Origin of the sequence: Ectopseudomonas toyotomiensis (assembly GCF_900115695.1) — a bacterium.
Classification (GTDB): Bacteria; Pseudomonadota; Gammaproteobacteria; order Pseudomonadales; family Pseudomonadaceae; genus Aquipseudomonas; species Aquipseudomonas toyotomiensis.
This window is the reverse complement of record NZ_FOXK01000014.1, coordinates 1-55,751: the sequence shown is the minus strand read 5'-3', so window position 1 is coordinate 55,751 and position 55,751 is coordinate 1. Positions and strand designations below refer to the sequence as shown.

The 55,751-nt window shown below is 63.5% G+C and carries 57 protein-coding genes and 1 rRNA gene (1 of these 58 running past the window's edge); 26 read left to right on the top strand and 32 right to left on the bottom strand.

All coding sequences use genetic code 11. The features are described from left to right. Both BM186_RS23615 and BM186_RS23610 read left to right on the top strand, forming a co-directional pair. On the top strand, positions 1-358 hold the 3' portion of the coding sequence (locus BM186_RS23615; RefSeq protein ID WP_074918748.1) for a fatty acid desaturase. Its footprint begins 701 nt before the window's first position; 358 of the gene's 1,059 nt are visible here — the last part of the coding sequence; the start codon falls outside the window, past its left edge; it ends in the stop codon at positions 356-358. A 172-nt stretch (positions 359-530) separates the two neighbouring features. Continuing rightward, positions 531-3,410 (top strand): EAL domain-containing protein, encoded by a 2,880-nt coding sequence (locus BM186_RS23610; RefSeq protein WP_074918746.1) that lies wholly within the window; start codon positions 531-533, stop codon positions 3,408-3,410. Here BM186_RS23610 and BM186_RS23605 read toward each other — a convergent pair. The 3 genes from BM186_RS23605 to rpmB all read right to left on the bottom strand — a co-directional run bounded on the left by BM186_RS23605 (position 3,398) and on the right by rpmB (position 5,300). Continuing rightward, entirely contained in the window at positions 3,398-4,612 is a 1,215-nt protein-coding gene (locus BM186_RS23605) for an HDOD domain-containing protein (protein ID WP_074918744.1), read from the bottom strand. The genes BM186_RS23610 and BM186_RS23605 overlap by 13 nt on opposite strands. A 285-nt stretch (positions 4,613-4,897) precedes the next feature. After that, entirely contained in the window at positions 4,898-5,053 is a 156-nt protein-coding gene (gene rpmG / locus BM186_RS23600) for a 50S ribosomal protein L33 (RefSeq protein WP_003464575.1), read from the bottom strand. A gap of 10 nt (positions 5,054-5,063) precedes the next feature. Further along, positions 5,064-5,300, bottom strand: a complete 237-nt coding sequence (gene rpmB / locus BM186_RS23595) for a 50S ribosomal protein L28 (protein WP_003242523.1) — start codon at positions 5,298-5,300, stop codon at positions 5,064-5,066. Positions 5,301-5,645: 345 nt separating this feature from the next. Between rpmB and BM186_RS23590 the strand changes: the two genes are divergently transcribed. Continuing rightward, positions 5,646-7,223 (top strand): ABC transporter substrate-binding protein, encoded by a 1,578-nt coding sequence (locus BM186_RS23590; RefSeq protein WP_074918742.1) that lies wholly within the window; start codon positions 5,646-5,648, stop codon positions 7,221-7,223. A gap of 44 nt (positions 7,224-7,267) precedes the next feature. On the opposite strand, the gene radC is transcribed toward BM186_RS23590, so the two are convergent. Then, positions 7,268-7,942, bottom strand: a complete 675-nt coding sequence (gene radC, locus BM186_RS23585; protein WP_072426180.1) for a RadC family protein — start codon at positions 7,940-7,942, stop codon at positions 7,268-7,270. A gap of 140 nt (positions 7,943-8,082) precedes the next feature. Here radC and coaBC point away from each other — a divergent pair, with 140 nt between their 5' ends. The 5 genes from coaBC to BM186_RS23560 all read left to right on the top strand — a co-directional run bounded on the left by coaBC (position 8,083) and on the right by BM186_RS23560 (position 14,125). Continuing rightward, on the top strand, positions 8,083-9,291 hold the full coding sequence (gene coaBC / locus BM186_RS23580; RefSeq protein WP_072426179.1) for a bifunctional phosphopantothenoylcysteine decarboxylase/phosphopantothenate--cysteine ligase CoaBC: 1,209 nt from the start codon (positions 8,083-8,085) through the stop codon (positions 9,289-9,291). 2 nt (positions 9,292-9,293) lie between these two features. Continuing rightward, a complete protein-coding gene (dut, locus tag BM186_RS23575; RefSeq protein ID WP_072426178.1) occupies positions 9,294-9,749 on the top strand; it encodes a dUTP diphosphatase in 456 nt (151 codons plus the stop codon). Positions 9,750-10,986: 1,237 nt separating this feature from the next. After that, entirely contained in the window at positions 10,987-12,381 is a 1,395-nt protein-coding gene (gene algC, locus BM186_RS26785) for a phosphomannomutase/phosphoglucomutase (protein ID WP_196448639.1), read from the top strand. A 24-nt stretch (positions 12,382-12,405) separates the two neighbouring features. Continuing rightward, the gene (gene argB / locus BM186_RS23565; RefSeq protein WP_059392869.1) at positions 12,406-13,311 is read left to right on the top strand and encodes an acetylglutamate kinase; all 906 of its coding nucleotides are present in this window, start codon (positions 12,406-12,408) and stop codon (positions 13,309-13,311) included. Between the two features lie 367 nt (positions 13,312-13,678). Then, the gene (locus tag BM186_RS23560; protein WP_074918738.1) at positions 13,679-14,125 is read left to right on the top strand and encodes an acyl-CoA thioesterase; all 447 of its coding nucleotides are present in this window, start codon (positions 13,679-13,681) and stop codon (positions 14,123-14,125) included. A gap of 11 nt (positions 14,126-14,136) precedes the next feature. On the opposite strand, the gene BM186_RS23555 is transcribed toward BM186_RS23560, so the two are convergent. Beyond that, positions 14,137-14,739, bottom strand: a complete 603-nt coding sequence (locus tag BM186_RS23555) for a DUF4124 domain-containing protein (protein ID WP_017676061.1) — start codon at positions 14,737-14,739, stop codon at positions 14,137-14,139. A gap of 20 nt (positions 14,740-14,759) precedes the next feature. Continuing rightward, the gene (gene pyrE, locus BM186_RS23550; protein ID WP_013717752.1) at positions 14,760-15,401 is read right to left on the bottom strand and encodes an orotate phosphoribosyltransferase; all 642 of its coding nucleotides are present in this window, start codon (positions 15,399-15,401) and stop codon (positions 14,760-14,762) included. Positions 15,402-15,481: 80 nt separating this feature from the next. On the opposite strand from pyrE, the gene BM186_RS23545 reads away from it, so the two are divergent. Next, positions 15,482-16,261, top strand: coding sequence for an exodeoxyribonuclease III (locus BM186_RS23545; protein WP_017676062.1), 780 nt, complete (start codon positions 15,482-15,484; stop codon positions 16,259-16,261). A 59-nt stretch (positions 16,262-16,320) separates the two neighbouring features. Here the strand turns inward: BM186_RS23545 and BM186_RS23540 are convergent, their stop codons facing one another. After that, the gene (locus BM186_RS23540) at positions 16,321-16,692 is read right to left on the bottom strand and encodes a DUF4870 domain-containing protein (protein ID WP_074918736.1); all 372 of its coding nucleotides are present in this window, start codon (positions 16,690-16,692) and stop codon (positions 16,321-16,323) included. Between the two features lie 27 nt (positions 16,693-16,719). Beyond that, a complete protein-coding gene (gene rph / locus BM186_RS23535) occupies positions 16,720-17,439 on the bottom strand; it encodes a ribonuclease PH (RefSeq protein WP_017676064.1) in 720 nt (239 codons plus the stop codon). A 174-nt stretch (positions 17,440-17,613) separates the two neighbouring features. Here rph and BM186_RS23530 point away from each other — a divergent pair, with 174 nt between their 5' ends. The 6 genes from BM186_RS23530 (at position 17,614) to BM186_RS23505 (ending at position 23,008) form a co-directional block, all read left to right on the top strand. Continuing rightward, positions 17,614-18,477 (top strand): YicC/YloC family endoribonuclease, encoded by an 864-nt coding sequence (locus BM186_RS23530; RefSeq protein ID WP_072426175.1) that lies wholly within the window; start codon positions 17,614-17,616, stop codon positions 18,475-18,477. A gap of 149 nt (positions 18,478-18,626) precedes the next feature. Beyond that, positions 18,627-19,247: a guanylate kinase gene (gene gmk, locus BM186_RS23525; RefSeq protein WP_074918734.1), complete on the top strand. Its 621-nt coding sequence runs from the start codon at positions 18,627-18,629 to the stop codon at positions 19,245-19,247. Positions 19,248-19,341: 94 nt separating this feature from the next. Next, positions 19,342-19,605, top strand: a complete 264-nt coding sequence (gene rpoZ / locus BM186_RS23520) for a DNA-directed RNA polymerase subunit omega (RefSeq protein WP_036998775.1) — start codon at positions 19,342-19,344, stop codon at positions 19,603-19,605. A 63-nt stretch (positions 19,606-19,668) separates the two neighbouring features. Further along, positions 19,669-21,780: a bifunctional GTP diphosphokinase/guanosine-3',5'-bis pyrophosphate 3'-pyrophosphohydrolase gene (spoT, locus tag BM186_RS23515; RefSeq protein WP_013717759.1), complete on the top strand. Its 2,112-nt coding sequence runs from the start codon at positions 19,669-19,671 to the stop codon at positions 21,778-21,780. Positions 21,781-21,840: 60 nt separating this feature from the next. Beyond that, on the top strand, positions 21,841-22,221 hold the full coding sequence (locus tag BM186_RS23510) for a RidA family protein (protein ID WP_013717760.1): 381 nt from the start codon (positions 21,841-21,843) through the stop codon (positions 22,219-22,221). A 55-nt stretch (positions 22,222-22,276) separates the two neighbouring features. Then, on the top strand, positions 22,277-23,008 hold the full coding sequence (locus tag BM186_RS23505; protein ID WP_074918732.1) for a hypothetical protein: 732 nt from the start codon (positions 22,277-22,279) through the stop codon (positions 23,006-23,008). Between the two features lie 37 nt (positions 23,009-23,045). Here the strand turns inward: BM186_RS23505 and BM186_RS23500 are convergent, their stop codons facing one another. Then, positions 23,046-23,663 carry a LysE family translocator gene (locus tag BM186_RS23500; RefSeq protein ID WP_074918730.1) on the bottom strand — a complete coding sequence of 206 codons (618 nt, stop codon included), beginning with the start codon at positions 23,661-23,663 and terminating at the stop codon, positions 23,046-23,048. A gap of 78 nt (positions 23,664-23,741) precedes the next feature. Between BM186_RS23500 and BM186_RS23495 the strand changes: the two genes are divergently transcribed. Further along, complete coding sequence (locus tag BM186_RS23495; RefSeq protein ID WP_074918728.1) at positions 23,742-24,320, top strand: AAA family ATPase; 579 nt, start codon at positions 23,742-23,744, stop codon at positions 24,318-24,320. Here the strand turns inward: BM186_RS23495 and BM186_RS23490 are convergent. After that, a complete protein-coding gene (locus tag BM186_RS23490) occupies positions 24,283-25,083 on the bottom strand; it encodes a helix-turn-helix transcriptional regulator (RefSeq protein ID WP_074918726.1) in 801 nt (266 codons plus the stop codon). The genes BM186_RS23495 and BM186_RS23490 overlap by 38 nt on opposite strands. 1 nt (position 25,084) lies before the next feature. Then, on the bottom strand, positions 25,085-25,942 hold the full coding sequence (locus BM186_RS23485) for an NAD-dependent epimerase/dehydratase family protein (protein WP_074918724.1): 858 nt from the start codon (positions 25,940-25,942) through the stop codon (positions 25,085-25,087). Between the two features lie 98 nt (positions 25,943-26,040). On the opposite strand from BM186_RS23485, the gene BM186_RS23480 reads away from it, so the two are divergent. The 3 genes from BM186_RS23480 to BM186_RS23470 all read left to right on the top strand — a co-directional run bounded on the left by BM186_RS23480 (position 26,041) and on the right by BM186_RS23470 (position 30,548). After that, positions 26,041-26,967 carry a hydrogen peroxide-inducible genes activator gene (locus BM186_RS23480; protein WP_074918722.1) on the top strand — a complete coding sequence of 309 codons (927 nt, stop codon included), beginning with the start codon at positions 26,041-26,043 and terminating at the stop codon, positions 26,965-26,967. Between the two features lie 7 nt (positions 26,968-26,974). Then, positions 26,975-29,050, top strand: coding sequence for an ATP-dependent DNA helicase RecG (gene recG, locus BM186_RS23475; protein ID WP_074918720.1), 2,076 nt, complete (start codon positions 26,975-26,977; stop codon positions 29,048-29,050). A 91-nt stretch (positions 29,051-29,141) separates the two neighbouring features. Continuing rightward, a complete protein-coding gene (locus BM186_RS23470) occupies positions 29,142-30,548 on the top strand; it encodes an aminoacyl-tRNA deacylase and HDOD domain-containing protein (protein ID WP_074918718.1) in 1,407 nt (468 codons plus the stop codon). A 100-nt stretch (positions 30,549-30,648) separates the two neighbouring features. Here the strand turns inward: BM186_RS23470 and BM186_RS23465 are convergent, their stop codons facing one another. The 19 genes from BM186_RS23465 to BM186_RS23375 form a co-directional block, all read right to left on the bottom strand. Beyond that, positions 30,649-31,401 carry a hypothetical protein gene (locus BM186_RS23465; protein ID WP_017676075.1) on the bottom strand — a complete coding sequence of 251 codons (753 nt, stop codon included), beginning with the start codon at positions 31,399-31,401 and terminating at the stop codon, positions 30,649-30,651. A gap of 82 nt (positions 31,402-31,483) precedes the next feature. Continuing rightward, entirely contained in the window at positions 31,484-31,879 is a 396-nt protein-coding gene (locus tag BM186_RS23460; RefSeq protein ID WP_072426164.1) for a helicase, read from the bottom strand. Positions 31,880-32,029: 150 nt separating this feature from the next. After that, entirely contained in the window at positions 32,030-32,302 is a 273-nt protein-coding gene (locus BM186_RS23455; RefSeq protein WP_003242571.1) for an HU family DNA-binding protein, read from the bottom strand. Positions 32,303-32,490: 188 nt separating this feature from the next. Further along, positions 32,491-33,639: an NAD(P)/FAD-dependent oxidoreductase gene (locus BM186_RS23450; protein ID WP_074918716.1), complete on the bottom strand. Its 1,149-nt coding sequence runs from the start codon at positions 33,637-33,639 to the stop codon at positions 32,491-32,493. 322 nt (positions 33,640-33,961) lie between these two features. Further along, a complete protein-coding gene (locus BM186_RS23445; protein WP_074918714.1) occupies positions 33,962-34,717 on the bottom strand; it encodes an outer membrane beta-barrel protein in 756 nt (251 codons plus the stop codon). Between the two features lie 209 nt (positions 34,718-34,926). Further along, positions 34,927-36,267, bottom strand: a complete 1,341-nt coding sequence (locus BM186_RS23440; protein ID WP_074918712.1) for a hemolysin family protein — start codon at positions 36,265-36,267, stop codon at positions 34,927-34,929. Positions 36,268-36,329: 62 nt separating this feature from the next. Further along, positions 36,330-37,649 carry a phosphate regulon sensor histidine kinase PhoR gene (phoR, locus tag BM186_RS23435; protein ID WP_072426160.1) on the bottom strand — a complete coding sequence of 440 codons (1,320 nt, stop codon included), beginning with the start codon at positions 37,647-37,649 and terminating at the stop codon, positions 36,330-36,332. A gap of 42 nt (positions 37,650-37,691) precedes the next feature. Continuing rightward, the gene (phoB, locus tag BM186_RS23430) at positions 37,692-38,381 is read right to left on the bottom strand and encodes a phosphate regulon transcriptional regulator PhoB (protein ID WP_072426159.1); all 690 of its coding nucleotides are present in this window, start codon (positions 38,379-38,381) and stop codon (positions 37,692-37,694) included. An 82-nt stretch (positions 38,382-38,463) separates the two neighbouring features. After that, entirely contained in the window at positions 38,464-39,354 is an 891-nt protein-coding gene (ubiA, locus tag BM186_RS23425) for a 4-hydroxybenzoate octaprenyltransferase (protein WP_072426158.1), read from the bottom strand. A 120-nt stretch (positions 39,355-39,474) separates the two neighbouring features. Next, complete coding sequence (locus BM186_RS23420) at positions 39,475-40,026, bottom strand: chorismate--pyruvate lyase family protein (RefSeq protein WP_072426157.1); 552 nt, start codon at positions 40,024-40,026, stop codon at positions 39,475-39,477. A gap of 149 nt (positions 40,027-40,175) precedes the next feature. Next, a complete protein-coding gene (gene flgN / locus BM186_RS23415) occupies positions 40,176-40,622 on the bottom strand; it encodes a flagellar protein FlgN (protein WP_074918710.1) in 447 nt (148 codons plus the stop codon). Then, complete coding sequence (gene flgM, locus BM186_RS23410) at positions 40,619-40,897, bottom strand: flagellar biosynthesis anti-sigma factor FlgM (protein WP_021490727.1); 279 nt, start codon at positions 40,895-40,897, stop codon at positions 40,619-40,621. The genes flgN and flgM overlap by 4 nt, the downstream gene beginning before the upstream one ends. A 77-nt stretch (positions 40,898-40,974) precedes the next feature. Further along, entirely contained in the window at positions 40,975-41,400 is a 426-nt protein-coding gene (locus BM186_RS23405; RefSeq protein WP_017676086.1) for a flagellar FliJ family protein, read from the bottom strand. Next, a complete protein-coding gene (gene fliI, locus BM186_RS23400) occupies positions 41,397-42,713 on the bottom strand; it encodes a flagellar protein export ATPase FliI (RefSeq protein ID WP_017676087.1) in 1,317 nt (438 codons plus the stop codon). The genes BM186_RS23405 and fliI overlap by 4 nt, the downstream gene beginning before the upstream one ends. Before the next feature lie 6 nt (positions 42,714-42,719). Continuing rightward, positions 42,720-43,412 carry a flagellar assembly protein FliH gene (gene fliH / locus BM186_RS23395; protein WP_074918708.1) on the bottom strand — a complete coding sequence of 231 codons (693 nt, stop codon included), beginning with the start codon at positions 43,410-43,412 and terminating at the stop codon, positions 42,720-42,722. Between the two features lies 1 nt (position 43,413). Then, positions 43,414-44,478 carry a FliG C-terminal domain-containing protein gene (locus tag BM186_RS23390; protein ID WP_021490730.1) on the bottom strand — a complete coding sequence of 355 codons (1,065 nt, stop codon included), beginning with the start codon at positions 44,476-44,478 and terminating at the stop codon, positions 43,414-43,416. Further along, positions 44,453-46,138 (bottom strand): flagellar basal-body MS-ring/collar protein FliF, encoded by a 1,686-nt coding sequence (gene fliF / locus BM186_RS23385; RefSeq protein WP_074918706.1) that lies wholly within the window; start codon positions 46,136-46,138, stop codon positions 44,453-44,455. The genes BM186_RS23390 and fliF overlap by 26 nt, the downstream gene beginning before the upstream one ends. A gap of 19 nt (positions 46,139-46,157) precedes the next feature. Continuing rightward, positions 46,158-46,493 carry a flagellar hook-basal body complex protein FliE gene (locus BM186_RS23380; protein WP_074918704.1) on the bottom strand — a complete coding sequence of 112 codons (336 nt, stop codon included), beginning with the start codon at positions 46,491-46,493 and terminating at the stop codon, positions 46,158-46,160. Between the two features lie 12 nt (positions 46,494-46,505). Then, a complete protein-coding gene (locus BM186_RS23375; protein ID WP_026088489.1) occupies positions 46,506-47,915 on the bottom strand; it encodes a sigma-54 interaction domain-containing protein in 1,410 nt (469 codons plus the stop codon). A 479-nt stretch (positions 47,916-48,394) separates the two neighbouring features. Between BM186_RS23375 and BM186_RS23370 the strand changes: the two genes are divergently transcribed. Genes BM186_RS23370 through flhA form a run of 7 tightly spaced genes read left to right on the top strand, consistent with a single transcriptional unit; the run spans position 48,395 to position 54,663 of the window. Beyond that, positions 48,395-49,234, top strand: a complete 840-nt coding sequence (locus BM186_RS23370) for a FliM/FliN family flagellar motor switch protein (protein WP_074918702.1) — start codon at positions 48,395-48,397, stop codon at positions 49,232-49,234. Next, a complete protein-coding gene (gene fliN, locus BM186_RS23365) occupies positions 49,231-49,602 on the top strand; it encodes a flagellar motor switch protein FliN (protein ID WP_021490734.1) in 372 nt (123 codons plus the stop codon). The genes BM186_RS23370 and fliN overlap by 4 nt, the downstream gene beginning before the upstream one ends. Next, a complete protein-coding gene (fliP, locus tag BM186_RS23360; protein ID WP_017676095.1) occupies positions 49,602-50,354 on the top strand; it encodes a flagellar type III secretion system pore protein FliP in 753 nt (250 codons plus the stop codon). The genes fliN and fliP overlap by 1 nt, the downstream gene beginning before the upstream one ends. Positions 50,355-50,366: 12 nt before the next feature. Beyond that, the gene (locus tag BM186_RS23355; RefSeq protein ID WP_017676096.1) at positions 50,367-50,639 is read left to right on the top strand and encodes a flagellar biosynthetic protein FliQ; all 273 of its coding nucleotides are present in this window, start codon (positions 50,367-50,369) and stop codon (positions 50,637-50,639) included. A gap of 3 nt (positions 50,640-50,642) precedes the next feature. After that, positions 50,643-51,437 (top strand): flagellar biosynthetic protein FliR, encoded by a 795-nt coding sequence (gene fliR, locus BM186_RS23350; RefSeq protein ID WP_074918700.1) that lies wholly within the window; start codon positions 50,643-50,645, stop codon positions 51,435-51,437. Then, entirely contained in the window at positions 51,430-52,563 is a 1,134-nt protein-coding gene (gene flhB, locus BM186_RS23345) for a flagellar biosynthesis protein FlhB (RefSeq protein WP_074918698.1), read from the top strand. Before fliR ends, flhB begins: the two co-directional genes overlap by 8 nt. 3 nt (positions 52,564-52,566) lie before the next feature. Then, entirely contained in the window at positions 52,567-54,663 is a 2,097-nt protein-coding gene (flhA, locus tag BM186_RS23340; protein WP_074918696.1) for a flagellar biosynthesis protein FlhA, read from the top strand. 113 nt (positions 54,664-54,776) lie between these two features. Here flhA and BM186_RS23335 read toward each other — a convergent pair whose 3' ends face one another. Beyond that, the gene (locus BM186_RS23335; protein ID WP_074918695.1) at positions 54,777-55,118 is read right to left on the bottom strand and encodes a PilZ domain-containing protein; all 342 of its coding nucleotides are present in this window, start codon (positions 55,116-55,118) and stop codon (positions 54,777-54,779) included. Positions 55,119-55,461: 343 nt separating this feature from the next. Beyond that, positions 55,462-55,577 (bottom strand): 5S ribosomal RNA (rrf, locus tag BM186_RS23330). Between the last annotated feature and the right edge of the window lie 174 nt (positions 55,578-55,751).

Here is a 55,751-nt window from a genome sequence, read left to right as displayed (position 1 = left end):
CGCCGTGGTGGTGCTGGTCGGGCCCAACGTGCTGCGTACCTTCTGTCTGCACTTCGTCAGCTCCAACATGCACTACTACGGTGACGTCGAACCAGGCAACGTGATCCAGCAGACCCAGGTGCTAAACCCCTGGTGGCTGTGGCCGCTGCAGGCGTTCTGCTTCAACTTCGGCAGCAGTCATGCGATCCACCATTTCGTGGTCAAGGAGCCGTTCTATATCCGCCAACTGACCGTGCCTTTCGCCCACCGGGTGATGCGCGAGATGGGCGTTCGCTTCAACGACTTCGGTACCTTCGCCCGGGCAAATCGCTGGACGCGCCGTCAAAAGACGGGCGAGGAGCGCGCGCAGACTGCCTGAGCATGGCTGAAGGGGGCGCAGCCATTCGTCGTCGCGCGACCCGACGGATGAGACTCGCAGCGCAATCATCGCGCCAGTAGTCGGCTAGAATTGCCCTGCGCCCGACCGCTCCTCAGACCCGACAGCGTCCACCGGACTTCGGCGCCCTCGTAGTTGCCATGAGGCGCCCAGGATGCTTCGACCGCTTCGCTCACTGATATTGCTGCTTTGCCTGGCCTGCGTCGTGCCGGCCTGGGCGGCCAGTGCGCTGCCGCTGCTCAAGCTCAGCGCTGCCGATCTGGCCGCGCCGGTGAGCATCGAGCACAGCCTGCTGTTGGAAGATCCGAGCGGCCAACTGAGCGCCAGCGAGGTATTGCAGCGCATCACGCAAGAGGGCCGCCAGGTTCAGGGTACCGCCCGCATCGGCTATACACGCAGCGCCTGGTGGCTCGCCGTGCAATTGCAGACACCGCCAGCCGAACGCCTGCAACTGATCATCGGCCAGACCTTCCTCGATGATCTGGAGGTCTGGCTGTTCGATGGCGAGCAGTCGCTCGGGCCACTGTACAGCGGCGCAAAACGTCCATTCGCCGAACGTGGCGAGCCCTATCCACAGTTTCTGCTCAACCTGCCACGCCTGGACGATGGCCCGCACAGCCTGCTGCTGCGCGTGCAGAGTCATTCGGCGATCAACCTGCCGTTGCAGGTGGTCGGCGCCGCACAAGGCCAACAACTGATCGCTTACAGCTGGCTACAGAGCGGCCTGCTGATCGGCGCCCTGCTCGCCCTGGCACTGTTCTATCTGGTCAAGTTCAGCACCCTGCGCGAAGCGCAACTGGCCTACTTCAGCCTCACCTCGTTGTGCGTGGCGCTATACAACACCAGCCTGTACAACATTGCCGGCCTGCTCTGGCCGCAGTGGACGCTGCTGCCCAAATTGCTGATCAATCTACCCACCGCCGGGATGATGATCTTCAGCTCGCTGTTCATCGCCAGCGCCCTGGGCCTGAAACTTGGACGTCTGCGCTGGCTGCGCGATGCCCTGTTCGCGGCCACCCTGCTGGTCAGCATCGGCGGCGTCTTCGTCGACCATCCCCACGCCTACCAGACCCTCAACCTGCTGACGCTGGCCACCGGGCTGTATCAGTTGCTGCTGATGATCCTCGGCGTCTACCAGCGCCGCCCCTACGCCCCCGGATACATGCTGTGCTGGAGCGCCGCACTGGTGCTGATGTTGCTGGTGCCGCTGAGCCGCGCCGGACTGATTCCGCTGCCCGCCGGTTTCTATGCGCTTTACGCCTACCTGCCGGCACTGAGCATGCTGCTGTTCGGCGCCCTGCTCGACAAGCAGCTGGAGCGCGTGCGCCGCGTGCTGCTGAGCAGCCAGGCGCAGGCCATCGACAACCTGGAGCAGTACCAGGCGCTGTTTCGCCACAGCGGCGAGGGCATCTTCCGCTGTGACCACGACGGCAGGCTGCTGGAAGCCAACCCAAGCCTGGCACGCCTGCTCGGCAGCGATACACCGGCCGTGCAGTTGGTCGGATTGCCGCTACAGCGACTGCTCGGTGAAACCCAGTGGCGCGAGCTGCTGCAGCAACTCGACACCGAGGCCGGCACGGTCGCCTGCGAATGCCAGTTGTACGACCTGAAACAGCGTCCACTGTGGGTCTACCTGTCGTTGCATCTGCGCCCTCAGCGAGACCGCATCGAAGGCATCGTGGTCGATCTCAGCGAACGCCGCGCGCTCGAGGAGCGCCTGCAACAGCTGGCCGCGCATGACGCGCTGACCGGTCTGCTCAACCGCCGCGAACTGGAAAGGCTGCTCTCGGAAACTCTGGGCGGCAACACCAAGCGCCGCTTCAGCCATCTGCTGCACCTGAGCCTGGACCGCTTCAAGCAGGTCAACGACCTCTGTGGCCACTCCGCCGGTGACCAGTTGCTCAGGCAACTGGCAACCCAGCTCGCGCACCAGTTGCCGCGCCATGCCGAGCTGGCCCGCGTCGGCGGTGACGAGTTCGCCGTGCTGCTGCGCGAAGTCGATGACGAGGCCGCCCTCAAGCAGGCCGAGGCCTTGCGCCGGGCGGTCGAACAGTTCGTCTTCACCTGGCAGGGGCGCCCCTTTCGTCTCCACACCAGCATCGGCCTGCTCGCCCTCGGCTCTGGCGTACGCGACTGGGAGACCGCACTGACCTGGGCCAGCAGCGCCAGCCAGTTGGCCAAGCACCAGGGCCGCAATCGCGTGTGCCAGTTCAACCCGGAAGATGGCGCGCTGCTCGAACATCAACGCCAGTTGCAGTGGATAACCCGCCTGCGTGAAGCCTGCGAACGCGGTCATTTCGAGCTGTTCTACCAACCGGTACAAGCGCTGCAGAGTGCCACTGCCGGCCTGCACTACGAAGTCCTGCTGCGCTACCGCGATCCGCAGAGTGGCGAGTGGATCAGCCCGGCGCAATTTCTCGATGCAGCGGCGCGTTATGACTTTCTCGGCGCCATCGACCGCTGGGTCGTCCAGCATCTATGCGCCTGGCTGGCCGCCAACCCACGGCACCTGGCGCAGCTGGCTCAGGTCAACGTCAACCTCAGCGCCAACTCTCTGCTCGATTCCGACTTCCACCGTTTGCTGCAGAATGAGCTGCAGCACCAGGGTCTACCGCCCGGAAAGTTCTGCATCGAAGTGACGGAAATGGTCGCCTTGGGTGAGCTGGGCGTCTCCGCCCAGTGGATCGAGGAACTACGCAGCAAGGGGCTGAAAGTCGCCCTGGACGATTTTGGCAGCGGCTTCGCCTCCTACGCTTATCTGCGTCACCTGCCGCTGGACATCCTCAAGATCGACGGCAGCTTTATCAGCGGTATCGAGAACGACCCGATCAACCAGGCCATGGTCGGCTCGATGCGCCAGATCGCCGGGCAACTGGGCCTGCTCACCGTCGCCGAATTCGTCGAGACCCAGGCCAGTCTGGACTGCCTGCGCCGCCTGGGCATCGACTATGCCCAAGGCTACTTCGTTGGCCGCCCGCAGCCCTTGCGGAAACTGGCCGACGACGCGCGTCGCCACGACACTCAGGAAGCCTGATAGAGCGCCACCGGTACGCGCTCGAGCAGCGCCGGGTCCAGGCGCAACATGCGCACGCAGCGCGCTTCGACCAGGCTGGCTGGCAGCTCGTTGTTCGGCAGGGCCAGCAACAGACCGGTGAGGTTGAGCACCAGCGCCTCACGCGAGAACACGCCGCTGCCCAGGCCATAGAGCGCTGCGATCAGCTCTCGCAGGCCGAACGGCAATCGCCAGCGGATACGCAGGGCCGAACCGAAGCTCGCCGAGCGGCGCAGCATCGCATCGTCGATCTGCTCGTTGCTCAGTTCACCACCCGCTTCCTGCCAGTCCTGCAGGCTGCGCAGCAGGGACAGTTCGCCCAAATTGTGCAGCAGACCAGCGGTATAGCAGAGCTCCGCGTCCAGCTTCAGTTCGAGCGCCAGCCAGCGCGCCAGCTCGGCGCTGCGTCGCGCCTGCTGCCAGGTATGCGCAGCCAATTCTGCCAGGCGTAGGTCACGCAGCTGGGCATTACGCTGCAGCGCCAAGCCCAGCACAAGATTCAGCGTGCGCGCCACACCCAGGCGCTGCAGCGCCTGGGTCAGGGTATGACAAGGCACACCCTGATGCTGCGCGGCGGTGCTGGCGGCAGCGATCAGCAGCGCGGTGATCTGCGGGTCGCTGCCGAATACCGCCTCCAGCTCGCCCAGGTCCTGCTCGCCGGCCTGCAGCCCCTGGCTCACGGCATTGCGTACATCGCTGAGCAGCGGCGCGCCCTGCCCCTCTTCGCGCACCGTATCGAGATAGTCACGCAGCTCACTGAGCAACAGCGGCTGACGCACCGCCACCGCGGCCGCAGGCGCGGGCAACAATGTGCGCAGGCGCTGACGCAGACTCTCGGCATTGAAGGGCTTGGCCAGATAGGCACTGGGTGCCAGCGGCCGCGCGGCGCGCACGCTGCTGGCATCCAGGCGACCGCTGATGAGTACGAACGGCAGCGCCGGTGTACGCGGGTGACGGCGCAACTGGCGCAGCAGCTCCAGGCCATCGAGCCCCGGCAGCTCGCCATCGGCGATCACCAGATCGGGCAAGCGCCGCTTGCAGCGCGCCAGAGCCGCCTGACCATCGCTGACCTGTAGCACACGGGCATCGCCACACACGTCGAGCACCAGTTGCTGCAACAGGTTGGACGTCCAGGGATCCGCCTCGGCAATCAGGACTTCCACACAATGAGCTGAAGCGGTCATGCGAGCCTCTGGGCGAATGACGAACGGAGGATGCCCGAACCCCATGTACCCACATCCACCAAAAAGCTGATGGATGAGTCAGTTCCACGGCAACGGCGCAGTCTAAACCGAGGTGTTGTGTGACGTAAGTCGCAGGTGAGCGAGTTGCGCAAAAAAAATGCGCGACCAATAGCCGCGCCAACCGACCCGTGCAAATGAGCTGCGCAGGCGCGAGTCCGAGGGGAAAACACGGACAAAAAAAAGCCCGCCGATTAGGGCGGGCTTCTTTGCCAGGCAGCCGATCAATTACTTGATCTTGGCTTCCTTGTACATCACGTGCTTGCGTACGACCGGATCGAATTTCTTGATTTCGATCTTGTCGGGGGTGGTGCGCTTGTTCTTGTCGGTGGTGTAGAAATGGCCGGTACCGGCGCTGGACACCAAACGGATCAGTTCACGCATGACTCTCTCCTTAAACCTTTTCGCCGCGAGCGCGCAGCTCAGCCAGCACTACGTCGATGCCACGCTTGTCGATGACGCGCATGCCTTTGGCAGATACGCGCAGACGCACGAAGCGCTTCTCGGACTCGACCCAGAAGCGATGGTGCTGCAGGTTCGGCAGGAAACGACGACGGGTTTTGTTGTTTGCGTGGGAAATGTTGTTCCCGGTTACCGGACCCTTACCGGTAACTTGACAGACTCTCGACATGCCTCAGCCCTCTAAAACCACATGCCCAACCCGGCATGGGTTGGCCGCTTAAACTCAATGTCATTGGCGCTCGGCGCCGCGTTTCTCGAGGGTCTTACCGGGCGCACTGGATAGCGCAAGAACCGGGCCCCTAGAAAAGAGCGCTGCTTTATACCAGAAAGCCCTGGGAGCAACAAGGAAAAACGCAGGATAAAACCCAACCCCGAGCCAGCTGACCCGCCGGGGGCCGGCCCGTTGGGGCCTGATCAAGATTTGACCGCTCGTCGCCTCGGTCGGGTATTCAGTGCATGGCAAATCGACTAGGGTTGCAAGCTTGCCGTTCACGCCAGGAATGAGGACTTCACCATGCGCCTGTTGCTCGCTACTCTACTGTGCACCCCGATCCTGGCCCAGGCCGCCACCCTCAGCGTGTGCACCGAAGCCAGCCCGGAGGGTTTCGACGTGGTGCAGTACAACTCGCTGACCACCACCAATGCCTCGGCCGACATGCTGATGAACCGCCTGGTGGAGTTCGACGCCGAGCAGGGCAAACTGCTGCCGAGCCTGGCGCGCAGTTGGTCGATCTCCGAAGACGGCCTGATCTACGACTTCAAACTACGCGACGACGTGCAATTTCACCACAGCGCCGACTTCACGCCCAGCCGCACTCTCGATGCCCAGGACGTGCTCTTCAGTTTCCAGCGCATGCTCGACGAGCAGCACCCCTGGCACAAGGTTGCCGCCAGTGGTTACCCACACGCCCAGTCGATGCAGTGGCCAAGCCTGATCGCCAAGGTCGAGGCGCCGGATGCGCATAGCGTGCGTATTACCCTGAACCGCCGTGATGCGACCTTCCTCGCCACCCTGAGCATGGGCTTCGCCTCGATCTATTCCGCCGAATACGCCGACCAGCTAATGGCTGCCGGCAACCCGCAGAAGCTCAACAGCGCGCCCATCGGCAGCGGCCCGTTCGTCTTCGAGCGTTTCCAGAAGGATGCCGCCGTGCGCTACAGCGCCAACCCGGAGTATTTCGCCGGCAAGCCGGGCGTGGACCGGGTGATCTTCGCCATCACCCCAGACAGCAACGTGCGCCTGCAGAAGCTGCGCCGCGGCGAATGCCAGATCGCCCTGTCGCCGAAACCGCAGGACGTACAGGCCATCGCCGGCGACACCAAGCTGAAAAGCGCACAGACCGCCGCCTTCATGACCGCCTTCGTCGGCATCAACAGCCAGCATCCACCACTGGACAAACCGCAAGTGCGCCAGGCGATCAACCTGGCCTTCGACAAGGCCAGCTACGTCAAGGCCGTGTTCGAGGGCAGCGCCGAGCCGGCCAATGGCCCGTACCCGCCGAACACCTGGAGCTACGCCAGCGAACTGCCCGGCTATGCGCATGATCCGGCCAAGGCCCGCACCCTGCTGGCCGAGGCTGGTCTGGCAGGGGGGTTCAAGACCACCATCTGGACCCGCCCCAGCGGCAGCCTGCTCAATCCCAACCCCAGCCTCGGCGCGCAACTGCTGCAGGCGGATCTGGCCAAGGTGGGCATCGACGCCGAAATTCGCGTGATCGAATGGGGCGAGCTGATCCGCCGCGCCAAAGCCGGCGAGCACGACCTGCTGTTCATGGGCTGGGCTGGCGACAACGGCGACCCGGATAACTTCCTCACCCCGCAATTCGCCTGCGCCTCGGTGCAGTCAGGGCTGAACTTCGCCCGCTACTGCGACGAAACGCTGGACAAGCTGATCGCGGACGGCAAGGCCAGCAGCGACCAGAATCAGCGCAGCCGCCTTTATCACCAGGCGCAGCAGATCATTCAGGAGCAGGCTCTGTGGCTGCCGCTGGCCCACCCGACCGCCTTCGCGTTGCTCAGCAGCAAGGTCGAGGGTTATAAGGTCAGTCCGTTCGGTCGGCAGAATTTTGCCTCGGTGCAGATCGCACCATAAGGCGCCATCGTGGTGGGCTGAAGCCCACCCTACACCCGAACCAGCTACATCCAGCCCAGCTCGGCCATCGACAGCGGTTCACCATCGCCAACGATGAAATGGTCGAGCACGCGCACCTCGACCAGCGCCAGAGCATCCTTGAGCCGCTGGGTCAGTACGCGGTCGGCCTGGCTAGGTTCCGACACGCCCGATGGGTGGTTATGGGTAAGAATGACGGCGGCGGCATTGTTGGCCAGCGCTCGCTTGACCACCTGCCGCGGATAGACGCTGGCGCTGTCGATGCTGCCGCGAAACAGCACCTCGAAGGCCAGCACACGGTGCTTGGCATCGAGAAACAGGCAGCCGAACACCTCATGCGGTTCGTGGCGCAGCTGCGCCTTGAGGTAATCGCGCACCGCCTGCGGGCTTTCCAGCGCCGAATCGCGGCGCAGCCGCTCGGCCAAATGCCGTCTGGCCATCTCCAGCACGGCCTGCAGCTGTGCGTACTTGGCCGGCCCCAGGCCCAGGTGCTGGCTGAAGCCGGGCAGATCAGCCTCCAGCAGCGCACGCAGGCTGCCGAACTCGGCGAGCAGCCGGCGCGCCAGATCTACCGCACTGCAACCGGCCACGCCAGTGCGCAGGAAGATTGCCAGTAATTCGGCGTCGGTCAGCGCGGCAGCGCCTTGCGCCAGGAGTTTTTCCCGCGGACGCTCCGCCGCGGGCCAGTCGCGAATGCTCATAGGGCACCTCCATGTCGAGCCAGGCGCCCGCTGTTCCGCTGCGGGCGCTGTGCTATCGTAGCCCATCTTTTTACACGGGGCCGGCCTGGGGAGGCGTTGGTCACGTGGCGCACATCCACCGGTTTATAAAAGGCAGGCCTATGCAGCGGCTGTATCGCAAACGCATCATCGTCGGCGTGGGGGGCGGTATTGCTGCCTACAAGAGCGCCGAACTGGTTCGCCGACTCAAGGATCAAGGCGCCGAAGTCCGCGTGGTGATGACCCAGGGCGGACGCGAGTTCATCACCCCGCTGACCCTGCAGGCCCTGTCCGGCCATCCCGTGCACCTCGACCTGCTCGACCCGGCCGCCGAAGCGGCGATGGGCCATATCGAACTGGCGCGCTGGGCCGATCTGATCCTCATCGCTCCTGCCACCGCCGACCTTATCGCGCGCCTCGCGCAGGGCGTGGCCAACGACCTGCTGACCACCCTGGTACTGGCTACCGATGCGCCGATTGCTCTGGCTCCGGCGATGAACCAGGCCATGTGGCGCGACGCAGCCACCCAGGCCAACCTCGAATTGCTGCAAAATCGCGGCATGCGCCTGTTCGGCCCGGCATCCGGCAGCCAGGCCTGTGGCGATGTCGGCCTCGGTCGCATGCTCGAACCCAATGATCTGGCCCAGCTGGCCGCCGACTGCTTCCAGCGCCAGGCGCTCGATGGCCTGCATATCCTGATCACCGCTGGCCCGACTCAGGAAAACATCGACCCGGTGCGCTACATCACCAACCACAGCTCCGGCAAGATGGGCTTCGCCCTGGCCGAGGCCGCCGCCGAAGCCGGCGCGCGCGTGACCCTGGTCAGCGGCCCGGTGCATCTGCCGACGCCGGACCGGGTCAGCCGCATCGACGTGGTCAGCGCCCGCGACATGCTTGCCGCTTGCGAAGCGGCGATGCCCTGCGACGTGCTGATCGCCGCCGCCGCGGTGGCCGACTACCGCCCGGAAGTGGTAGCCCAGCACAAATTGAAGAAAGACCCCAGCAGTGGCGAAGGGATGCTCCTGCAAATGGTGCGCAACCCGGATATCCTCGCCACCATCGCCGGTCGCGAGGATCGCCCGTTCAGCGTGGGCTTCGCCGCCGAGACCGAGAACCTGCTCGAATACGCCTCGCGCAAGCTGCGCGACAAGAATCTCGACCTGATCGTCGCCAATGATGTGGCCAACCCCAGCATCGGCTTCAATAGTGAAGAGAACGCCATCACCGTGATCGACCGTGGGCTGCAGCAAACCAGTTTCGCCCAGACCAGCAAGGGCAAGATCGCCCGCCAGTTGATCACCCTTATCGCCGAACGACTGAACAAGAACTGACCATGCACGCTCTGCAAGCCAAGATCCTCGATCCCCGCCTCGGCCAGGAATTCCCGCTGCCGCAATACGCCACACCCGGTTCCGCCGGCCTCGACCTGCGCGCCATGCTCAAGGACGAGATCGTCCTCGAGCCAGGCCAGACCGTGCTGATCCCCACCGGCCTGTCGATTTACATTGGCGACCCTGGCCTGGCCGCGATGATCCTGCCGCGCTCGGGTCTGGGCCACAAACACGGCATCGTCCTCGGCAACCTGGTCGGCCTGATCGACTCGGACTATCAGGGCGAACTGATGGTGTCGTGCTGGAACCGTGGTCAGACGCCTTTCACCATCGCCATCGGCGAGCGTATCGCGCAGTTGGTGCTGGTGCCTGTGGTGCAGGCCCACTTCGAGCTGGTCGAGCAGTTCGACGAGACCCAACGTGGCGCCGGCGGCTTCGGCCACTCCGGTAGCCACTGATTCATATACCCCACAGGACGACCCGCCGAGGAGCACCTACGTGAAACTCTTCAAGCGTACCGCCAAGGAAGCCGACACGGCTGCCAGCCTGGTGCCGAGCAAGCCCAAGAGCAAGACGGCGAACCCCTCACTGGGCCCCCTGCTACCCGGTCTGCTGGCCGCCGTGATCGGCGGGGCCGCAGGCGCCGCGCTGCTGTGGTTTGCCGACAACAGCAGCAGCCAGGCACGCCAGGCAGAGCTGGTACAGGCCATTGGCAGCAACCAGGCCGCTGCCGTGCAACAGGCGCTCAAGCAATTGCAGGCCGACAGCCTCGCCGCGGCGCGCAACCCGGAGTTATTGCAAGCACTGCAAAGCGGCGACAACCTGCGGGTCAGCGAAGTCGAACGGCGCCTGGGCTACTGGGATGGCGTCATCGATGCCCATCTCAATCGCCGCGGCGAAGCGGTACAGAACACCTCTCGCGCCGCACCGATGAACTTCGCCGGCCTGGATATGCTGCGCCGTACTGAAAGCGGCCAGCAACCCGCTACCGAAGCCTATCGCGTGGGTGAGCGCTGGCTGGCCTACAGCGCCGTGGCCCTGCGCCTGAGTGAGAATCAGCCGGCCCAGGGTACGCTGCTGCTGGCCTTCGACCTGCAGCGGCTACTCGCAGCTATGCCGGCGCTCCCGCCCGAGTATGGGCAGGTGCAGCTGGTGCAGCAGTTCGCCAACACACCAGCGCAGGTGCTGCTACAGCGCGGCCAGGCAGGCGACGCAGCCGCCGCGCAGACCTTCGCCACCGGCAATCCGTACTGGAAGATCAGCTTCACCCCCGGCCCCGGCCTGGCTCAAGGCAGCATTTCTCCAGCGTTGCTCGGTCTCGCGTTCCTGCTTGCACTGGGCGGTGCCCTGATCGGCATGGTTCTGGTGCAGGGCGCGCTGCAGCGGCGCGTCAATCTCGACGCCCAGCAACTCGGGCAAATGCTCAAAGAACTCTCCGCCGGTAAGAACGTCAAAGCCTTCAGCCTCAGCCTGCCGGTGCTCGATGCGCTGGCCCAGAGCCTGGCACGATTGCCGCGCCGCAGTAGCGCTGAAGGCAGCAGTACCCCCGTTAAAGGAACAGCCGCGGCACCCGCCGCTCAGCCGGCAGCCAAGCCAGCCGAGCTGGTCGACCCGCTGTTTCAGGACACCGATATCCTCGATATCGACATTCTCGATGAAGACCAGGATCTCCTGGGACTGGAGCAGAGCCCCGCAATGAGCACTAGCCAAAGCGCCCCGAAACTTCCCGCCGACATTTTCCGCGCCTACGACATCCGTGGCGTGGTGGGCGATACCCTGACCGCCGAATATGCCTACTGGATTGGCCGCGCCATCGGCTCGCAGAGCCTGGCCCAGGGCGAGCCCAAGGTCATCGTTGGCCGCGACGGCCGCCTCTCCGGCCCGGAACTGCTGCAGCAACTGGTACAGGGCCTGCTCGACTGCGGCTGCGAAGTGACCGATATCGGCATGGTGCCGACCCCGGTGGTGTACTTCGCTGCCAACGTGCTGGAAGGCCGCTCGGCCGTGATGCTCACCGGCAGCCACAATCCGCCGGACTACAACGGCTTCAAGATCATCATCGCCGGCGACACCCTGGCCAACGAACAGATCCTCGCGCTGAAGACGCGCCTGGACAACAACGACCTGGCCACAGGCGTCGGCAGCGTGCAGCAGGTCGACGTGCTGCAGCGCTACTTCAAGACCATTCGTGACGACATCGCCCTGGCCAAGCCACTGCGCGTGGTGGTCGACTGCGGCAATGGCGCCGCTGGCGTGATCGCCCCGCAACTGATCGAAGCTCTGGGCTGCAGCGTGATTCCGCTGTTCTGCGAAGTGGACGGCACCTTCCCCAACCACCACCCGGATCCGGGCAAACCGGAGAACCTGGTCGACCTGATCGCCCGCGTCAAAGCGGAAAACGCCGACCTGGGCCTGGCCTTCGATGGCGACGGTGACCGCGTCGGCGTGGTGACCAACACCGGCAACATCGTCTACCCCGACCGCCTGCTGATGCTGTTCGCCAAGGACGTGGTCTCGCGCAACCCCGGCGCCGACATCATCTTCGACGTCAAATGCACCCGTCGCCTGACCCCGCTGATCAGCGGCTACGGCGGTCGCCCGGTGATGTGGAAGACCGGCCATTCGCTGATCAAGAAGAAAATGAAGGAAACCGGTGCCCTGCTGGCCGGCGAGATGAGCGGTCATATCTTCTTCAAGGAGCGCTGGTACGGTTTCGACGACGGCATCTACAGCGCTGCCCGTCTTCTGGAAATCCTCAGCCTGGAAAAACGCAACGCCGAGCAGGTGTTCAGCGCCTTCCCCAGCGACATTTCCACGCCGGAAATCAACATCAAGGTCACCGAGCAGACCAAGTTCGGCATGATCGAACGCCTGCAGCGTGAAGGCCAGTGGGGCGAGGCGAACATCACCAGCATCGACGGTGTACGCGTCGATTATCCCAAGGGCTGGGGCCTGATTCGTGCGTCCAACACCACGCCGGTGCTGGTACTGCGCTTCGAGGCCGACACCCAGGAAGAGCTGGAGCGTATCCAGGATGTGTTCCGCGCCCAACTGCTCAAGGTCGCCCCCGACCTGCAACTGCCCTTTTGACCGATTTGTTCCAGGAGCCCCTGCATGACCCTCGAGCGTGACGCCGCTGCCCAGGTTGCCAAGGTACTGTCCGAAGCCCTGCCCTACATTCGCCGCTTCGTCGGCAAGACCCTGGTGATCAAGTACGGCGGCAACGCCATGGAAAGCGAGGAGCTCAAGCAGGGCTTCGCCCGCGACATCGTGCTGATGAAGGCGGTCGGCATCAACCCGGTGGTGGTGCACGGCGGCGGCCCGCAGATCGGTGATTTGCTCAAGCGCCTGTCCATCGAGAGCCACTTCATCGACGGTATGCGTGTCACTGACACCGCCACCATGGACGTGGTGGAAATGGTGCTCGGTGGCCAGGTCAACAAGAGCATCGTCAACCTGATCAACCAGCATGGCGGCAGCGCCATCGGCCTGACCGGTAAAGATGCCGGCCTGATCCGCGCCAGGAAGCTCACGGTCAGCCGCCAGACCCCTGAGATGACCCAGCCGGAAATCATCGACATCGGTCATGTCGGCGAGGTCACCGGGGTCAACACCGACCTGCTCAACATGCTGGTCAAGGGCGACTTCATCCCGGTCATCGCGCCCATCGGCGTCGGTCCGGGCGGCGAGTCCTACAACATCAACGCCGACCTGGTCGCTGGCAAGGTGGCTGAGGCGCTGAAGGCCGAGAAACTGATGCTGCTGACCAACATCGCTGGCCTGATGAACAAGCAGGGTGAGGTGCTCACCGGCCTCACTACCGAGCAGGTCAACGATCTTATTGCCGACGGCACCATCTACGGCGGCATGCTGCCGAAGATCAAATGCGCCCTGGAAGCGGTGCAGGGTGGCGTGACCAGTTCGCACATCATCGATGGCCGTGTACCCAATGCTGTGCTGTTGGAGATCTTCACCGATATCGGCAACGGCACCATGATCAGCAACCGCAAACGCCCTTAGACAGCGGCCGCCACGCGGCCTTCTGATGACCCTCTCCCGCTTGCGGGGCGAAGAGGCGCGCTTTTGGAAGCACTGCTTCCTGCGCCGATGAGCGCCTGATCGCTGGCGATCAGGCCGGGGCGCGGAGCGGGGTGCCCGCAGGGCGGGAGAGGGCAAGATTCCACACGCCCTCTTCAGATAAACGAGTACAAACCAAAGCCTGGTGCCCCTAGGGTAGGCCCGGCAAGCGCAGGGCAATCCATAGTTGGTACGTACCCCGGTACCGACCATCGAGCAGTCTTATCGCAAGCCATCCGCACACCGACTCGAACTTGCCGCAACCCTCCTCAACATGCACGCTCACCAGCCCCCCTGATAAGGAACGCCCATGAGCAGCCTGCCCGAACTCAGCCAGTTCAGTTTCCTCCACGCGTTGCGCGTGCGCTGGGCCGAAGTCGATCCGCAAAGCATCGTCTTCAATGGCCACTACCTGACCTACGCCGACGTTGCCATCACCGAATACTTTCGCGCGCTGGGCGTCGCCTATCCGGGTGACTTGGCACAGGACGGCGGCGACTTTTTCGCCATCCGCACCTTGCTCGAATACCGCGCCCCGGCGCGCTTCGACGATCAACTGCAGATTGGCGTGCGCAGCGCGCGTCTGGGCCGATCCAGCCTGACCTTTGCGCTCGGCATCTGGCGCGACGGCGAGCTACTGACCAGCGGCGAAATCGTCTATGTTCACGCCGACGGTGCGACACGCAGCAGCGCCCCGCTGCCGCAGTGGCTCAGGGAAAAGATCGAGAGTTTCGAGAACACTCAGCCGCAAGGCTGAATGACTGAGCCCTAAGGCTTTTTCTGCGGCTCGCCGAACAGCTCGGCCAGGCGCGCGCGATCAGCGGCAAAACCGGCCTCGGCCTGAGTGCGGGCTTCCTTGTAACGCGCGATATCACGCTGCAGGCGCTGCTGCTCTTCCTTGAGGTTGTTGATCTGCGCCAGCAAATGTTCCGGCACCTGGCGCCCGGCACGCTCATGGTCGGCGGCCTGGCTCTGCAGGTTGGCCTGCTGAGTACGCACCGACTGCAGATTGCCACGCGCGACGCTGGTGACGCTGTCGAGCTCGGCCAGCTTGCGCTCACGGGCACGGTCGACATCGTCAAGATTGGTGTACAGACGCAGCAACTGGGCATCGCTGCTGGCACGCGCCTTGTCCGCCTGCATACGGGCAAACTCTTCGGGCGTAGGGGCTGGCGGGATCACCCGTAGCACGCGCCCCTGATCATTGAGTACCTCGTACCCCTTGCCGATGAACTCGGGCGGCACGCCCTGGCGGCTGAGCACTGTCACGCCCTTGTCGTCGACATAACGATAGAGCTCGGCAGCCACCCCCGACAACGGCAGCAGCAGGCTACAAAGCAGCGTACAGCGGGTCAGGAGCGGTGCAGGCATAGGACGACCTTGTGCTAGGGCTAGATTCCGTACTCGGCGCGATAGGCCTCGACAGCCGGGAGATATTGCTTCAGTTCAGCATCCCCTGCCAGATATTCCAGTACCTGTTCGAGTGACACGATGCTCACTACGGGCATGCCGAAGTCGCGCTCGACTTCCTGAATGGCGGAAAGCTCGCCTTGACCACGCTCCTGACGGTTCAGCGCGATCAAGGTGCCGGCAGCCTGAGCGCCCTGCCCCTGGATGATCTGCATGACCTCACGGATTGCGGTGCCGGCAGTGATCACGTCATCGACGATCAGCACACGGCCCTTGAGCGGCGCGCCGACCAGGGTACCGCCCTCGCCATGGTCCTTGGCTTCCTTGCGGTTGAAGCACCAGGGCAGATCGCGCTGATGATGCTCGGCCAGCGCCACGGCAGTGGTCGCAGCCAGCGGAATGCCCTTGTAGGCCGGGCCGAACAGCACGTCGAAGTCGATCCCGCTATCGACGATGGCCGCCGCGTAGAAACGCCCCAGTTGAGCCAGCGCCAGACCACTGTCGAACAGGCCGGCATTGAAGAAATAAGGGCTGGTACGCCCGGACTTGAGGGTGAACTGACCGAAACGCAGAACACCGCGTTCGATGGCAAAGCGAATGAAATCGCGCTGGTACGCTTGCATGAAAAGTCCCGGACGGCACGGATTTAGCTAAATGAGGTGAGCTCGGGTATCATACACGCACGTGTTTTTGGGGGCCATTTATGCGGATCATCAGTGTGAACGTGAATGGTATTCAGGCTGCGGCCGAGCGAGGTCTGCTCAGCTGGCTGCAAGCCCAGAATGCCGACGTGATCTGCCTGCAAGACACCCGTGCCTCCGCCTTTGAAATGGACGACCAAGCCTTCCAACTGGATGGTTATTTCCTCTATGCATGCGACGGTGAAGTGCCCAGCCAAGGTGGCGTGGCGCTCTACTCGCGATTGCAACCCAAGGCGGTGATCAGCGGCCTCGGCTTCGAGATGGCCGATCGCTACGGGCGCTACCTGCAGGCCGATTTCGACAAGGTAAGTATCGCCACCCTGCTGCTGCCAAGCGGGCGGGACGGTGACGAGAGCTTGAATCAGAAATTCAAGTTCATGGACGACTTCACCCATTATCTGGACAAGCAACGCCGCAAGCGTCGCGAGTACATCTACTGCGGCTCGCTGCATGTAGCGCACCAGAAGCTGGACGTGAAGAACTGGCGTGACTGCCAGCAATCACCAGGTTTCCTGGCGCCCGAGCGCGCCTGGATGGACGAGGTGGTTGGCAATATGGGTTATGTCGATGCCCTGCGCGAAGTCAGCCGCGAAGGTGACCAGTTCAGTTGGTGGCCGGATAACGAGCAAGCGGAAATGCTCAACCTGGGCTACCGCTTCGACTACCAGCTGCTCACTCCGGGCATGCGCCGTAGTGTGCGCAGCGCACGCCTGCCACGTCAGCCGCGCTTCTCCCAGCATGCGCCGCTGATCGTCGATTACGACTGGATTCTCAGCATCTGATCGACAGGCAACAGGTATGAAAAAGCCGGCTGATCGCCGGCTTTTTGTTGCATGCAGGTTTACTTCACCAAACGCCAACTGAAGGGGTAGCGATAGGGTTGCCCTTCGTTGGCCTTGATACCCGCGATGATGGTCAACACCAGCGCCGCCAGGCCCAACAGCATCAGCAGCGGGAAGCCGATCACCACCACCATCAGAATGAAACAGACCACTGCGGCCAATGCCACGCTGATCTGGAAGTTCAGCGCTTCCTTGCCCTGCGCATCGACGAAGGGGTCGAGGTCTTTCTTGATCTGCCAGATGATCAGCGGGCCAAGCAGATTGCCGAAGGGGAACACCAGGCCGAGAAACGCGGCGAAGTGACAGAACATGGCCCACTGACGCGCCTCCTGACTGGGCGTCGGAAGCGGGTTTTGCATATCGTCATTCATCCTGGTGCTCCTTGCTCGTTTCGGGTTTCAGTCGACCAGAGCGGCCTTCTGCAGTTCAAAGATCTCGTTCATGCCTTTCTGCGCCAGTGCCAGCATGGCGTTGAACTCATCGGGCTGGAACGGCGCGCCCTCGGCCGTACCCTGCACTTCGATGAAGCCACCGGCATTGGTCATCACCACGTTGAGGTCGGTCTCGGCGGCGGAGTCTTCCAGGTAGTCCAGATCCAGCACCGGCTCGCCTTGGTAGATGCCGACCGACACCGCTGCGATCATCTGCTTGAGCGGCTCGCCCTTGAGCGAACCACGCTTCTTCAGCACTTTCAGGGCATCGATCAGCGCCACCATGGCGCCAGTGATGGAGGCGGTGCGGGTGCCACCGTCAGCCTGGATCACGTCGCAATCGACGTACAGGGTGTTCTCGCCCAGCTTGGTCATGTCCAGTGCTGCACGCAGCGAACGGCCGATCAGGCGCTGGATTTCCAGGGTACGCCCGCCCTGCTTGCCGCGGCTGGCCTCACGCTGGTTACGCTCGCCGGTGGCGCGCGGCAGCATGCCGTATTCGGCAGTCAGCCAGCCCTGGCCCTGCCCCTTGAGGAAGCGCGGCACGCCGGATTCGACGCTGACGGTGCAAATCACCTTGGTATCGCCGAACTCCACGAGCACCGAGCCCTCGGCGTGCTTGGTGTAGTTGCGGGTGATGCGAATCGAGCGCAACTGATCGGCGGCGCGGCCACTGGGACGTTTCATCGAGCGATACCTACTTCATTAAGTGAAAACAGTGCGCATTATAGGGGCGCCCGAGCAAGGCGACACGCCGAATTGGCGCCAGCAGATGGCAGACCTGATCGCCTGCACATGAAATGGGTAGGTGCCGTGAGCTACAATCCTGCGTTTTTCGAGCCGACTTCCACGAGGTATCCCATGGTTCACAGCATGACGGCCTTTGCCCGCAATGAGCAGGCAACCGCTCACGGCACACTGAGCTGGGAGCTGCGCTCGGTCAACCACCGCTATCTCGAGCCGCACCTGCGCCTGCCGGAAGCCTTCCGCGACCTCGAAGGCGCGGTGCGCGAAGCGCTGCGCCAGGGGCTGTCACGCGGCAAGGTGGAGTGCACCCTGCGCTTCGCCGAAGAAAGTGCCGGCAAGCCGCTGCAGGTCGACGCCGACCGCGCCCGCCAACTGATTGCCGCTGCCGAACAGGTCGCCGCACTGATCCAGCAACCAGCCCCGCTCAACCCGCTGGAAGTGCTGGCCTGGCCCGGCGTGCTGGTGGCCGACTCGGCCGACCCGCAGGCGCTGAACGCGGCCGCTCTGAAGCTATTCGACCAGGCACTGGGTGAACTCAAGGCCGGCCGTGCACGCGAAGGTGCCGAGCTGGCCAAGCTGCTCAACGAGCGCCTCGACAGCATCCTCGACGAAGTCGCCGCCCTGCGCGAGCTGGTGCCGCAGATGCTCGCCGGGCAGCGCGCCAAGATCGAAACCCGCTTCGCCGAGATGCAGGCCGAGCTCGACCCGCAACGCCTGGAGCAGGAGCTGGTACTGCTGGCGCAGAAGAGCGACGTGGCCGAGGAGCTGGATCGCCTCAGTACCCATGTCAGCGAAGTGCGTCGCGTGCTCAAGGCCGGCGGCGCTGCCGGGCGGCGTCTGGATTTTTTGATGCAGGAGCTCAACCGCGAGGCCAATACCCTCGGCTCCAAGGCCTTCGATCCGCGCAGCACACAGGCTGCGGTCAATCTGAAGGTGCTCATCGAACAGATGCGCGAGCAAGTGCAGAACATCGAGTAAAAACTACTGCGCTAGGCTATGCCGCGTTGAAATCAGATTCGAAATGCTCATTTACAGTCGTAAACTCCGCTTTCTCACCTGATTTCGCCTTGCCTAGCCGTCGCTCGCTACGCTTTTAAAATTCCGCAAGATTTCTCAGGACGTTTTTCATGGCCACCACGACCGGCACCCTCTACATCGTTTCCGCACCCTCCGGCGCCGGCAAGACCAGCCTGGTCAAGGCCCTGATCGACAGCGAGGCGCAGATTCGCGTCTCGGTCTCGCATACCACCCGCGCCATGCGTCCAGGTGAGGTGGACGGAGTCAACTACCACTTCGTCGACCATACGCAGTTCAACGCCATGCTCGAACGCAGCGAATTTCTCGAGCATGCCCAGGTCTTCGATAACCTTTACGGCACCTCGCAGAAGTGGGTCGAGCAGACCCTGGCCGAGGGCTTCGACCTGATCCTGGAGATCGACTGGCAGGGTGCGCAGCAGGTGCGCAAGCTGATGCCACAGGCCAAATCCATCTTCATCCTGCCGCCGACTCAGGAAGCTTTGCGTCACCGCCTGACCAACCGCGGCCAGGACAGCGGCGAGATCATCGAACGGCGCATGCGCGAGGCCGTCAGCGAGATGAGCCACTACGTCGAATACGACTACTTGGTGATCAACGACGACTTCAACCACGCCCTGAGCGACCTGAAAGCCATCTTCCGCAGCAACCAGCTGTCGCAAACACAACAGCAGCAGCGCCATGCCGGGCTGCTCAGCGAACTGCTGGCGTAAAACAGCGCTTCCATTGTCGCTGGTGATTTTTTAGACTATTCAGTCCGCTCGCCCGCTCGGGCCAAGCTTATCCGCACAAGTTACGAGGAACACCATGGCTCGCGTTACCGTCGAAGATTGCCTGGACAACGTTGATAACCGCTTCGAACTGGTCATGCTCGCGACCAAGCGTTCGCGCCAGCTGGCCACCGGCGGCAAAGAGCCGAAAGTGGCTTGGGAAAACGACAAGCCCACCGTAGTGGCCCTGCGCGAAATCGCTGCCGGCCTGGTGGACTACGAAGTGATCGCCCAAGAAGACATCGTCGAAGAAGAACCGCTGTTCGCTGCCTTCGAGGAAGAGGCCAACGAGCCTCTGTAAGTCGATGATGCCGGGTCGAAGTTGCGCGGCGTGTAGCCAAACCGGTCATGAGGGGAATACCCCATGGCTGGTATAGACGCTCTCGCCGACCGACTTTCGGCCTATCTCGGCCATGACCAGGTCAACCTGGTTCGCCGCGCCTACTTCTACGCCGAACAGGCGCACGATGGCCAACGCCGCCGCAGTGGCGAAGCCTACGTGACCCATCCGCTGGCCGTGGCCAGCATCCTCGCCGATATGCACATGGATCATCAGAGTCTGATGGCCGCCATGCTGCACGATGTGATCGAAGACACCGGCATCGCCAAGGAAGCGCTCAACGCGCAGTTCGGCGAAACCGTGGCCGAACTGGTCGACGGGGTCAGCAAGCTGACCCAGATGAACTTCGAGACCAAGGCCGAGGCGCAGGCAGAGAACTTCCAGAAGATGGCCATGGCCATGGCCCGCGACATCCGCGTAATTCTGGTCAAGCTTGCCGACCGCCTGCACAACATGCGCACCCTCGATGCCATGCCGCACGAGAAGAGCCGGCGCATCGCCAAGGAAACCCTGGAAATCTACGCACCCATCGCTAACCGGCTGGGCATGCACAACATGCGCGTGGAGTTCGAAGACCTGGGCTTCAAGGCCATGCACCCGATGCGCTCCGAGCGCATCCGCGCCGCCGTGCGCCGCGCTCGGGGCAACCGCAAGGAAATCGTCGCCAAGATCGAGGAATCGATCCAGATGTGCCTGCAACGCGAAGGCATGGAAGGTGAAGTGATCGGCCGCGAGAAGCACCTCTACAGCATCTACCAGAAGATGCGCGGCAAGCGTAAGGCGTTCAACGAGATCATGGACGTCTACGCCTTCCGCATCATCGTCGACAAGGTCGACACCTGCTACCGCGTGCTCGGCGCCGTGCATAACCTGTACAAGCCACTGCCCGGCCGCTTCAAGGATTACATCGCGATCCCCAAGGCCAACGGCTACCAGTCGCTGCACACCACGCTGTTCGGCATGCACGGCGTGCCCATCGAGATCCAGATCCGCACCCGCGAAATGGAAGAGATGGCCAACAACGGCATCGCCGCGCACTGGCTGTACAAGTCCAACGAGGACGAAGCGCCGAAGGGCAACCACGCCCGAGCCCGCCAATGGGTCAAAGGTGTGCTGGAGCTGCAACAGCGCGCCGGCAACTCGCTGGAATTCATCGAAAGCGTGAAGATCGACCTGTTCCCCGACGAGGTCTACGTGTTCACGCCCAAGGGCCGCATCATGGAGCTGCCGAAGGGCTCCACCGCGGTCGATTTCGCCTACGCGGTGCACACCGACGTCGGCAATACCTGCATCGCGTGCCGCATCAATCGGCGCCTGGCGCCGCTGTCGCAGGCACTGGAAAGTGGCTCGACGGTAGAAATCGTCACCGCACCGGGCGCCCGGCCGAATCCGGCCTGGCTCAACTTCGTGGTCACCGGCAAGGCGCGCACGCATATCCGCCATGCCCTCAAGCAGCAGCGCCGCTCGGAATCGATCAGCCTCGGCGAACGCCTGCTGAACAAGGTGCTGGCCAGCTTCGATACGCACCTGGAGAAGATCGCACCCGAGCGCGTACAGGCGGTACTCGGCGAATACCGCCAGGAAGTCATCGAGGACCTGCTCGAAGACATCGGCCTGGGCAACCGCATGGCCTACGTCGTCGCCCGCCGCCTGCTGGCCGAGAGTGGCGACGAAACCCTGCCGAGCAGCGAAGGGCCGCTGGCGATTCGCGGCACCGAAGGCCTGGTGATGAGCTACGCCAAGTGCTGCACGCCGATTCCGGGCGACCCCATCGTCGGCTACCTGTCTGCCGGCAAGGGCATGGTGGTGCACATGGAGAGCTGCCGGAACATCGTCGATATCCGCCACAATCCGGAAAAATGCATCCAGCTCAACTGGGCCAAGGATGTCACCGGCGAATTCAACGTCGAACTGCGCGTCGAGCTGGAACACCAGCGCGGCCTGATCGCTCTGCTGGCCAGCAGCGTCAATGCCGCCGATGGCAACATCGAGAAGATCAGCATGGACGAACGCGACGGCCGTATCAGCGTGGTGCAGTTGGTGGTCAGCGTGCATGACCGCGTGCACCTGGCCCGCGTGATCAAGAAACTGCGCGCGCTCAAGGGCGTGATGCGTATCACCCGAGTACGCGCCTGACACAATTCCCCTGTTTCCAGTCTGTAGGCTGACCCAGCCAGTTCTCACAAGGAGCGATTCATGAGCAAGACCGTCATCACCAGCGACAAGGCCCCCGCCGCCATCGGCACCTACTCCCAGGCGATCAAGGCGGGCAACACCGTCTACATGTCCGGCCAGATTCCGCTGGACCCGGTGAGCATGGAGCTGGTCGAGGGCTTCGAAGCACAGACCGTGCAGGTCTTCGAGAACCTCAAGGCCGTCGCCGAAGCCGCCGGCGGTTCGTTCAAGGACATCGTCAAGCTGAACATCTTTCTCACCGACCTGTCGCACTTCGCCAAGGTCAACGAAGTCATGGGCCGTTATTTCGAGCAGCCCTACCCGGCGCGTGCCGCCATCGGCGTAGCCGCTCTGCCGCGCGGTGCGCAGGTGGAAATGGACGCTATTCTGGTCATCGAGTAAGTCGTTCGAGCGGGGCAGCAGGCCCCGCTCGCCCTTCCCCGGCATGGAGATCGCCATGCGTCTGCTTCCTCTGCTGCTATGCGGCGCCCTGCTCGGCGCCTGCGCCAGCACACCGAACAACGACCCGAGCGGTACCTGGATCAACCAGGCAGTCATCGATGCCGCCCGCGAGAGCGGTCGCCTGCGCGAAGCCCTGCTCGCCTACGGCCCCAACCTCGAATGGCAGATCACCCCCGAACGACAGCAGGCCAGCTACAGCAACGGCTTCGAGCTGGCCGAGGGCAGGCTGCAGGGTGCCGGAGAGGGGCGTTGGCAGGTGACCTTCTACGGAGATTACAACGAGCAGCTCGCCATTCAGAACGGCGAACTGCTGCAGATCGCCAGCGAATACTGGCCCGAGCAGCACTTCGCCCGCGTCAACAGCTCCAACGAACCCAAGCCACTGGGCAGCAGCTTCGAGCAGGCGCTATATCGCGACTACCTGGGCGGCGACTGGCTGATCGAGGAAGGTCTGGGCCAGGGCGGCCTGGTGCGCTTCAACAGCGACGGGCAGGTACAAGGCCTGCCCGGCGCCGAACGCTTCGCCCTGTGCCTGGCAGGCGACTGCGCGGCCATGAGCGGCGAACATGACAGTCTCTGGCTGCAAGCCGGTGATCAGGGTAGCCCCTGGTTGTTCGTGCATGAAGGCAATCAGTTGCGCATCTTCGAAGCGCAGAACCGCGCCCAGTTCGACGAGATGCCCGAGTACCAGCCCGGCCCGCAGCGCTGGCTGCTCAAGCGCCGCTGATCAGCAGGCGCCGCCTCCGGGCAGGAGCGGCGCCACGCTATAGAGCCCCCAGCAACAGCCAGCCTCCCAGCGCAAGCAACAGGCCACCGCAACCGCGATCCAGCCAGCTCACGCGCCGCTGCAACCAACTGCGCCAACGCGCCTGATCGAGCAGGCGCACCAGCGCCAGATCCCAAAACAGCACCACCAGGGTCATCCATAGCATCGCCAGGCCCAGCCCCCATGCCGGCATTGCCGACTCGCGCAAGACCCCGAATAGCCCGGCGTAGAACAGCGGCAATTTGGGATTGAGGCTGCTGGCCAGAAGGCCCTGACGCATGCCCTTCCACACCCCGCCGAGCCTCAGCTGATCACCCTGCGGCAGGACCAGATCTCGCCGCGAGGCCAGCGCCTGCAGGCCGATCCAGGCGAAATACAGCCCGCCGACGACCTGCAAGCAGCGCCACAGCCAACTGCCCTCGGCGGGTAACAACGCCATGACGAACAGCACCAGCAGCATGCTCAGCAGGTTGGCCAGCGCAATGCCGCAGGCGCAACCGTCGGCCTGGCGCTGGCCCTTGGCCAGAGCGGTGCGAATCAACAGAAAGAAGTCCGGCCCAGGCGACAGCAAGGCCGCGAAATGAGTACCGGCCACCAGTAGAAACAACGCGAACATGGAACCTCCGTTTGGCGGAGGCAGTTTCGGCAACTGGCAGTGTCGATGTATTGGAAAAAACTCAGAGGAGCCCAGCGTATGTCATGTCACCCACCTTTCCATGCCCTAACCGGCGGCCCCGGTAGCGGCAAAAGTAGTTTGCTGGCAGCCCTGGCCCAGAAGGGCCAAAACGTCGTCGAGGAAGCCGGTCGGGAGATCATTCGTGATCAGCAAGCCATCGCCGGCCTGGGCCTGCCCTGGCACGACCCGAGGCTGTTCGCCGAACTGATGCTGGCGTGGGAACTCAGGGCTCACCGCCAGGCGCTGACGAGGAAAGGGCCGGTGTTCTTTGACCGCAGCCTGGTCGATATCATCGGCTACCTGCGCCTGAACGACCTGCCGGTCGGCGAGCATCTGCTACAGGCGGTGCGCCAATTGCGTTACCAGAGGCAGGTCTTCCTGCTGCCGCACTGGCCGCAGATCTACCGCAACGACCACGAGCGCCGCCAGGATGCGGCCGAGGCCGAACGGACCTGCGCGGTGATGCGCGAAGTCTATGTAGAAGCCGGTTATCGACTGATCGAGGTACCGCGAATGAGCCTGGCGCAGCGCCGCGACTTCGTGCTGCAGTGCAGTGGCCTCAACCCGTCGCCAGCGTACGAAAACGCCCCGGAGTGACCCCGGTGAAACGGCGAAACACCCCATTGAAATGCGCCTGGTCATAAAAGCCCAGGTCCAGTGCGACACCGGCCAGGGCCTGGCCTTGCAATAACCTACGCTTGGCCTCACGCACTCGGCGCTGCAGCAGATAGGTATGCGGCGGCACGCCATAGGCACGGCGGAAGGCTTCGATCAGGTGGCGTGGGTGACGCTGCACCAGTGCGGCCAGCTGCTCCAGACTGACGGCCTCGGCGTAGTGCGCTTCCAGGTAATCACGCAGGTACGCCGTCACCCCGCTGTCACGAAATGCCGGTCGCGCCTCGCGCAAGCCGCCGTGGCGGACAAAGACCAGCTCCAACAGCGCCAGCAGTTCGCTCTCCAGCGCCAGCGCATCGCCCCGCTCGAACTCGCCGGCCAGCCGTGCCAGGCCTGTCGAGACCTGGCCGTCGTCATCCGGGTTGAGCGTGCCGAAGCCATTGGGCAGGCGCTTGCGCCCGAGCAGCGCCGGCAGCCGCGACTCCTCGACATAGAGCATGCGATAAACCACACGCGCCGATTCGGCGTGCCCGGTATGCGGCTCTTCGGGGTTCATCAGCGACAGGGTGCCGGCAGGCAGCGCATAGCGCTGACCTCGGCACTGGTAGCCTCCGACACCCTGCACGATAGCGCCGATGGCAAAGGCATCGTGACTGTGACGGCCAAAGGCCTGCCCGGAGAAGTCGGCGTGAAACAGCTCGACGCCCGGCAGCCAGGGCTTGGCCAGCAAGCTGTTGGCGTCCATTTCAGCGCTCGGCGAGGATCGCCGCATAGCCCTCGCGGTAGCTCGGATACTGCGGCGCCCAGCCCAGCGCACGGGCGCGGGCATTGCTGCAACGCTTGCTGCCGGCGCGGCGCACGCGCTGCTCATCGCTCCAGTGACTGACGCCCAGTTGCTCACGCAGCCAACTTACCACCTCGTGCAGCGGCGCCGGCTCATCGTCGACACCCAGGTAGCAATCGGCCAAGGGCACGCCAGCGGCGTCCGCCTGCAACAGCGTGGCGAACAGCCCCGCCGCGTCATCGACATGAATGCGGTTGCCATACAGCGGCGGCGTCTCGCTGACCCGATAGCCACCGCGCACCTGCCCCAGCAACCACTCGCGGCCGGGGCCGTAGAGGCCGGTCAGACGCACCGTGGTCGCTGGCAAACCGCAGTCGAGCGCGACGCGCTCGGCCTCGCGCATGATCACCGCAGAAAAACTCTGGGCTTCGGCAGGAGAATCCTCGTCTACCCACTCGCCGTCCTGCTGCCCGTATACCCCGCTGCTGGAGGCGAACAGGATGCGGCGCGGGCGCTGGCCATGCTGCGCCAGCCAGCTCAGCACGCGGCGTAGGCCATCGACATAGGCAGCGCGGTAGCCGGCCTCGTCGTGCTCGGTGGCGGCTGCGCAGTACAGCAGGTAATCCAGCGGCCCTTGCGGCCAATCCGGCGGACAGGCATCGGCGTGCAGGTCACCGGCCAGCGGCTCGATGACGGCCGGTAGCGCAGCCACATTGCGACGCATACCCATCACGCGCCAGCCTTGTGCGGCCATGCGCAGGCCGAGGCGGGTACCGACATCTCCACACCCGGCAATCAGCAGGCTGTTGCATCCCGACATGCTTTTCTCCATGACATTTTTGCAAAGGCGCAGTGTAGCCCGGTTGGTTCATTCGTATGCAAAGGCTATGCTTGTCGGCAACTTAATGGATAAACACTATGACCCTCACCGAACTGCGGTACATCGTCACCCTCGCCCAGGAACAGCATTTCGGCCGCGCTGCCGAACGCTGCCACGTCAGCCAGCCGACCCTGTCGGTTGGCGTGAAGAAGCTGGAGGACGAACTGGGTGTGCTGATCTTCGAGCGCAGCAAGAGCGCCGTACGCCTGACGCCGGTCGGTGAAGGCATCGTCACCCAGGCACAGAAGGTGCTGGAGCAGGCCCAGGGCATTCGCGAACTGGCTCAGGCCGGCAAGAACCAGCTGGCCGCGCCACTGAAGATCGGCGCGATCTACACCGTCGGCCCTTACCTGTTCCCGCATCTGATTCCGCAGCTGCACCGGGTCGCGCCGGACATGCCGCTGTACATCGAAGAGAACTTCACTCACGTGCTGCGCGACAAGCTGCGCACCGGCGAGCTGGACGCCATCATCATCGCCCTGCCCTTCCAGGAAGCCGATGTGCTGACCAAGCCGCTTTACGACGAGCCGTTCTACGCCCTGCTGCCGGCCGGCCACCCCTGGGCGGCGCTGGAGAGCATCGATGCCAAGCTGCTCAACGACAAGAGCCTGCTGCTGCTCGGCGAAGGCCACTGTTTCCGTGATCAGGTGCTCGAAGCCTGCCCGTCGCTGCGCAAGGGCGGCGAGGACAATGCCAAGCACACCACGGTAGAATCCAGCTCGCTGGAAACCATTCGTCACATGGTCGCCTCGGGTCTTGGTGTGTCGATCCTGCCGTTCTCGGCGGTGGACAGCCACCACTACGCGCCAGGCGTGATCGAAGTACGTCCGCTCACTGCACCGACACCATTCCGTACCGTGGCCATCGCCTGGCGCGCCAGCTTCCCGCGCCCCAACGCCATCGAGGTGCTGGCCGACTCCATCCGCCTGTGCTCGGTGGCCCGCCCGCAGGCCAAGAGCGCCTGAGGTCAACGTGGGCGAGCTGGCGACAGTCCCGGTCACCGCGCTCAAGGGCGTGGGCGCCGCACTGGCGGAAAAACTCGCCAAGGTCGGCCTGGAAAACCTGCAGGACGTGCTGTTCCACCTGCCGCTGCGCTACCAGGATCGCACCCGCATCACCCCCATCGGCGCGCTGCGCCCGGGGCAGGATGCAGTGGTCGAGGGCATCGTGGCCGGTGCCGACGTCGTCATGGGCCGGCGGCGCAGCCTGCTGGTGCGCCTGCAGGATGGCAGCGGCACCCTGAGCCTGCGCTTCTTCCACTTCAGCCAGGCGCAGAAGGACGGCCTCAAGCGCGGCACCGCCCTGCGTTGCTACGGTGAAGTACGCCCCGGCGCCACGGGCCTGGAAATCTACCACCCGGAATACCGCGCGCAGAGCGGCGACGAGCCGGCTCCGGTGGAGCAGAGCCTTACGCCCATCTACCCGACTACCGAAGGTTTGACCCAACAGCGCCTGCGTCAGCTCAGCCAGCAGGCACTGGCACGCCTAGGCCCACGCAGCCTGCCCGACTGGCTGCCTGACGAACTGGCGCGCGACTATCACCTGGCACCTTTGGACGAGGCCATCCGCTACCTGCACCGGCCGCCGCCGGACGCCGATGTCGAAGAGCTTGCCGAGGGTCGCCACTGGGCTCAGCATCGCCTGGCCTTCGAAGAGCTGCTGACGCATCAGTTGTCCCTGCAGCGTCTGCGTGAACAGGTGCGCGCCCAGCAAGCGCCGGCCCTGCCGCCGGCCAAGAAGCTGCCACAGCAATACCTCGCCAACCTCGGCTTCGCCCCGACTGGCGCGCAGCAGCGCGTGGGTGCCGAGATCGCCTACGACCTGGCGCAAAGCGAGCCCATGCTACGCCTGGTGCAGGGCGACGTAGGCGCCGGCAAGACGGTGGTTGCCGCCCTTGCCGCCCTGCAGGCGCTGGAGGCCGGTTATCAGGTGGCGCTGATGGCGCCGACCGAGATCCTCGCCGAACAGCACTTTCTCAACTTCAGCAAATGGCTGGCGCCGCTTGGCCTGGATGTCGCCTGGCTGGCCGGCAAGCTCAAGGGCAAGGCTCGCGCTAGCGCGCTGGAACAGATTGCCGGCGGCTGCCCGATGGTGGTCGGCACCCACGCCCTGTTCCAGGACGAAGTGAAATTCAAGCGCCTGGCCCTGGTGATCATCGACGAGCAGCACCGTTTCGGCGTGCAGCAACGGCTGGCCCTGCGCCAGAAAGGCATCGACGGGCGCCTGAGCCCGCACCAGTTGATCATGACTGCCACACCCATCCCACGTACCCTGGCGATGAGTGCCTACGCCGATCTGGATACCTCGACCCTCGACGAGCTGCCGCCAGGGCGCACGCCGGTCAACACCCTGGTGATCGCCGACAGCCGTCGCATCGAGGTCGTCGAGCGCGTGCGCAATGCCTGCCAGCAGGGACGCCAGGCCTACTGGGTCTGCACCCTGATCGAGGAATCCGAAGAGCTCACCTGCCAGGCCGCCGAAACCAGCTTCGAGGAGCTTTCTGCGGCACTGGGCGAGCTGCGCGTCGGGCTGATCCACGGGCGCATGAAACCGGCCGAAAAAGCCGCAGTGATGGATGAGTTCAAGCAGGGCAAGCTGCAACTGCTGGTGGCCACCACGGTGATCGAGGTCGGCGTCGACGTGCCCAATGCCAGCCTGATGATCATCGAGAACCCCGAGCGCCTGGGCCTGGCCCAGTTGCACCAGCTGCGCGGCCGGGTCGGACGTGGCAGCGCCGCCAGCCATTGCGTGCTGCTCTACCATGCGCCTCTGTCGCAACTCGGGCGCGAACGCCTGGCGATCATGCGCGAGACCACCGACGGTTTCGTCATAGCCGAGAAGGACCTCGAACTCAGGGGGCCAGGGGAAATGCTCGGTACCCGGCAGACCGGTCTGCTGCAATTCAAGGTCGCCGACCTGATGCGTGATGCCGACCTCCTGCCCGCCGTGCGCGACGCGGCGCAGGCACTATTGGAACATTGGCCACAACATGTGGCTCCATTGTTGGAACGCTGGTTGCGTCACGGCCAGCAATACGGTCAAGTGTGAACCTGTTCACAGGACAACCGTCGCCACGAACCTTTGCGCAAATCCTCGCTGGTTATACTCCGGGGCACATGCGCCAACGCTGGATATCGATATGACTGAAGCCGCCCTCGCCGCCAACGCCACTGCACAAGCGCCCGCCGTGATCGTGCAACTGCTGGAGAAACTCGCCGTGCCCTATCAGGTACGCGCGGAGCGCCCGGGTCAGCCAAGCGAGGCGCGCCTGCAGGCCGTGCTGGTGGACGATGCCATCGGCGCCCTGCTGGTGCTCTATCCGCGTAGCCACATGCTCGATCTGTCGCGCCTGGCCGAACTGACTGGGCGCCAGCTCACTGCGGTCAAGCCGGAACGCCTGGAGCGCATGCTGGGCAAGCACAATCTGGCCGCACTGCCGGGTTTGCCGCCATTGACCAGCTCGCCCTGCCTCTACGAAGAGCGCCTGCTGCAGGTGCCCAGTCTGCTGATCGAGTCCGGCCAGCCTGGTGTGTTGCTGGAGATCCCCACGGAGGCCTTCAAGGCCCTGCTGAGCAAGGCCAGCGCGGCGCGTTTCGGTGAGCCGGTCAGCGCGATCAAACCGAACCTCGATCGCCCCCATGATGACCGCGCGGAAATCACCCAAGCCGTGCAGGCCTTCACCGCACGCCGCATCCAGCAGCGTCTGGAAGAAACCATCGAGATTCCGCCGCTGCCGGAAACCGCACAGAAGATCATCAAGCTGCGCGTTGACCCTAATGCCACGGTGGACGACATCACCGGCGTGGTCGAAACCGATCCCGCGCTGGCGGCCCAGGTAGTCAGCTGGGCCGCCTCGCCCTACTACGCCGCGCCCGGCAAGATCCGCTCGGTGGAAGATGCCATCGTCCGCGTGCTGGGCTTCGACCTGGTGATCAACCTGGCTCTCGGCCTGGCGCTGGGCAAGACTCTGAGCCTGCCCAAGGATCAGCCGCAGCACGCCACCCCTTACTGGCAGCAAGCGATCTATACCGCTGCAGTGATCGAGGGCCTGACCCGCGCCATGCCGCGCGCACAGCGCCCGGAAGCCGGCCTGACCTACCTGGCCGGTCTGCTGCACAACTTCGGTTACCTGGTCCTGGCGCACGTGTTCCCACCGCACTTCTCGCTGATCTGCCGTCACCTGGAGGTCAACCCGCACCTGCCTGCCGGGCATATCGAGCAGCACCTGCTGGGCATCACCCGCGAGCAGATCGGCGCCTGGCTGATGCGCCACTGGGATATGCCGGAAGAGCTGTCCAGCGCTCTGCGCTTTCAGCACGATCCGTCCTACGCCGGCGACAGCGCAGCCTTCCCCAATCTGGTGTGCCTGGCGGTCAGCCTGCTGCGCAATCGGGGTATCGGTGCCGGGCCGCAGAACGAGATTCCTGATGAGCTGTTCGACGCCCTGGGGCTGACCCGGGAAAAAGCCGAGGACGCGGTGAGCAAGGTGCTGAGCGCCGAGGTCGCCTTGCGTGAACTGGCAGCGCAGTTTCAGCAGCCGCACTGAGCGGCTGCAGCTCTCACGCCCTGCCCCTGAGGCGCTGCCTACCGTCTGGCATAGTTGCTAGCGAGCGGTAGGCTGTTCGCGGCCGGCGTTCCGGGCCGCGCTATGGCTTGCCTGCCACCTGGCGCAGTTGTTCACGACGTTCAGAGAATAGCTGCGGCACCACTTCCAGGCTGATGGCAAGCAGCTGGCTGACGCTGGGATGCTCGTAGAGTGCCGCATACTCGGCGAGCTGATCGCTGGGCATCTGCCGGTAGGCATAGAACATGAAGCTTTCCACCGCCAGCTCGCTGGATTGGCGAATGGCGTTGGCTTGCGTCTGCGTCTGCGCCTGCAGTTCGGCTTCGCTGAGGTTCTCGCCCCGCGCCCTTAGCGCCAGCAATGCCTGGGTCTTGCCGACTTCGTAACGTAGCAGGCTGGCCAGTTCAGTGGTACGCGCGGCAGCGTCGAGACGCTTGACCAACTCCAGACGCGCACCTCGTGGCGGCTGCTCCTGCAGGCGCTGGCGGTATTCAGCCAAGCCTTCGGGTTGCTCACCGACGGCGCGCTCGGCAGCGGTGAAACGCTGCGCCAACGGGCTGTCGAGACGCTCACGGGCCTGCTCGCCCTGCGCCGCATCGAAGCGGGCAGCGACGCGCTGGGCCAGGTCCAGACAAAAGGCCTCGCCAGCGAAGAGCTGAGCGAGGCGCTTCTGTTCGGTTTCATCCTGGCCACGCTGCACCAACGGCGCACTCTGTTCGCACAGCAGATGGATACCGGCGAGCTCGAACAACGGTAACAAGGCCTTGGCAGACGCTGGCTCGGCCCGTGCGGTGGTGGCGGCCAGCAATAGCAGGGGTAACAGGAAAAGACGCATGGTCGGGCTTTCCACAGGGACGTGCCTGGCAGCCTAACCAAAGCGCGGCGTCGCGGCCAGCCGCGACGCGCATCAGTGCCGATCAGGCGGCCTTTTTCGGCGCCTCGGTCTTCTTCTTCGGCATCAGGTACTTGGTCAGGCCCTGGAACCACATGACCAGCGCCGGGTTGCCCTGGATCTGGATATCCTTGTTCTGGATGCCCTGCATGAAGGCCAGCTGCTTGTTCTTCGCGGTCATGGTTTCAAAGCCGTAGGCGCCATCCTTGAAGCCAATGGCGAAGGCCGGATCCGTGGCAGTGCCGCGCTTGCTGGTCACGCGCTGACCGGCCACGGTGAAGTGGCGGGCCACCTTGCCGTCGAGAGTGTGCAACTGGAACACCATATCGCGACCTTCGAGCTGCTGGCGGAACGCCGGGTTTTCACGACTGGCCTTGGCCATCAGGCGGCCCAGCATCCACAGGAGAAAACGGAATTTCATGCACAGGGCCTCGTGATCGAAGATGATGGCCGCGCATTGTAGTGGTTTTCTTGCAGGACTACAGCCTGTCTAAAGCATGGCTGTATCAGCGAATGTCGCAGCATGGCTGCGCAGGGGGAACCCGGAGCCGAACGGCTCCGGGTAACGGGCTCAGTTGACCGCGTCTTTCAGGGACTTGCCCGGTTTGAAGGCGACGGTGTTGCTGGCCTTGATCTTCACCGGCTGACCGGTTTGCGGGTTCTTACCAGTACGGGCGCCACGGTGGCGTTGGACGAAAGTACCGAAGCCAACCAGGGTCACACTGTCCTTGCGGTTCAGTGCACCGGTGATTTCTTCCAGTACAGCGTTGAGTACACGATTGGCCTGATCCTTGGTCAGATCAGCCTTTTCGGCGATGGCGGCGGCGAGTTCCGGTTTACGCATAAATGCCTCTTTGACGGTTTTTTGTTGTTGTGTCCGTGCTGTCCTTCCAGAACAGCGCCCAAGGCGCCGCAACAGCTCTGCGCTGCGGCAGACCCTTGGGAGAATGGCATGCCGCATCGCACTGCGCCAGTCTCGCCCGCCACTTTAACCAGGCAATTTCGTGGCGTATCCGACAGAACGGCAGGCAATCACGCCAGCAGCGCCGGTAGCTCCTTGTTCAGTGCCAGTTTCTCCTGCACGGCGGCGCCGGTCAGCGCATAACCGAGCAGTGCTCCGGAAGCATCGCGGCAGAGCGCCTTGATGTCGCTGCCGCTGCCTTCGACCGTCCATTCGCCCTGGCTGCCACGCGGTGGCGGCGAGACCACCAGCGGGCATACAGGCGTCTTTACGGTCACCGGCATCGGCCCATAGCTGACCGCCGTCGGCTCACCAGCCAGGGTCTTGGCCAGCGCCCGGGCACAGGCCATCAGCGGCATGACGTAGAGCAGGTTGAGGCCGTCGACCTCGGCGCAGTCGCCCAGGGCGTAGATATTGGCGTGCGAGGTGCGCAACTGGCGATCGACCATCACCCCACGGTTGATGTCGAGACCGGCTGCCGCAGCGAGCGCGGTGCGCGGACGCAGGCCAACTGCGGAGACCACCGCGTCGCACGCAATCAGGCGGCCATCGGACAGCGTCGCCTGCAGCGCCTCACCCTGACGGTCAAGACTGGCCAGCACCGGGCCGAGATGAAAACGTACACCCAGACCTTCCAGGCCGGCTTGTACGGCAGAGGCCGCTGCCGGATGCAGCAGGCCCGGCATCACCTGCTCACAGGGCGCCAGCAGTTCTACCTCATAGCCGCCAGCACTGAGGTCGTTGGCAAACTCGCAACCAATCAGCCCGGCGCCGAGGATCAATACCCGACGCTTGCCAGCCACGGCGCTGCGAAAGCGCGCGTAGTCTTCCAGGTCATTGATCGGGAACACCGCGTCCTGAGCGTCGCCCTCTACCGGGACGCGAATAGGCTCGGCGCCCCAGGCCAGTACCAGGTCGCGGTATGGCACGGCTTCCTCACCGATCCACAAGCGCTTATGACCCGGATCGATACCGGTGATACGGGTATGGGTGCGAATTTCCGCGTTGAGCTGCTCGGCCATGGCGCCGGCTTCGGCCATGGCCAGGCCGTCGGCATCCTTGTTCTTGCCAAAGCCGGTGGACAGCATCGGCTTGGAATAGGAGCGGCCGTCGTCAGCAGTGAGCAGCAGCAGAGGCGTCTGGGTGTCGAGCTTGCGCCACTCCTTGGCCAGGTTGTAGCCGGCCAGGCCGGTGCCGACGATGACGACTGGTGCACTCATGCTGTGATTCCTCGCTACACAAACGACGCGACGGCCCGCTGACCGTCACCATTGATCCAGAAGGGTTCAGGTACGCTCGATCACTTCGAGGCGACCTTCTCCACGCCTGCCCCACGGCTGACACTTCTTCTTAGGGGGAGGGGCGGGATCACACCCTACTGGATCGGGCGACAGCTGGCCAGAAGCGACTCGGCAGGCCAACCAGAGGTTCGGTCTGGCGGCACAGCAGGAAGACACTCACTTGTGCTCACGTCGTTGCAGCGCAGCGGGAATCTGTATCGAGGAAAACCGCCCGACGGCGCGGGCGGTTTGTTGGGCGAGCTTAGAACGCCAGGCCAACGCGCAGGCCTACCTGTTCCTGCTTGAGCTTGCTGCGCTCGGCGACGGCGCTGTTGCTGTCGAGCTCATAGCGGGTCTGGGTGTAGTACAGGCTGGTGCTGATCGGCAGGTTGTTGATGCCCTTGTTCCACAGCATGGTCAGCTCACCGTAGGGATTGACCTTGTCCTTGAGGTCCACGGAGTCGCTTTCGCCATCGACCTTGAGGCGTGCTTCGGAGTTGATGGAATAGCGCGCACCCACTTCCAGGCGCAGGGTGTAGTCCGGCGTCAGGTAGTTGTAGCCGAGCCCGGCCTTGGCGAAGGGCGATTTGCTGGTCAGCTTGACGTTGCTGTCGAACGGACCGACGTCGTCCTGCTCGATACGGCCCCAGTCGTAACCACCACCGACGATCACGTCGACATAGTTGTTGGTGCTCAACGCGGCGCGCAGGCCGAGGTCGATATCGGCACGCGCGGACTTGTATTCCACATCGTCCTTGTCACGGTATTGGCCTTCGATCCCCGCCTGGTAGATGAAGCCTTCCTGCCCGGTCAGCTTGTTACCGAAGTGGTAGAACAGGCCGCCCTGATTGAGGCGCTCCTTATCGCTTTCATCGTCCACGGTGAGTTTGTACTGGTTGTGCGAAGCGATGACACCGAAGGTCGAGATGGGGTCGGTGACCGAGTCTGCATAGGCCTGCGAGGCGCCCGCCAGGCACAGGGCGAGTGTTGCTTTGGGGGTTATGCTGGACAGCTGCATGACGATTTCCTTGGCAATGAGTAGATAACGCCGCCCACCGGAGGTGGGACGCAAGTACCTAGACTGTCGATGCAGGGAGTGATTCGGCAAACCTGATGAACGGTCGCGAAACTGAACAGGCCCTGAACGGGCCTGGATTTGGCGAGAAAAACCTGACCGAATGGCCAGTCTGTATTGGCTGTTTTTGCAGAACGGGGCGCCCAGTGAATTCAGTCCAGCTTGACCACCTTGGCCAGGACCACCTTGGGCCCCTTCATCTTCTTGACGATGATGCGCAGGCCATCGGTTTCCAGCACCTCCTCTTCGTCAGGCATGCGCTTGAGGGTCTCGTAGATCAACCCGGCCAACGTTTCGGCCTCGATATGGTCGAGGTCGACACCGAGCAGGCGCTCGACCTTGGCCAGCGGCGTGTCGCCGCGCACCAGCAGCTTGCCCGGCTGGTAGGCGAGGATGCCGCGCTCGGCCTTGCGGTGTTCGTCCTGAATATCGCCGACCAGTGCTTCGAGCACGTCCTCCATGGTCAGGTAGCCGATCACCTTGCCGTCGGCCTCTTCGACCAAGGCGAAGTGCGCGCCGCCCTGGCGGAACTGCTCGAGCAGCTGCGACAGCGGCATGTGCCGGCTGACGCGCTCCAGCGGGTGCATCAGATCCGCCAACTTGAGCGCTGACGGCAGCATCTCCAGCAGCGACAGGTGCAGCAGCAGGTCCTTGATGTGCAGCACGCCGACGAACTCGCCCTTGCTCTCGTCGAAGATTGGGTAGCGGCTGTACTTGTGCCGGCGGAAGGTGGTGAACACCTGATCCAGGCTGGCGTTGAGCTCCAGGAAAACCAGGTCCTCGCGAGAGTTGGCCCAGTCCACCACCTCCAGCTCACCCAGCTCGACAGCCGAAGCCAGCACCCGCAGGTCCTGGTCGTTGTCGCTGGTGGCACGGCTGGAATGCAGGATCAGCTTGAGCTCTTCGCGGCTGTAGTGATGCTCGTGGTGCGGCCCCGGCTCGCCCTGTCCGGCGATGCGCAGGATGGCGTTGGCACTGGCGTTGAGCACGAAGATCGCCGGGTACATCAGCCAGTAGAAGGCGTACAGCGGCGCTGCCGTCCACAGTGACAACAGTTCCGGCTTACGAATCGCCCAGGACTTGGGCGCCAGCTCGCCGATGACGATGTGCAGGTAGGAAATGATCGAGAACGCAGTGAAGAAGGCGATACCGTGAATCAGCTTGGGTGACTCCACACCAACCGCCACCAGCAGCGGCGTCAGCAGCTCGGCGAAGGCCGGCTCACCGACCCAGCCAAGCCCCAGCGAGGCCAGGGTGATGCCCAGTTGGCAGGCCGAGAGGTAGGCGTCCATCTGGTTGTGTACGGTGCGCAGGATGTGCCCGCGCCAGCCGTGGGCCTGGGCCAGGGCATCGACCTTGGTCGCGCGCAGACGCACGATGGCGAACTCCGCGGCGACGAAGAAGCCGTTGAGCAGAACCAGGAACAGGGCGAACAGCATGAGGCCGAAATCGGCAAAGTAGGCAGAAGCGGGGAGACTCGTGGAGGGGTCCATGAAGGTTCGGATTGGCCAAAGATCGCTAGAGGTTGGAGCTTCATCGCGGCGAATGCAAGCACTCAGCGCGCGCGCTGCACCACCTGTGCCGGGGCGAAATGGCAGGTGAAGGTGCTGCCCTTGCCAGGAACGCTGCTGATCTCCAGATTGCCACGGTGACGCAGCAGCACATGCTTGACGATAGCCAGTCCCAACCCGGTGCCACCGGTATTGCTGGCACGGCTCGAATCGACCCGGTAGAAGCGCTCGGTCAGGCGCGGCAAGTGCTTGGCCTCGATGCCCATGCCGGTATCGCTGACCGACAGGTGTGCGCCCTTCTCGTCAGACCACCAACGAATACGGATATCGCCTCCGGCCGGGGTGTACTTCACGGCGTTGAACACCAGGTTGGAGAAAGCGCTGCGCAGCTCGGCCTCACTGCCCTTGAGCTTCAGATGCGGATCGGCCTCCAGGCTGATGCGATGCTGTTGCTCACCAGACAATGCCTGGGCATCGTTCTTGATCGACAGCAGCATCAGGTCGGCCGCCACGGGCTGATTGTCCGACGGGTAATCGGTGGCTTCCAGCTTGGCCAACAGGAGCAGATCGTTGAGCAGGGTCTGCATGCGCGCCCCCTGTTGCTGCATCTGCTGCAATGCGCGCAGCCAGCGCGGATTGACCGCCTCGACGTTGTCCAGAAGCGTCTCCAGATAGCCAGCGATCACCGTCAACGGCGTACGCAGCTCGTGGGAGACGTTGGCGACGAAATCCTTGCGCATCTGCTCCAGCTGATACAGACGGGTAACGTCACGTACCAGCAACAGGTGCTCGCGATTGCCGTAGCGGGTGATATGGAACTGCAAGCGGCGGCGATCATTGATCGGCGAAGGAATCTCCAGGGCATCGGCATAGTTGCCACGCTCGAAGTAGTCCTTGAAACGCGGGTCGCGCACCAGGTTGGCCAATTGCTGGCCGCTGTCCTGCGGCGTCTTCAGGCCCAGCAGGGTCTCGGCTGCGCGGTTCCACCATTCCAGATTACCCTGGCTGTCGAGCATCACCACGGCATCCTTGAGGGCGGCAGTGGACTCCTGCACACGGTCGATCACCGCCTGCAAGCGGCCACGCGCCTTCTGGTTGCGGCGTTGCAAGTGGTAGATGCTGTCGAACACCTCGCCCCACAGGCCGTAGCCATCCGGCGGTGGCTCGTCGGGTTTGTGCTCGCGCAGCCATTTGTGCAGGCGCAGCAGCTGGCTGAGGGTCCAGCCCAGATGAATGGCCAGCCCCACGGCCAGCACCCAGGCATATTCACCGGTGATGAAACCGAGCAGCAGGCAGGCGCCAACCAGCAGCAACAGGCGGCGCACCACGGCGCCACGCCAGTCTTGATTCACGATGGAGCGCATCCTTGTCAGAAGAACGTGGGCGCAGAAACACCGCGCTAGCGATCAACCCTTGGTGGAGAAACGATACCCAGTCCCGCGCACGGTTTGTACCAGGTTTTCGTAAACATCACCGAGCGCCTTGCGCAGACGGCGGATGTGCACGTCGACGGTACGCTCCTCGACGTAGACGTTGCCGCCCCAGACCTGGTCGAGCAGTTGGCCGCGGGTGTAGGCACGCTCCTGGTGAGTCATGAAGAACTGCAGCAGGCGATATTCGGTCGGGCCCATCTCGGCCGGCTTGCCATCGATGGTGACACGATGACTGATGGGATCGAGCAACAGCCCGCCGACCTCGATCGGCGCCTCGCTGTCGCTGGGCCCGGCACGACGCAGCACAGCCTTGAGGCGGGCCACCAGCTCACGCGGCGAGAAGGGCTTGGTGATGTAGTCGTCGGCGCCGACTTCCAGGCCCTGGATCTTGTTGTCCTCTTCACCCTTGGCGGTGAGCATGATGATCGGGATATCGCTGGTCAGCTCGTCGCGCTTGAGGCGCCGGGCCAGTTCGATGCCGCTGGTGCCGGGCAGCATCCAGTCGAGCAGGATCAGATCGGGTTTGCGGTCGACGATCACGGCGTGGGCCTGCTGGGTGTTTTCCGCCTCCAGGCACTCGTAACCGGCCATCTCCAGGGCCACCGCAATCATCTCGCGGATCGGTGCTTCGTCATCGACGATCAGGATGTTCTTGCCAACCATGGTCCTGCCTCGGTTCGTTCAACTGTCTGCGCGCATTAGATAACGGAATTATTGCAGCGATATGACAGATGCGCGGCAGCACTTAACCTAAGGCGTAATCCAGCACGATCCCGACGAAGATCGCCAGCCCCGCCCAGTGGTTGTGCAGGAATGCATTGAAGCACACCAATGGCTCGCGACGACGGGTCACGTGGAACTCCCAGGCGAAGCAGGCAGCGGCCACCAGCAGACCGAGATGGAAGTACAGGCCCAGCTCGAAACGTGCGCCAGCCAGCAGCAGGCAGAGCAGCGTCAACCCCTGCAGGATGGCGATGATCAGCCGGTCGGCGTCGCCGAACAGAATGGCGGTGGACCTGACTCCGATCTTCAGATCGTCCTCACGGTCAGCCATGGCGTAGTAGGTGTCGTAGGCCACGGTCCACAGCAGGTTGGCGATGTACAGCAGCCAGGCTTCAGGTGGCAGACTGCCGGTCTCGGCGGTGAAGGCCATCGGCATGCCCCAGGAGAAGGCCGCGCCGAGCACCACCTGCGGGTAGAAGGTGTAGCGCTTCATGAAGGGATAGCAGGCAGCCAGGGCCAGGCCACCGAACGACAGCCAGATGGTGGTGGCATTGGTGAACAGCACCAGCACGAAACTCAGCGCCACCAGCACGGCGAACAGCACCAGCGCCTCGCGCGGCTTGATCTTGCCGCTGGCCAGCGGACGCGCCCTGGTGCGGCTGACGTGACCGTCGAAGTTGCGGTCGGCGTAGTCGTTGATCACGCAGCCCGCGGCACGCATCAGGATCACGCCAGCGACGAAGATGAACAGGTTCTTCGCGCTCGGCACGCCTTCGGCTGCCACCCACAGCGCCCACAAGGTCGGCCACAACAGCAGATAGATGCCGATGGGCTTGTCCAGGCGCATCAGCTGAATGAAGTCCCAGGCGCGCGGGTGCAGGCGGGTGGTCGATTGCAGCAGGCGGGTGTACATCAAAGCGTCTCCGTGCAGGTTGCGCGGATTATACGAGGGTTGGTGGCGTAGGGTGGATCGGGGCGCGTAGTCGACGCTTTTTTCATCCACCGTCACAGACGCGCGGATCGCTGATGGTGCCTACGCCTCGACACCTGCCGCTTGCCAGAACGCCGGCAGAAACACCTCGGCGACCAATACACCCAGCGCTCCACGGCTGAAGCACGAGCGCCGCGCCCACAGGCGCTCTTCGCGCACCTCTTGCGGCAGCCAGGCCGCCGGATAGCGGCAGGCCTGCAACTCGCCGCGATCGAAGGCCCGGTCGCTGAACAGCAGCTCACCCAGCGAGCGACTGCCCAGCTCCGCCAGATTCAGCCCGGAACCCTCCAGCACGCTGCGCGCGGCAACGCTACGGGCGAATACCCAGGGTTGACCGTGCCCCCGCAGGTACACCTCACGCACCCAACCCTGGCTGCCGTCGGCCACGCCAAGCAGCGCACACTCGTCAACGCGCAGGCGCTGCCAGCCTTCCTGCAACGGCATTACCGAGAAACCGTCAGCGGACAACGCAGTCAAGCGCCGGGTCAGCGAATCCTCGTTGAACAGCCAGTCGCGCACACCGGCAGAAGGCTGCGGATGCAGCTGGGCATTGGTCAGCCAGCGCGGCGGATGGGCGAGAGCGGCGTGAGGCACGGAAGGAAATCACCACGGATCGAAAGCGCGCGAGTCTAGCACGGCGTGGCAGGCGCTTTGAGACCTGGACATGAGCTGCAGGGACGTAGGGTGGGCCGGGCGGCGGTCCGCTTCAGCCCACCAACAACAACCAGCGCAGGCGAAGTCACTCAATACGGCTGCGGCGCGTACAACTGCGCCGAGCCCGGCTCGCCGAGCAGCTGTTCGAGAATCTCGTGGTGCATGGCCAGCAGCTTGCCGTTGCGCTCGTTGAGGCGCTTGCACTGGCCGGCCAGTTGGCCGAGCTGCTCCCAGGTGTGGATGAGGTGATTGCGCTGGGCCTGCGGATAACGCGCCAGCAGCTTCTGCATCGCGCTATGACCGCTGCCCAGCGCAAAGGCCGCCAGTACCTTGCTGCGGCGTTCGGCTCGGGCCTTGGCCTGATCGACCAGCGGCAGGATCTGCTCGTTGAGCAGATCGATCTGCTGACTGTCGCGCTTGAGCAACTGCTGATACAGCTCCTGCATCAGCCCGCGCAGGACCAGATAGTCGGCGCAGTCCTGCTCCAGGTCCTGCTCGACGACCAGCAGCAGCTGTTGCTCACGCGCGGTGGTCACGCATCGCTACCGCTGTGATAGGTCAGCATGCTGCCGGCCAACGCGGCCGGATCGCTGCTCAGTTCGCCGCGGGCCAGTGCCGCCTTGAGCTGGGCAACCTTGTCCAGGTCGACTTCGGGGAGGCTGCGCAAGGCGTCTTGCAGCTGCTCCAGACTCGGCTCCTGGCTGACACTCGCACGAGCATTGCCGCTCGACTGCGCACGGGCGCTCTGTACCTGTGCCGGAGCGTCGCTGGCCGGGTTAAGGCTGGGCTTGAGATGCCTGCTGATTTCCATGATTCGAATCCAACTCGCGTGGTGTTATGGCCTAAGAGCGACCGGGCGCGGCAAGAACTTAAACGCGTCGTGCAAAATTAACCGACCTGGGCTCGCCACCAGGCCTGCGCGGCCAGGCCATCCTGGATCTTCTGCTCCTGACGGGCAAGCAGATCCTGCCACTCGCCCATCTTGCCCTCGAGAAACTGGGTGATGACCTTCTCGCTGCGCATCGCCGCCAGCAGCTCGCCCTGAATGCGCGCCAGGTTCTCCTCGGCCAGCGCCAGCTCGCGGCGCTGCAGTTCGACCATCTTGTACAGCGTCGCCTTGTAGCGCTGCTGGTTGTCGCGCTGCAGCGGCGTGGTCATCGGTACGCTGAAACCGCACAAGCGGCTGAGCCCGGTGATGTTGTTGCGATAACGCTGACACAGGTTCTGCTGATAGCTGACCCGCCCGAGCATCTGCTGCACACGGTTGCCACGCAGGCTGGCCAGACGGCCGAGCACTTCCAGCTGTTCTTTCATTTGATGATGCTCTGCAAGGTGGCGATGCTGGCGCCGAGCTCGGCGCCGCTGCCGACCTCCTGACGCAGGAAGCGTTCGAGGCTGGGCGCCAGCTGCACGGCGCGATCGGTCTTGGCATCCATACCAGGGGTGTAGCCGCCCAGCGGAATCAGCTCCTTGATCTTCTCGAAGGTGCTGTAGAACTCCTTGAACTGCCGCCCGGCCGCCAGATGCGCAGCCTCGCCGACCTGGCTCATACAGCGGCTGACCGATGCGGAAATGTCGATGGCAGGGTAGTGGCCGACGTCGGCCAGGCGCCGTGACAGCACGATATGGCCGTCGAGAATCGCCCGCGCGCAGTCGACGATCGGGTCCTGATGGTCGTCGCCTTCGGCCAGCACGGTGTAGATGGCACTGAGGCTGCCGCTGCCGCTCTCACCGTTGCCAGCGCTTTCCACCAACTCCGGCAGCATGCCGAATACCGACGGCGGATAGCCTTTGGTCGCCGGCGGCTCGCCGAGGGCCAGGGCGATCTCGCGCTGGGCCATGGCATAGCGGGTCAGCGAGTCGACCAGCAGCAGCACGTCCTGGCCCTGATCACGAAAATAGGCAGCGATGCTGTGGCACAGCTCGGTGGCCTTCAGGCGCATCAGCGGTGATTCGTTGGCCGGTGCCACGACCACTACGGCCTTGCGCAGCCCTTCTTCGCCGAGGGAATGCAGGATGAATTCCTGCACCTCACGCCCGCGCTCACCGATCAGCCCGACCACCACCACATCGGCCTTGGTCTGCCGGGTGATCATCCCCAGCAGCACGCTCTTGCCCACCCCGGAGCCGGCGAACAGGCCGACGCGCTGGCCCTTGCCGAGGGTCAGCAGACCATTGATGGCGCGCACGCCAACATCCAGCGCGGCCTCCACCGGACGACGGCGCAGCGGGTTGACCCTGGGCAGCTCGACCGGCAACGGGTCGCGCCCACTCAACTTGCCACGCTCATCCAGCGGCTCACCGAGGCCGTTGACCACGCGCCCTAACCAGGACTCGTCGATCTGCAGCAGTGCTTCGTCCTTGGCCGGGAACACCCGCGAGCCGGCGGCCAGGCCGACCGGCTTCTTGAACGGCATCAGGTAGGTGATATCGCGGTTGAAGCCGACCACCTGCGCATCCAGCAGGCTGCCGTCGGCCTGCTCGACGCGACAGCGCTGGCCGGTGCTGCGCTGGCAGCCGAGGCTCTCCAGCAGCATGCCGGAGACCCGCACCAGACGCCCGGCCACCTTGGCCAGTTGCACGCCATCGAGCGAGCGCAGCGCTTCGTCGAGCTTGTAATCCAGCATGCGCGATCAGGCCTCGGTCAGATGCAGATGTTCGGCCAGAGTGTCGATGCAGGCATCCAGACGCTGCTGGCAACCCACGTCAGCCTCGGCCTGCGGCGTGACCACGCGGCACTCGCCCAGTGCCAGGCGCTCGTCGGCCACCAGCTTCCAGTTCGCCGCGCGCTCCGGCGCCAGCGCCTTGATCCGCGCGTATTCTTCGGGGCTGAGCAATACCTGCACGTCCTCGGGCTCACCCGGCATGCTGGTCAGGGCCTCCTCGACCAGCGCCAGCAACTGGGTCGGATGCAACGTGAGTTCGCAGCGGATGACTTGCTGCGAGACCTTCTTCACCAGCTCGAGCAGTTCCTGACGACGCTTGTGCTCCAGCTCACCGAGGTACTGCTCGACCTTCTCGCTGATCTGTTGCAGCGGCTGAGCGGCCAGTTCGAATTCGCGACGGCCTTCACTGCGTCCCTGCTCGCGCCCGAGCCTCACGCCCTCGTCGCGGCCCTGCTCGAAGCCGGCCTGACGCCCGGCCTCCTCGCCCTGCTGCAGGCCATCCTGGTAACCCTTTTCGATGCCCTGCTGAAAGCCATCGGCCATGGCCCGCTGCAGGCCGGCGGCATCGCCGCTCCAGTCCACGGCTGGCTGGCTGCTGCGCGGGGGGAAGCGATAGGCGCGCCACGGGCGGGCGTCGCCGCTGATTACCTTGACCGTCATCTCATTCCACCGTCTGTTCGCGGAACAGCTGCACCTGCAGCTCGCCGCTGGCCGACATTTCGCGGACCACGGCCATGATGTCCTTGCGCACCTGCTCGACGCGGCTCAACGGCACTGGGCCCTGGCGGCGGTTGATCGACTCCATCTGCTGAGCCTGGCGCTTGGGCATGGCACCGGTGATGGCACGCACCAGTTCGGGCTCGGCACCCTTGAGGGCGACCACCCACTCTTCCAGCGGCACGGCTTCGAGCAGCGCCTGCAGCACGTCCTGGTTCTGCCGCGAGAGGATGAAGAAGTCGTACATTTCATCCTCGATGCGCTCGACCAACTGATCGTCATGGGCGCGCAACAGTTCGAACATCTGCCCGCGATCACCCTTGAAGCGGTTCATGATGTCCGCCGCCTGCTTGACCCCGCGCACCTGCGAGCCCTGCGTGCTGAGCACGGCCAGGCTGCGCTCGATCAGCTGCTCCAGCTCGGCGATGACATCGCTGTTGACCTCGTTGAGGTTGGCGATGCGATACAGCAGCTCGTCCTGGCGCTCCTTGGGCATGCATTCGAGCACTTCGCTGGCCATGCCCGGCGGCAGGAAGGCGAGGAACACCGCCTGCATCTGCGCGTGCTCCTTGGCGATCAACGCGGCGAACTGCTTGGGGTCGAGCCACTCCATCTTGGCCATCTTGGCGCGGATCTCCTCGCCGTAGATGCTGTCGAGTAGCGAACGGGTGATTTCGCTGCCCAGCGCCTTGCTGAGCATGCCGTCGAGGTAGCCACGCGAGGCGCCCTTGATGCTGCTCTGCTCCTTGTAGTCCTCGAAGAAGCGGCCGATGACGTCGGAAACCATCGGTTGCTTGACGTTGGACAGCCGCGCCATCGCCTGGCTGATGCTGACGATTTCCTCGCGCGAGAAGTGCTTGAGCACGCCGGCAGAAATCTCGTCACCCATGCTCAGCATGAGAATGGCGGCCTGCTCGGACGTACTCAGCGAGCGCTTCTGCACGCGCAGGCGCATTTCCTTGGCGGTGGAACCACCGCGGCCGTCAGGCTGGGTTGAGGTCTCGTTCATTACGCCCTATCCACTGTTTGATGACTTCCGAGACACGCTCGGGATCGTTCTTGGCCAGCATCTGCAAGTGTTCGATCTGTAGCTCCAGACCCGAGCCGGGCGCCGGCAGGCGAATCTCCGACAGGGGGCTGAGTTCGCCGAGCACGGTAGCGCCCGGCGCATCGTCGCCAACACGCGCCAGCAGGCGCTCCGCCGCGCGTTCGGCGTGCAGCGCCAGCTGGTCGTCGCCCTCGACCGCCACAGGCATACCAGGCTGGCTGCGCTGGCTCAGGCTGCGTACCGCAGGGCGCACCACCATCAGCAACAGCAGCAGGCTGATCAGGGCGAACACGCCGAGTTTGGCCAGATCATGCACCTTGGCGTTTTCCCACCAGGGCAGCAGCTCGTCTCCGGCACTGCCGATACCGGCATCGGTGAAAGGGAAGACGCTCAGCGTCAGCAGATCACCGCGCGCCTGATTGAAGCCCACCGCGCTCTTGACCATGGCCGTAAGCTCCTCGCGCGCCTCGGGCGTCCAGCCACCCTCTGGCGCCACAGCGGCATTGAGCACCACGGCGATGCTCTGCTGACGCAGGCTGAAGGGCGCATGTTTGACGTGCGTGACGCTCTGGTCGTAATCCAGCTGGCGGTTGGACTCCTTGCGCAGCGAGGTCGCCGCCTGGTTGGCAGGCTCCGCCGGAGCACCCGCCTGCGCCTGATCGGCAGGCGGCTCCGGCGCGGGTTGCGGCGGACGATTGGCCAGCGAGCCGGGAACGCCGAGGGCCAGTTGGTCGAGCACGCTCTCGTCGCGCAGCACTTCATTGCGCAGGCGCGGCGTCTCGCCGTAGGACTGGAAGGTCTCTTCCTTCTGACTGAAGTCGATATCGGCGGACACACTGATACGGTAATTACCGCCGCCGAGTACCGGCGCCAGCACCGCCTCGGCATTGGCCACGGCCTTGCTCTGGTAGTCGTCGACCACCTGCCAGTTCTGCACCGGGCCGCCCAGCGTGTCGATACCGCGCGACAGCAGTGCGCCGTACTGGTCGACGACCTGGACATTGCCGGCATCGAGCTGTGGCACGCTGCCAGCCACCAGGTTGATGATGGCGCTGACCTGCTCCGGCGCCAGCTTGTAGCCAGGCGCCAGCTGCAGCATCACCGAGGCCTTGCCCGGCTCGCGCTTGCCGACCACGAAGGAGCTGCTCTCCTGCAGCGCCAGGTGCACACGGGCACCCTCCACGCCCTTGAGCGCCATCACCGTACGCGCCAACTCCCCCTCCAGGCTGCGCTTGAGGCGCACATCCTGGACGAACTGGCTGGTGCCCAGCGGCTCGTCCTTGTCGAACAGCTCGTAGCCGGCCGGCACCTTCACCTGCACGCCCTTGGCCGCCAGCAACATCCGCGCGCGGCCAAGCTGGTCCTCGCGTACCAGCACCTGACCGCTCTGCGGATGCAGGCGGTAGCTGATCGCGTCACCGTCGAGCACCTGCATCACCTCGGCTGCCGGATAGGCCTCGCCACTGCCATACAGTGGACGGAACGAGCCCTGGTCGCGCCAGAGGTAGAACACCACACCAACCGCCAGCAAGGCGGCGATCAGCGCGAGGCCGATCAGGGTCATGCGTGGATCGAGTTTCAGCCCGTGTTCAGGCAGCTTGCTTCTTATGGTCTGCAGCACGCGTCAGTCCCCGATCCGCTTACAGCGGCATCTTCATGATGTCGTCGAAAGCGCTGGATAGCTTGTTGCGCACCTGCATCAGCGCGCTGAACGAAACACTGGCCTTCTGGCTCTCGATCATCGCCCCCACCAGGTCATCGCTCTGCCCGCTGTCCACGGCTGCCATCAGCTCGCCGGAACGGTGCTGCTGCGCGTCCACCGCACGCACCGCATTGTCGAAAGCCGCAGCAAACCCGGGCTCGCCAGGCTGTACGGCAAAGGCTTGCGCCGGCTTGATCGGCGTCGCTTCGCTGAGACTTTTCAGTTGCTCCATACGGCCCAGCAGGTCCTGCTGCACCTGGCTAATCGAATTCATCCTTTGCTTCTCCTAGACGGGAATCTGAACGCCCTGCTCGCGCATGGCGTTGAGGCGATAGCGCAGTGCGCGCGGGGTCATGCCAAGGCTTTCGGCGGCCTTGGTCTTGTGCCCGCCAAAACGGCGGATGGTGTCGATCACGTGTTGGTACTCAGCCCACTTGCCGCTGGCGCGCAAGGCGGCCTTGCCGCCCTCGAGCGCCTGCGGCTGCAGACGTGGCGCCTGCTCTGCCGCGCTGCTCACAGGTACGCTCAGGCCCAGGTCCTGAGCCTGGATGTACAGGCCATTGCGCAGAATCAGCGCGCGCTGCAGGCAGTTCTCCAGCTCGCGCACATTACCCGGCCAGTCATGCGCCAGCAGCGCGCGGCAGGCATCTTCAGTGAGCAGTTCGTGGCGCGCGTCCTGCGGCGCGTACTGGCGAATGAAGCGACGCGCCAAGGCCAGCACGTCTTCCTTGCGCTCACGCAGCGGGCTGATATGCAGCGGCAGGACATCGAGACGGAACATCAGGTCGGCACGGAAGCGGCCCTCGGCCACTTCCTGCTGCAGGTCACGGTTGGTGGCGGCGATGATGCGCACGTCCAAGGCGATTTCTCGACGCCCGCCCAGACGCTCGACGCGCTGCTCCTGCAACACGCGCAACAGCTTGGCCTGCAGGCCCAGTGGCAGTTCACCGATTTCGTCAAGCAACAGCGTGCCGCCATTGGCCAGTTCGAACTTGCCTGGCTGAGCGCTAACTGCACCGGTAAAGGCACCCTTCTCATGGCCGAAGAGAATGGATTCGAGCATCTGCTCGGGGATCGCCGCACAGTTCACCGCAATGAACGGCGCATCGTCCTGCGCCGAGAAGCGGTGGATGTAGCGCGCCATCAGCTCCTTGCCGGTGCCGGTCTCGCCGGTGATCAGAATGGGCGCGCGAGTCATGGCAACCCGCTGGGCCATGGCCAGCAAACGGCGACCAGCCTGCGAGCAGGAAACGAATCCTTCTTCGCCAGCGCTGGCCGATTCCTGACGGCGCAGCAGCGCACTGAGCTGGGCTTCGCTGAACGGTGCTAGGAGATAGTCGACACAGCCGAGTTCGAGCAACGCGGCAGCCTTCTCCTGGTCAGCATATTCCACGACTGGCACTACACCGACGCGGCCAACCTGACGCAGGATGGCGCCTACCTGTGCATAAAGGGTGTTGCCCGCCAGGCTGCTGACGAACACCAGCACCAGGCTGGCGCTTTCCAGTGCCCGCGGGTCCAGTTCGAGACAGCTGGCGAAGCGGCGTACCTGAAAACCCTGGCGCAGCAAACCACCGGTCAACAGGCGCTCGCTGGCCGCATCGGCCTGACCGATCACGACTATATGTTGCTGCCCCAGTTGTTCATTGAACAACTCGTCGCAGGCGTAACTTACCGTTTGAGTTGAATGCTTCAAGGTAAATCACCCGATGTCTTTCATGAGCCCGGCGGCGGCATTCGACCCTGTGTACAAAACTGCCAAACAGATGACAGATTTTTTTCACGTGGCCCCTTAATCTTTCGAAACTTTCCGTCGCTTGTATTGGTCAACTTCGGCAGCACTTGGCGGCGTGCTCTATATACGCGCAACGGATCACGGCGCGAACGTTAACAAGCGCACAGAAATTCGCCGAATTACTTGTTGTTATTTCCTATCAATGCTGGCAAGCCGCTATCAAAAACAGCATTTGATATCTATTGATTTAATTTCTCGCCCTCCCTCAGCCTAGACTCCTCCTCGTCATCACGGGCCTGCGCGCTTTTCCCGGATGAATTCGACGCCATGGCCAAGGCACTGCTGCCAACGCCCGCCGGCATATCAAAACGTCCTCTGCACGCCCATCGAATGCACTCGATGGTGCACACGCAGTTACAACCAGGAATACAGCCCACAACATGACCGGGATTAAAAAAGTCCTTCATGGCGTGCCCGCCGACAGTCTGACCCGGTTGAAACCGCAGAAACTTGGCCGGCATTACCACAAGATTCCCCACTATATTCGCGAGCTCTCCAGTAAGTACCCGCGAATTATCAGTGACTACTTTCTGCGTAACTATCGGATCAATCTTGAACTGCTGCGAGTCGATGTTCACGAGCACGTGAATAAAGATGCCGAGTGCCTCTATCGCTCGACGCTGGGCAAGGTCGGTTTCGCCATGGACCGCGCCCTGCTGACCGAAGCACTGGAGTGTTACTACGGCGGCACTTGCCTGCCCAACCATGAAGCGCCGCCAGTGAGTACCTCGGAGCAGCGCATGCGTACGCGTCTGGGTCTGGACGTGACCCAGTTGTTCGCCCGTTCGATTCTCGCCGGCCAGACCTTCGGCAAGCTCGAGCCTTACGACAACACCTATGAAGAAGCGGCCTGGGAGTACGTGGCAGAGTTCCACTTCACCAGTCATATCACCGGCAGCCAGGCATCGATCTTCATCTATCTGGATACGCAGCTGGTCGATGAGCTGACCAGCCGCCTGGCAACACCGGCCCCCATGACCCAGAGCGGCAACTCGCTCAATCAGATTCGCCAGTTGCCGGTGCGTCTGGACTGCGTGGTGGCCAGCCTGCAGATGCCCCTGTCGCAAGTGCTTGCCCTGCGCCCCGGCGACATCCTGCCGATGCGCCTGCTGGAGCGCTGCGATGTACAGATCAACCAGCAGAAGCTGTTTCGCGGTGCCATCTTCGAAGACGACGGCTCCTTGTTCCTGACTTCTCTTGAGAGCGTGAAGACCCCATGAGCAGCCCCATTTCCGATAACGATTTCGATAGCCTGATCAATGACGCCGGCCTCAATCTCGATGAGGCCGTCAGCGACTCCGTCCCGGAGCAAGCGCCTGCCAGCCTGCCGCAGCAGGATCTGAGCTTCTTCGGCAAGATCCCGGTCAACGTCACCCTGGAAGTGGCCTCCACCGAGATCACCCTCAAGGAGCTGATGGACGTCGACGCCGGCAGCGTTATCGCCCTCGACAAGCTGGCCGGCGAACCGCTGGACGTGAAGGTCAACGGCGCGCTGTTCGCCAAGGCCGAAGTGGTGGTGATGAACGGCAACTACGGCCTGCGCATCGTCGAGCTGTCCGGTAGCGGCCTCAGCGGGTTGGGCGTGTGATGCTGCGCCGTCTGCTGCAATCCGGCCTGCTGCTGGCAGCCCTGTGCTGCCCGTTGCTAGCCCAGGCGGCCGGCGGCGACATCACCCTGTTCAACTTCAACGACAGCGAAGATGGCCAGACCCTGAGCGTCAAGCTACAGATCCTGCTGATCATGACGCTGCTGGGCTTTCTCCCGGCCATGCTGATGATGATGACCTGCTTCACCCGCTTCATCATCGTCCTGGCCATCCTGCGCCAGGCCATCGGCCTGCAGCAGAGCCCACCGAACCCGGTGCTGGTCGGCATCGCCCTGTGCCTCACCCTGCTGGTGATGCGCCCGGTGTGGCAGGAGATGTATACCGAGGCCTACGTGCCCTTCGAGGCCGACCAGATCAGCCTCGAACAGGGTCTGGGCGAAGGCAAGCGCATCATCAGCCAGTTCATGCTGGCGCAGACCAGCAAGAACTCGTTGGAAACCCTGGTCGCCCTGGCCGGCGAGGAAATGCCCGAAGACCTGGCCCAACTGGACTTCTCCCTGCTGCTGCCGGCCTTCGTGCTCAGCGAGCTGAAGACCGCCTTTCAACTCGGTTTCATGATCTTCGTGCCCTTTCTGGTGATCGACCTGGTGGTGGCCAGCGTACTGATGGCGATGGGCATGATGATGCTCTCGCCGATGATGATCTCGCTACCGTTCAAGCTGATGATCTTCGTTCTGGTCGATGGCTGGACGCTGCTGGTCGGCACCCTCACCACCAGTATTCAGCCCTATTAGCGAGGCTTCGCGATGCTCACGCCCGAACACGCCGCCGAGCTGGTGGCTCATGCGGTCTATATCACCGGCATCATCGTCTGCGTGCTGGTGGTGCCGAGCCTGCTCGGCGGCCTGCTGGTGAGCATTTTCCAGGCGGCCACGCAGATCAACGAACAGATGCTCAGCTTCCTCCCTCGCCTGCTGATCACCTTGGCGATGCTGCTGTTCGCCGGCCACTGGATCCTGCGCACGCTGGGGGATCTGTTCATCGAAACCTTCAAGCAGGCCGGTCATCTGGTGGGCTGACGCATGTCCGAACCCGTGCTGCATGCCAGCCAGTATCTGACCAGCCTGCAGGCTTACTGGTGGCCGTTCTGCCGCATCGTTGCCCTGCTCAGCATGGCGCCGCTGTTCAATCACAAGGCGGTGTCGGTGCGCGTGCGTATCCTCCTCGCCCTGGCCTTGACCGTAGCCCTTGGCGCAGCACTGCCAGACATACCGCAGATCGATCCGCTGTCACTGAAAGGCCTGATGACCACACTGGAGCAGATCGCTTTCGGCGTGCTGCTGGGTCTGACCCTGCAACTGGTGTTCACCATCTTCATGCTGGTCGGTGAAGTGGTGTCGACGCAGATGGGCATGAGCATGGCGCGCTACAACGACCCGGTAAACGGCGTGTCGTCGTCTTCGATCATCTACCAGTTGTACTTCATCCTGCTGGTGCTGCTGTTCTTCGCCATCGACGGCCACCTGGTCACTGTCAGCGTGCTGTACCAGAGTTTCCTGTTCTGGCCGGTAGGCAGCGGCCTGCATTACCTGGGCGCACAAAGCTTCGTGCAGGCCTTCGCCTGGGTGCTGGCAGCAGCCGTGCTGGTCACCTTGCCCGTGGTGTTCTGCCTGACCCTGGTGCAGTTCTGCTTCGGCCTGCTCAACCGCATTTCGCCGGCCATGAACCTGTTCTCCCTGGGCTTTCCCATCAGCATTCTGATGGGCCTGCTGTGCATCTATCTGACCTTGCCCAACCTGCCCGACAGCTACCTGCACCTGACCCGCGAGCTGCTCAACGGCATCGGCGTGATTCTGCGCGAGGGCGGCGATGTCTGAGCAGAACAGCGGCCAGGAGAAAACGGAAGAAGCCTCCGCGCACAAACTGAAAAAGAGCAAGGATGATGGCCAGGTCGCGCGCTCCAAGGACCTGTCGACCACCATCTCGCTGATCGCCACCCTGTTCATCCTCAAGTTCAGCGCCGGGCTTTTTCTGGAAGGGCTCAGCGACAGCTTCCGCCTGTCCTATATCCAGTTCGGCCACAGCGAGATCGGCCTGGATGATCTCGACACCCTGCTTGGCTACAACATGCTGGTGTTCATCAAACTGCTGTCACCCTTGCTGCTCACTTCCGTACTGGTGGTGGCGCTGTCGCTGGTGCCGGGCGGCTGGGTGTTTTCCGCGAAAAACTTTGCGCCGAAGCTCAGCAAGCTCAATCCCATCACCGGCCTCGGCAGGATCTTCTCGGCGCAGAACTGGAGTGAACTGCTCAAATCGATCCTCAAGGTACTGGTGCTGCTCGGCGTCGGCTACGTTCTGGTGCGCGCGGCCCTCCCGAACCTGGTCGCCCTGCAGCGCAGCAGCGTGCTCGAGGCGATCTCGGCGGCGCTGGACCTGACCTTCAACCTGACCCTGTGCCTGATGCTGATCTTCGTGGTGTTCTCCTTCATCGACATCCCGCTGCAGCGCTACTTCTTCCTCAAGAAGATGCGCATGACCAAGCAGGAGCGCAAGGAGGAGCACAAGAATCAGGAGGGCCGCCCCGAGGTCAAGGCGCGCATCAAGCAGCTGCAACGGCAGATGTTGCAAAGGCAGATCAGCAAAGTGATCAAGAACGCCGACGTGGTCATCGTCAACCCGACGCACTACGCCGTGGCGCTGAAGTATGACATCAAGAAGGCCGCCGCTCCCTTCGTGCTGGCCAAGGGCGTCGATGAAACCGCCCTGTACATGCGTCAGATGGCCAAGAAGCACGAACTCGAGGTGGTGGAAATTCCACCACTGGCACGCGCCATCTACTTCACCACCCAAATCAACCAGCAGATCCCGGCCCCGCTGTATACCGCGGTGGCCCATGTGCTGACCTACATCCTGCAGCTCAAGGCCTGGCGCCAGGGGCGCAGAAGCAAGCCAGAACTGGCGAGCAACCTCCCGATTCCCGACAGCTTGGCCAACAGGGGCTGATTCATGAACCTACTGCAGCAACTCGCGCCCACCTTCCGCAGCGGCCGCATCGGTATTCCGGTGCTGATCCTGTCGATCCTGGCCATGGTCATCCTGCCGCTGCCACCGGTGCTGCTCGATGCCCTGTTCACCTTCAACATCGCCATGGCCATCCTGGTGCTGCTGGTCAGCGTGTCATCGAAGAGCCCGCTGGATTTCTCCCTGTTCCCCACGGTGATCCTCATCACCACATTGCTGCGCCTGTGCCTGAACGTCGCCTCCACCCGCGTCGTGCTGCTCGAGGGGCACACCGGTACGGGGGCCGCGGGCAAGGTCATCGAATCGTTCGGTGAGGTAGTAATCGGCGGCAACTTCATCGTCGGCCTGGTGGTGTTCGTGATCCTGATGATCATCAACTTCATCGTCATCACCAAGGGCGGCGAGCGTATCTCCGAGGTCACCGCGCGCTTCACCCTCGATGCATTGCCGGGCAAGCAGATGGCCATCGACGCCGACCTCAATGCCGGCCTGATTGAGCAGCACGAAGCCAAGCGCCGCCGTGCGGAAGTGGCCAAGGAGGCCGACTTCTATGGGGCCATGGACGGCGCCTCGAAGTTCGTCCGTGGCGATGCCATCGCCGGCATTCTGATCCTCCTGATCAACCTGTTCGGCGGCTTCGCCATCGGCCTGTTCGTCTACGACCTGGGTGCAGGCCAGGCTTTCCAGCAGTATGCCCTGCTGACCATCGGTGATGGCCTGGTGGCGCAGATTCCGGCACTGCTGCTGTCCACTGCAGCAGCGATCATCGTCACGCGGATCAACGAATCCTCGGACATCACCCAGCAGGTGAACCGTCAGTTGCTGGCCCAGCCGGCACTGCTCTATACCGTGGCCGGTATTCTGTTCACCCTGGCGCTGGTGCCAGGCATGCCGCACCTGGCGTTCATCAGCTTCGCCGCCCTGGTGGCGTTCATCGCCTGGATGGTCTCGCGCAACGGCCCACCCACTGAAGCCGCCAGCCTCGAACAGGTCGAAGCATTGGGCAAGGCGATGGAACAGGAACGTGCGCAGAACATGGTGTGGGAGGACATCCCGCTGGTCGAGCGTCTGTCCGTGTCGCTGGGCTACAAATTGGTCGGCCTGGTCAACGAAGCCGCCGGCGCACCTCTGACCCAGCGCGTGCGCGGCGTACGTCAGACCCTGTCGGAAAGCCTGGGCTTCCTGCTGCCGGAAGTGCATATCCGCGACAGCCTGCGCTTGAAAGCCTCGCAGTACAGCATCCAGATCAATGGCGAGAAGATCGACAGCGCCGAGCTGCATGCCGATCGCATGATGGCTATCCCCTCACCGGAGCTCTATGGCGAGATCGACGGCATTCTCGGTGTCGACCCGGCCTACCGCATGCAGGTGGTGTGGATCCAGCCAGAAGACAAGGCGCGTGCGCTGAATCTCGGCTACCAGGTGATCGACTGTGCCAGCGTCATCGCCACGCACCTGAACAAGGTCATCCGTGAGCATCTACCCGATGTGTTCAAGCACGACGACGTCGATCATCTGATGCAGCGTCTGCAGGTGCAGGCGCCGAAGCTGGCCGAGAGCCTGAAGAGTCAGCTCAGCTACACCCAGCAACACCGCGTCTACCGCCAGCTGTTGCAGGAGCAGGTGCCACTCAAGGATATCGTCACCATCGCCACGACGCTGCTGGAAGCCAGCGAATCGACCAAGGACCCGGTATTGCTGGCCTCGGACGTGCGCTACGCGCTGCGCCGCAGCATCGTCGGCATGATCGCCGGCGAGCGCCAGGAGCTGTCGGTGTTCATTCTTGAAAATGCGCTGGAAAACACCTTGCTCAATGCCTTGGCCATCGCCCAGCAGGCCGGCCCGGTGAGCCTGGACAACATCCCGGTAGAACCCAGCCTGCTCAATCAGCTGCAGAACACCATGCCGGTAGTGAAGGAGAAACTGCGCAAGGACGGCCATCCACCGATCCTTACCGTGATGCCGCAGCTACGCCCGCTGCTGGCGCGCTACGCCCGGGTATTCAGCCCCGGCCTGCATGTACTGTCGCAGAACGAGATCCCGGACCGAGTTGGCATCAATATCCTCGGCACTCTGGGCTGATTGGCCAAGGTTTCAACACGCAGGTGGATGCGTGCTTCGCATCCACCACGCCTACCCTGAAAGAAGACAGTCACGCCAGAACGATCGCCTTCATCACCTCGCCATACTCCCACCTAAGCCTTTTCCTTGCGCAGCTTGCGCATGCCTTCGATCAGCCGGACGTACTCGGCCGCCTCCTCCTGCAAGGCCAGCCCGGCTTCGAAGAAGCCCGTGCGGGTATTCTCCTGCGACCACTGGCAGATCATGTTCACATCCACCTGACGCATCTCTCCCTCACGATCACGCATGCGCACACGCAGCTTCAGCTCACTTCCGGGCTCCACCGGCGTATCGCTCAGCAGTTTCATCCCGCACTCGGAAACATCGCCCGCATAGCCGATCAGCGTGTCGCTTTCTCGATCACTGATCTTGATGCGGAAGGTGGAGCGGAAGGTGATACGACTCGATTGACGCATAGGAGAATGCCTTAGTGCTCGCCACGTCTGGTTGGATCGCAAGGATCAGGAGTTATCAATCGAGATCATTCAGAAGGAAGTCGCGTATTGATAGCCTGTGATTCATCAGAACAAGACGACCATAGCGAGCAGATACTTAAATCTGAGGCGAGTGCTGATGACCTGTAGGAGCGAGCTCTGCTCGCGAAGCGTCAGCGGATCGATCGCAGGGGGCGCCGCGCGCACCGCTGTGACCGCGTCCTTGTCGGTGCGCGCAGCGCACCCTACTCGATTACGTAAGCTGTTTCCGCGTGCCAAAGAAGAAACCCCAGACCGCGTTAGCGATCTGGGGTTTCGTATAGGAGCTTGACGATGACCTACTCTCACATGGTGAAGCACCACACTACCATCGGCGATGCGTCGTTTCACTACTGAGTTCGGGATGGGATCAGGTGGTTCCAACGCTCTATGGTCGTCAAGCAATTCGGTTGGGATCTCGCGGTGAGGCGCTATCCCTTGGATACGTGATAGAGGCTTTGTAGTTCTTGCAAATTTTCGGCTTTCTGTCGACTTCACCATCGACACCCTCTGCTTTGAGGGCAGATTGTTTGGGTGTTATATGGTCAAGCCTCACGGGCAATTAGTATGGGTTAG

Excerpts from the sequence above, each read along its gene's own strand:
- BM186_RS23450 (WP_074918716.1), bottom strand. The coding sequence starts at position 33,639 with ATGAGTGCACCAGTCGTCATCGTCGGCACCGGCCTGGCCGGCTACAAC.
- BM186_RS23485 (WP_074918724.1), bottom strand. The coding sequence starts at position 25,942 with ATGTCGGGATGCAACAGCCTGCTGATTGCCGGGTGTGGAGATGTCGGT.
- BM186_RS23530 (WP_072426175.1), top strand. The coding sequence starts at position 17,614 with ATGGTTCACAGCATGACGGCCTTTGCCCGCAATGAGCAGGCAACCGCT.
- fliR (WP_074918700.1), top strand. The coding sequence starts at position 50,643 with ATGTCCGAACCCGTGCTGCATGCCAGCCAGTATCTGACCAGCCTGCAG.
- BM186_RS23500 (WP_074918730.1), bottom strand. The coding sequence starts at position 23,663 with ATGTTCGCGTTGTTTCTACTGGTGGCCGGTACTCATTTCGCGGCCTTG.
- phoB (WP_072426159.1), bottom strand. The coding sequence starts at position 38,381 with ATGGTTGGCAAGAACATCCTGATCGTCGATGACGAAGCACCGATCCGC.
- BM186_RS23555 (WP_017676061.1), bottom strand. The coding sequence starts at position 14,739 with ATGCCTGCACCGCTCCTGACCCGCTGTACGCTGCTTTGTAGCCTGCTG.
- BM186_RS23495 (WP_074918728.1), top strand. The coding sequence starts at position 23,742 with ATGTCATGTCACCCACCTTTCCATGCCCTAACCGGCGGCCCCGGTAGC.
- BM186_RS23610 (WP_074918746.1), top strand. The coding sequence starts at position 531 with ATGCTTCGACCGCTTCGCTCACTGATATTGCTGCTTTGCCTGGCCTGC.
- fliN (WP_021490734.1), top strand. The coding sequence starts at position 49,231 with ATGAGCAGCCCCATTTCCGATAACGATTTCGATAGCCTGATCAATGAC.
- fliP (WP_017676095.1), top strand. The coding sequence starts at position 49,602 with ATGCTGCGCCGTCTGCTGCAATCCGGCCTGCTGCTGGCAGCCCTGTGC.
- flgM (WP_021490727.1), bottom strand. The coding sequence starts at position 40,897 with ATGGAAATCAGCAGGCATCTCAAGCCCAGCCTTAACCCGGCCAGCGAC.
- BM186_RS23445 (WP_074918714.1), bottom strand. The coding sequence starts at position 34,717 with ATGCAGCTGTCCAGCATAACCCCCAAAGCAACACTCGCCCTGTGCCTG.
- coaBC (WP_072426179.1), top strand. The coding sequence starts at position 8,083 with ATGCAGCGGCTGTATCGCAAACGCATCATCGTCGGCGTGGGGGGCGGT.
- BM186_RS23490 (WP_074918726.1), bottom strand. The coding sequence starts at position 25,083 with ATGGACGCCAACAGCTTGCTGGCCAAGCCCTGGCTGCCGGGCGTCGAG.
- BM186_RS23455 (WP_003242571.1), bottom strand. The coding sequence starts at position 32,302 with ATGCGTAAACCGGAACTCGCCGCCGCCATCGCCGAAAAGGCTGATCTG.
- BM186_RS23590 (WP_074918742.1), top strand. The coding sequence starts at position 5,646 with ATGCGCCTGTTGCTCGCTACTCTACTGTGCACCCCGATCCTGGCCCAG.
- phoR (WP_072426160.1), bottom strand. The coding sequence starts at position 37,649 with ATGCGCTCCATCGTGAATCAAGACTGGCGTGGCGCCGTGGTGCGCCGC.
- pyrE (WP_013717752.1), bottom strand. The coding sequence starts at position 15,401 with ATGCAAGCGTACCAGCGCGATTTCATTCGCTTTGCCATCGAACGCGGT.
- BM186_RS23380 (WP_074918704.1), bottom strand. The coding sequence starts at position 46,493 with ATGAATTCGATTAGCCAGGTGCAGCAGGACCTGCTGGGCCGTATGGAG.
- BM186_RS23370 (WP_074918702.1), top strand. The coding sequence starts at position 48,395 with ATGACCGGGATTAAAAAAGTCCTTCATGGCGTGCCCGCCGACAGTCTG.
- rph (WP_017676064.1), bottom strand. The coding sequence starts at position 17,439 with ATGAAACGTCCCAGTGGCCGCGCCGCCGATCAGTTGCGCTCGATTCGC.
- gmk (WP_074918734.1), top strand. The coding sequence starts at position 18,627 with ATGGCCACCACGACCGGCACCCTCTACATCGTTTCCGCACCCTCCGGC.
- rpmB (WP_003242523.1), bottom strand. The coding sequence starts at position 5,300 with ATGTCGAGAGTCTGTCAAGTTACCGGTAAGGGTCCGGTAACCGGGAAC.
- BM186_RS23355 (WP_017676096.1), top strand. The coding sequence starts at position 50,367 with ATGCTCACGCCCGAACACGCCGCCGAGCTGGTGGCTCATGCGGTCTAT.
- BM186_RS23560 (WP_074918738.1), top strand. The coding sequence starts at position 13,679 with ATGAGCAGCCTGCCCGAACTCAGCCAGTTCAGTTTCCTCCACGCGTTG.
- BM186_RS23605 (WP_074918744.1), bottom strand. The coding sequence starts at position 4,612 with ATGACCGCTTCAGCTCATTGTGTGGAAGTCCTGATTGCCGAGGCGGAT.
- BM186_RS23465 (WP_017676075.1), bottom strand. The coding sequence starts at position 31,401 with ATGCGTCTTTTCCTGTTACCCCTGCTATTGCTGGCCGCCACCACCGCA.
- flhB (WP_074918698.1), top strand. The coding sequence starts at position 51,430 with ATGTCTGAGCAGAACAGCGGCCAGGAGAAAACGGAAGAAGCCTCCGCG.
- BM186_RS23335 (WP_074918695.1), bottom strand. The coding sequence starts at position 55,118 with ATGCGTCAATCGAGTCGTATCACCTTCCGCTCCACCTTCCGCATCAAG.
- BM186_RS23545 (WP_017676062.1), top strand. The coding sequence starts at position 15,482 with ATGCGGATCATCAGTGTGAACGTGAATGGTATTCAGGCTGCGGCCGAG.
- radC (WP_072426180.1), bottom strand. The coding sequence starts at position 7,942 with ATGAGCATTCGCGACTGGCCCGCGGCGGAGCGTCCGCGGGAAAAACTC.
- algC (WP_196448639.1), top strand. The coding sequence starts at position 10,987 with ATGAGCACTAGCCAAAGCGCCCCGAAACTTCCCGCCGACATTTTCCGC.
- rpoZ (WP_036998775.1), top strand. The coding sequence starts at position 19,342 with ATGGCTCGCGTTACCGTCGAAGATTGCCTGGACAACGTTGATAACCGC.
- BM186_RS23470 (WP_074918718.1), top strand. The coding sequence starts at position 29,142 with ATGACTGAAGCCGCCCTCGCCGCCAACGCCACTGCACAAGCGCCCGCC.
- flhA (WP_074918696.1), top strand. The coding sequence starts at position 52,567 with ATGAACCTACTGCAGCAACTCGCGCCCACCTTCCGCAGCGGCCGCATC.
- BM186_RS23510 (WP_013717760.1), top strand. The coding sequence starts at position 21,841 with ATGAGCAAGACCGTCATCACCAGCGACAAGGCCCCCGCCGCCATCGGC.
- BM186_RS23460 (WP_072426164.1), bottom strand. The coding sequence starts at position 31,879 with ATGAAATTCCGTTTTCTCCTGTGGATGCTGGGCCGCCTGATGGCCAAG.
- dut (WP_072426178.1), top strand. The coding sequence starts at position 9,294 with ATGCACGCTCTGCAAGCCAAGATCCTCGATCCCCGCCTCGGCCAGGAA.
- spoT (WP_013717759.1), top strand. The coding sequence starts at position 19,669 with ATGGCTGGTATAGACGCTCTCGCCGACCGACTTTCGGCCTATCTCGGC.
- BM186_RS23440 (WP_074918712.1), bottom strand. The coding sequence starts at position 36,267 with ATGGACCCCTCCACGAGTCTCCCCGCTTCTGCCTACTTTGCCGATTTC.
- rpmG (WP_003464575.1), bottom strand. The coding sequence starts at position 5,053 with ATGCGTGAACTGATCCGTTTGGTGTCCAGCGCCGGTACCGGCCATTTC.
- BM186_RS23540 (WP_074918736.1), bottom strand. The coding sequence starts at position 16,692 with ATGAATGACGATATGCAAAACCCGCTTCCGACGCCCAGTCAGGAGGCG.
- fliI (WP_017676087.1), bottom strand. The coding sequence starts at position 42,713 with ATGCTGGATTACAAGCTCGACGAAGCGCTGCGCTCGCTCGATGGCGTG.
- BM186_RS23480 (WP_074918722.1), top strand. The coding sequence starts at position 26,041 with ATGACCCTCACCGAACTGCGGTACATCGTCACCCTCGCCCAGGAACAG.
- BM186_RS23505 (WP_074918732.1), top strand. The coding sequence starts at position 22,277 with ATGCGTCTGCTTCCTCTGCTGCTATGCGGCGCCCTGCTCGGCGCCTGC.
- BM186_RS23390 (WP_021490730.1), bottom strand. The coding sequence starts at position 44,478 with ATGAACGAGACCTCAACCCAGCCTGACGGCCGCGGTGGTTCCACCGCC.
- BM186_RS23405 (WP_017676086.1), bottom strand. The coding sequence starts at position 41,400 with ATGAAAGAACAGCTGGAAGTGCTCGGCCGTCTGGCCAGCCTGCGTGGC.
- ubiA (WP_072426158.1), bottom strand. The coding sequence starts at position 39,354 with ATGTACACCCGCCTGCTGCAATCGACCACCCGCCTGCACCCGCGCGCC.
- fliH (WP_074918708.1), bottom strand. The coding sequence starts at position 43,412 with ATGACGGTCAAGGTAATCAGCGGCGACGCCCGCCCGTGGCGCGCCTAT.
- argB (WP_059392869.1), top strand. The coding sequence starts at position 12,406 with ATGACCCTCGAGCGTGACGCCGCTGCCCAGGTTGCCAAGGTACTGTCC.